This window comes from Oliverpabstia intestinalis, assembly GCF_009696065.1.
GTDB lineage: Bacteria > Bacillota > Clostridia > Lachnospirales > Lachnospiraceae > Oliverpabstia > Oliverpabstia intestinalis.
This window is the reverse complement of the sequence record NZ_VUMS01000013.1, coordinates 1-57,671: the sequence shown is the minus strand read 5'-3', so window position 1 is coordinate 57,671 and position 57,671 is coordinate 1. Positions and strand designations below refer to the sequence as shown.

Sequence of the window (57,671 nt, the reverse complement as noted above, 5' to 3'; positions counted from 1 at the left end):
CACTTATGTTCCGCTCCGTGATACATAAATACTCTCTGAATATCTTTCATTCTGGAAATCAGCACCAGATAACCGAGAAACAGAATCATGCGTACACATGCTTCTGCAACAGCGATCACGCCTTCGGACGTCGTCACATTCCGAAGAAAGCCTGCCAGAAAATACGGCAGCATGATAAACAGGGCTATGGAAAATATCACAGAAAATGTCATTGTCCCATACATCAGCCATTTTTCTTCTTTTTCTTTCTGTTCTTCTGTCTTTTCTTTCCCTGGTTTCTTCGCATCCTCTTCTTCGTCCTCAATAAAACTTGCCGAATACATCAGACACCGGATCCCCACAACCAAAGATTCAAAAAAAGAAGCCACACCCCGGAAAACAGGCAGTTTCCAAATGCTACTGTCTTTTGCCCAGCTCCTGTATGGCTCCACCTTCACCTCGATCTCACCGTCCGGTTTTCTGACACCAATGGAATACTGATCTCCACTGCGCATCATGATACCTTCCATGACAGCCTGACCACCTATATTTGAAGATTTCATCGTTTCTCCCTTACATTCCTATAGAGAAAAACAGGTTGAGATTTGTAAAAACCTCAACCCGCTTGTCTTTTCTTATTGTCTTATGCGTTAATACCGTATTTTTTGTTGAACTTATCAATACGTCCACGAGCTGCAGCAGCTTTCTGCTGACCTGTGTAGAATGGATGACATTTGGAGCAGATTTCTACGTGGATATCTTTCTTTGTAGAACCTGTTACAAATGTGTTACCACAGTTGCAGGTTACTGTTGCCTGATAATAATCTGGATGGATTCCTTCTCTCATTTCTTTCACCTCTTCCAATTTTCTTATATATATTTTACTATTTTCTCAAATTTAAACAGCTTGTAAAGTATAACATATGCTCTATAAAAAAGCAAGTGCTTTTAGATAAATTTCTGATTCTTTACCTGATTTACCAGTTCCTGATTGTTTCTGGTTTTTGTAAACATGTTCAGTATGTTCTCCACCGCCTCATCTGCTTTCATACCATTCAACGCTTTTCGCATGATATAGACAGCTTCCTGTTCATCCTGACTCAGTAAAAGATCCTCTCTTCTTGTTCCGGATTTTGCAATATCAATGGCCGGGAACACTCTCTTTTCCTGCAGTTTCCGATCCAGTACCAGCTCCATATTGCCAGTGCCCTTAAATTCTTCATATACCACATCATCCATCTTACTTCCGGTATCCACAAGTGCTGTGGCAAGGATAGTAAGGCTTCCGCCCTCTCTCATATTTCTTGCCGCACCGAAGAATCGTTTCGGCATATGCAGAGCTGCCGGATCAAGACCACCGGAAAGTGTTCTTCCGCTTGGTGGAACAGTCAGATTGTATGCCCTTGCCAGTCGTGTGATACTGTCAATAAAGATTGTAACGTCTTTTTTATGTTCTACCAGACGTTTTGCTCGTTCAATAGTCATCTCAGACACCCGTTTGTGATGTTCCGGCTGCTCATCAAACGTAGAATAGATGACTTCCACGTTATCCCCGCGAATCGCTTCCCTGATATCCGTTACTTCCTCCGGGCGTTCATCAATCAGAAGAATGATCAGATGCATATCCGGGCTGTTTCGAAGAATGGACTGTGCAGCCTCTTTCAACAGGGTCGTTTTACCTGCCTTCGGCGGAGATACGATCATACCTCTCTGACCTTTTCCGATTGGACTGATCAGATCTACGATCCGCATCGCCATACTTCCGCCAGGGCGTTCCAGACGAAGACGGGAATCCGGAAAGATCGGGGTCATATCTTCAAAGCTATATCGTTTCGTATTTTCATTCGGTGACATACCGTTGATAGAAGTCACATACAGCAGTGCTCCAAACTTTTCATTTTCTTTTCTTACTCTTGTACTTCCCCGTACAATATCTCCCGTTTTCAGATTAAAGCGGCGGATCTGTGAAGGGGATACATACACATCATTCTCACCCGGCATATAATTATCACTGCGGATGAATCCATAACCGTCAGCAAGCACTTCCAGAATACCGTTTGCCTCGATTCCACTGTCCAGCTGTCCAAATTCTGCTTTTTTATCCTCGATCTGTTTTTCCTGCTCTTTCGCATCCTCCTCCAGCATCCGCTGTACCAGTTCATCTTTTCTCAGAGCAGAGATTCCTTTCAGTCCTCTTGCTTTGGCTACTTCCCGAAGCTCTCCTGCTGATAATGATTCGTATTTTTCTCTCATCGCATGATTCCTTTCTATATGTCTGATCTGACACCTGAGATGGTTCTAGCCTACCATCGTGTCTGTGGTTTGTCAACTTATGCCTCTGCTTTACCCTGGAAAATTTCCCCAGAAATAATGCAGGCGGATATTCTTCCCCTTCTCTGATCGTTTTTGTCTGAAAATCACTACACGGACACATCTCGATTCCCATGTCCTGGTATGCTGCCGGATATACTGCTGCACCCCCTGCAAGATCCACCAGCCATTTTCTTTCTTTTATCATACAATGGCCTCCTTTTTCATTTTTCTATCATGTTTTATTATCCGGGAAATCAATGAGAATCTAAGATATGAACATCAGCAATTTCTATAAAATGCGGTTAGTGGGACTCGAACCCACACGGTTGCCCACTGGCACCTAAAACCAGCGCGTCTGCCAATTCCGCCATAACCGCCTGTGTATGTGTTCTGCACAGAAAACGAAAAAAGGACAAGCACTAGGCTTGTCCGATGAGACATCGGGGATTCGAACCCCGGACAACTTGATTAAAAGTCAAGTGCTCTACCAACTGAGCTAATATCCCATAACCTGGGCTAGGCAGATTCGAACTGCCGAATGCAGGAGTCAAAGTCCTGTGCCTTACCGCTTGGCGATAGCCCAACGTACGCCTTACGGCAGGGTGGATACAGGGATTCGAACCCTGGGCCTCCAGAGCCACAATCTGGCGCGCTAACCAACTGCGCTATACCCACCATACCTTTCCTCTTTAGAGAAAAGAAACGTGCTTGGAGGGATTCGAACCCCCGACCCACGGCTTAGAAGGCCGTTGCTCTATCCAACTGAGCTACAAACACGTACTCATCAGATATGTCTGATGGAAGCGGGTGATGGGAATCGAACCCACGTATCCAGCTTGGAAGGCTGGTGTTCTACCATTGAACTACACCCGCATAGGAATTATTTAGTTGTTAAACGAGACAAAATACACTTCGCAGATTTTACTCGTCATCGCGACACTCGTTAAGTCCTCATGCAAGCACAGACTTTTACTTGTTGTTCGCGTAAGTCGGGGTGACAGGATTCGAACCTGCGACCTCCTGGTCCCAAACCAGGCGCTCTAGCCAAGCTGAGCCACACCCCGTTTTGTTCCTCGTGTTGAGCTCTCTCGCTCAGCACAAGGAGTATTATAGTGTATAGTTTGCTAAAAGTCAACACCTTTTTTTGAATTTTTTTAATTTTTTTTATTTTCCTGATTTTTCCTTATTTTTCAGGATTTCTCGAGGTATCTGTGTTCGTAATGTGCCTTTCCCTGTTCATCAATTTGCATAACAAGATAACTCGGTTTTCGTCCCGGCTGGCGCGGGTAAGAAAGACTGCCCGGATTTAAAACTGTCAGATCCTCCTCTTCGTCCAGGTAAGGATAATGGGTATGTCCAAACATTACAACCTGTACCTGACGACTCCTGGCTTCTTCTTCCAGCTGACAGGTACTTAACGAAACACCGTGCATATGTCCATGTGTTACCATAATGCGATAATTTTCCAGACTGAATACTTCTTCCTTTGGCAAATCGCTGAAAAAATCGTTATTTCCTCTCACAAAGAAACAGGGACATTCTACAGCCTCCGGGATATAATCCTCTGATCCTTCCAGATCTCCGCAGTGGATCAGCGCATCAATCGGCCATTCCCGCTGCAGGACACGCATCAGATTTTCGTCATGTCCGTGTGTATCACTGACTACCAAAATCTTCATTCTGCATTCACACTTTCTTTCAGAATCTCCCTCATCTTTTCCAGGGCTTTTCCTCTGTGACTTACTGCATTCTTCTGTTCTTCCGATAGTTCAGCTGTTGTACAGCCGAATTCCGGTACATAAAAGATAGGATCATAACCAAATCCGTTCTCACCACGTTCTTCATATCCGATCCGGCCTTCGATCACACCCTCGGTTGTCTTTATGGTTCCATCCGGAAATGCTGCTGCAATTGCACAGACAAAGCGTGCCGTTCTTTTTTCATCCGGTACACCTGTCAGCCGTTCGATCAGATTGATATTTTTTACCCTGTAAGAGGTATCTTCTCCCATATATCTTGCGGAATAAATTCCAGGCTCTTTATTGAGATAGTCAATTTCCAGTCCGGAATCGTCTGCCAGCACCAGTTCTCCGGTCAGTTCCATGATCGTTTTTGCCTTGATGATGGCATTTTCCTCAAAGGTTTTTCCATCTTCCACAATATCCGCTTCGATCCCTGCCTGTTTCATGGACAGGATCTCTACCGGAAGATCTGCCAGAATCTCCCGGATTTCCCGCATTTTATTCTGATTGCCTGTGGCAAATATCAAACGTTTCATCGTGTCTCTCCCTCTCTGCGTTTCGGTGGTTTTGGTCCAAGGAACTGATAGTAATAGGTCCGGATCATACCGTTATAAATTTTCCGGTTCTTATCTGCTTTTCTTCCAATATAGCGTTCTGCATCCTGGTAACTGGTGATCAGATACATCGACCAGGCATCCAGTTTTTCATATACCTCACCGATCTGACGATACAGTCCGGGAAGCATCTCTTTTTCTTCAAGACGTTCGCCGTACGGCGGATTGGTAATTATAAATCCATATTTTTTCGGATGACGCAGTTTCTCCACTTCTCTCTGCTGAAAATGAATCAGATGATCCACGCCTGCTGCCACTGCATTTTCTCTTGCATTTTTTACCACTTCCGGATCGATATCGTATCCCTGCAGATCCAGACTTTCTTCCATATGTACCAGATCCTGCGCTTCTTCCAGCGCATTATACCAGTGTTTGCGCGGAATCAGGTTCGTCCAGTCTTCTGCCAGAAAGGAACGGTTCATACCTGGCGCAATATTACATGCCATCATCGCAGCTTCGATCGGGAAGGTTCCGCTTCCACAGAAAGGATCCACCAGGATCCGGTCTTTCTTCCACGGAGTCAACATGATCAGTGCCGCTGCAAGCGTCTCGGAGATCGGTGCTTTTGACTGTAATTTCCGATATCCTCGCTTATGAAGAGATACCCCTGTTGTGTCAATTCCCACGGTTACGATATCTTTCATCAGCGATACGCGCACCGGATAGCTGACACCATCTTCTTCAAAATGCTCTCTGTGATATTTCTGCTTCATCCGTTCTACCATGGCTTTTTTCATGATTGACTGGATATCAGAAGGACTGAAAAGTTTGCTTTTGATCGAAGAAGCTTTTTTCACCCAGAACTTTCCGTTTTCCGGGATATATTCTTCCCACGGGAGAGCTTTCGTTTTCTCAAACAGCTCATCATAGGTACACGCCTTAAATTCTCCTGCTTTTAACAGAACTCTCTCTGCGGTTCGAAGAAACATATTGGCATAAGCCACCGCTTCCTCATCTCCCCAGAAACTTACCTTTCCATCTTCTACCTTGCTGATCTCATAACCAAGATCCAGGATTTCTCTTTTTAATACTGCTTCCAGTCCGAAGTGACAGGGGGCAATCAGTTCAAATTGTCTCATAAATCATATTCCTTTATTATTTCTTCATCGAATGTTTTGATGGTGAATCGACTGTTTTCCAGTATTGCATAGGTAGGCGGATTCCCTTCCTTCGGAATCGACACGGAACCCGGATTCAGGATCGTGATATCCCCTACTTTTTCCGCCCTGAGTACATGAGTATGCCCATGCATGAAAATATCGCCCGGTTTTAACGGTGGCAGATTATGTTCGTTATAAATATGCCCATGGCTCATATAGAATGTTTTCCCGTCAATTTCCATCCAGCCATAATCTGCCAGTACCGGAAATTCCAGTACCATCTGGTCCACTTCCGCATCACAGTTTCCTCTCACATTATAGATCCGGTTCTTTTCTTTATTCAGCATCCGAATCACTTCTTTTGGTGCATATTCCTTGGGAAGATCATTTCGCGGACCATGATACAACAGGTCCCCCAGCAGAATCAGACGATCTGCCTGCTCTTTTTCCAGAGCTTCCATCATTTTTCTGCAATACCAGGCAGATCCATGAATATCTGAGGCAATCATATATTTCATTGACTTTTCTCCTTTGTCAGAGGACGGCAGTACCGTCCTCTTTTTCTACATTTTAAAATTTACATAGTAACTGTTCAGTACCCTCACAGTTACGTTTACATTATGCTTTATTCTACTATGATTATTCGGAAAACACAAGATTTCTTCCTTTATATTCTGTAATTCCTCCTGCCACGGAAAGGGCACAGTATCCCTGTCGTATCATCTCCCGGACTGCCGCCATGCTGGTAGCTCCCCGTTCACAGTACACCACAATCTCTTTTTCTCCCGGCAGATCCCACTCCTTTCCAGGTTCATAAGGGATGTTCACTGCGTATCGGATATGTGATCTGCGGTATTCTTCCCCGGAACGTACATCAACGATCCAGACCCCCGGATAACGGGCTACGTACTGGTCCAGCTTTCGTGGAGAGACCAGAGGTATATCCACAACCAAACTCCTTTTTTCTTATCTTATGCACACGTTCCACCGACCGCACATCCGTAATCTTTTATGTACCGGTCTGTCCCGGTGGAAAATTCCGGGACAGACTGTTTTTTTACTGTCTGTTTTTATCGCTGTAACGATTGGTGCTGCTCTTGTCATAGCTGTCAGAGCCATAACGATTTTCTTTTTTCTGTGTTTTGACATTCTCATTTGTCTTGTCTGTCATACCGTATTTGTCAGTTTCTTTGTTCTCTTCGCTGCACCTGTTGTAGTTTTTAGACATGTGTATTTCCTCCTGCTCATCCTTGTTTTGTAAATGTTCCGTTGAATCATCGGTTTCATTTACAGAGTTAGTATGTCAAAAATAAGGGACTTTATTCATTTCTTTGTTGCATTTTCAAATGATCTGTATTATAATCAAACCTGTAAAAAGAATTTACCCTTCAAAAATTTTTTTTACAATTAATAACCCCTTATTAATTATTTATACTCCCCTCGAAAGGCCAGTAGCTCCCCTACTGGTCTTTCTCTTTGTCTGAAACCATGTTTTTCTGGGATTTGTCCCCACTTTTCTGTTTTATTATTTTCTTTCCCTGCAGGAAAAAAGCAGAAGTTTCGTTTTTTTCACGTAACTTCTGCTTTTTCTTATTTTTGTTTAAAATATGCCACAACCAATAAAACTATCATTAACGGGATCAATATCGGGAGCAGATGAATGAGCACTGTCCCGGCTGCCCACAGGATCATTGCCACAGCCACAACAAAAATGACAGCCGCCAGCAGGCTGCCTCCCCTGGTCTTTATTTCCATACGATGCAGTTCTCTCTGTGTATCACCGCTCTCCTGTCCACCCCGTTCCTCATAAATATTGCTCTCCGGATGGCTGTACTCTTCCTGCGTCTCCTGTACATCCATCAGTGTTTTCGCAATCAGCAGAGGATCTCCAAGCTCTGTCAGTACTTCTTCCTCTGATCTGCCATTTTGCATCTGTTCCTGAATATAGTTTTCATAATAACGGATCTGTGCTGTCACTTCCTGTTGAGACATGGTCTGAGACAGCCGTGCCCGCAGTTTTTCCAAAAATTCTTCTTTTCTCATCGTTATCCTCTTTTTTCTGTCACTCATCTGGTTACTGATTGATGGCTGTACTGAAATCCTCTATCTTCTGAAGTACACGCTCTTTTTCACTTCCTTCCAGAACCATGGGCTGATAATTATTATACCCGGACTCCGAAGAAAGAGAACAGGGGATAATATTGGTCACATCGTCTTCTGCCAGTTTCCCGTTTTCAACAGTAAAGGTCTGCTGAAAAATCATCGTATCCTTATCTGACGGATTCTTGTTTCCGCCAAAGCAGAAGTTTCCAAGACTGTATACAATATTTTTTCCCTGATATTTTTCTATTCCCTGAAGAACATGTGGATGATGTCCTACTACCAGATCTGCTCCCTGATCAATTGCCAGATGAGCCAGTGTTTTCTGGGCATCGTCCGGAATGTTCGATTTTTCCGTTCCCCAGTGGAAGCTTACAATGATTACCTGGGCTCCCTGATTCTTTACCTCCTGTATGGTATCAATAACCTGCTGTTGTCTACCGATCCCGTCTTTCAGTTCATAGATTCCGATCAGTCCCACTTTGATGCCTTTTACATCCATCACAGCTGTCCGATCATAGCCAAAAGTCGTAATTCCGGCTGCCTCCAGATACTGAATCGTATCTTCATAACTCTGATCTCCGTAATCATGACTGTGGTTGTTGGCAAGGTTGGTGGCCTCCACGCCACCCCGGGTAAGGATCTCTGTATAAGAAGGATCACCTTTGAAAGCAAATGTTTTTTCCTGTCGGGCATCGGAGGTTGTCAGCGTTCCTTCCATATTTGCCACAGTGAGATCGTCCGCTGTAAATATTTCTTTTACATTCTGGAAAAAGTATCCCGGATCGTTTTTCATCTGATAAAACGCATCAAAACTGGTGCTCTGATCAAAGTTTATATCCGTTCCCAGCGTACAGTCACCCACCATACTGACCGTGATAGAAACCGGTTCACCTGTCGGTTCGGGTGTCGTTGGTTCATTCCGGGAGTCTCCGGACGTACTGTCCGCAGAATTGTCATCTTCCGATGCTATTTTTTCTTCCTGCTGTTCTTGTTTTGCATTTTTTTGATCCGTCTGTACCTCTCGCCGATTCAGCACTTTGGTAAGTGCTGCTGCTCCCACAAGAAGTGCCAGAAAAATAGCAACGGTGATGGCTCCGATCTGCATGTACACAATTTTTTGTCGATGACTCAATCGCCGTCTCCTAGATTTTTTTCTTTGCCGTTTTTTATCCATTTTATCGCCAACTTTCTGTCTGTACTCTTTGCTTCTTCTGATGTATTGTTTTTCCATGCTTATTCTTCATGATACCTGCTTTTGTCTGAAACTGCAAGTATTCTACTTCTTTTTCCGTTTACTTTTTTCTTTCAGATGTTTATAATATTTGTAACATTCTTCGTAACTATTCAGTAACCACTGTACCGCGAGGTGTTTTGGCATAAATATGCCAAAATCCCAAGACATACAAGCCAAAATGCCATCACCGGAGGTGATTTACGCGAGCAACGAGTCAAAGTCCGTGCTTGCACGGAACCTTGAGGAGTGCCGCGATAACGATAAAAACTCGCAAAGCGTATTTTTATCGTTTAAATGCATTTTGGCACGTAACTGTGAAGGTACTGAACAGTTACCATTCTTCACAGAAAGGTAAATGTTTTATGAAAAAGACAAACCCATATCAGGTCACCGAATGGTACCGTTCTGTCATCCGTACCCAAATAAAGCCGGGAGATCTGTGTATCGATGCTACCATGGGAAACGGCCGTGATACATTATTTTTAAGCCAGCTGGCTGGTCCGTCCGGATGTGTCCTGGCTTTTGATATTCAGCAGGCTGCCCTTGATTCCACCAAAGCACTTTTACAGGAACACGAACATCTGGCACCCGTACAACTTTTACTGGACAGCCATGCACACATGTCTTCTTACGCAGACCCGGGAACGGTTTCCTGTATCGTTTTTAATCTTGGATATCTTCCTTCGGGAGATCATTCGATCGCCACCCACAAAGAGTCAACAATTGTAGCACTGGAACAAGGACTGGAACTTTTAAAGACAGGCGGATGCATCAGTCTTTGTATTTACAGTGGAGGTGATAGTGGCTTTGAAGAACGGGACGGTGTACTGGATTATCTGAAGGGATTGGATTCAAAGAAATATCTGGTGGTACTTTCCTGTTATTATAATCGACCGAATCATCCGCCGATTCCTGTGATAATTTATAAGATGTAGAGGGAAAACGGAAAGTTGGTAAAAAAGATACCAGAGTCAAATGGTCTGAAATCTTCCTACAAGCAAGCCTGCATCAGATTTCAGATCTTTTGACCCTGGTATCATCATTATATTGGATCCAGAGGAAATCCTATGGTGATTTTGGTTCCCTGGCCCGGCTGGCTTTCGGTTCGGATCTGGGCATGATGAAGGGCTGCGCCGTGTTTTACGATAGACAGTCCCAGTCCTGTACCGCCAGTCTGCCTGGAATGACTTTTATCTACACGATAAAAGCGTTCGTAAACTCGCTCCTGTTCTTCTTTGGCAATTCCTATTCCGGTGTCCTCCACCTGCCAGTATATTTTATCTGTAGTTTTCCACATCCGTACCCATAATATTCCATGTTCCACATTGTACTTAATACCATTATCCATCAGATTATACAACATCTCATATAAGATCTGACGCACACCTGTAATTTCCTGTGTTGCTCCTTCGATTTTCATCGTGATATCTTTTTTCTTGGCCGCATGATGAAGGGTAGCTCCGATGTCTTCCGCCAGTTCATAGAGATCCACAACTTCTTCCTGCATCTGACTGGTTCCCTCTTCCAGTTTTGATAACTGGATAATATCCTGTACCAATGCAGTAAGTCGATTGGCTTCCTGATGGATCCTGGAGGCGAATTCCGGAATGTCTGCCGGCTGAACCATGCCATTTTCAATCAGTTCCGCATATCCGGAGATCGACATCAGCGGAGTTTTTAATTCATGAGATACGTTAGCAGAAAATTCTCTCCGCATCTGTTCCGCGGCATTTTTTTCTGTGATATCCCACACCATAATTACTGCACCATACGTTTTTCCCGTTACCTTTACCGGATTGGCAAGAAGCTGGTAGAATCGTCCATGAGTTTCAAGCACCGTCTCGATATGCTCGCCTGCCAATGCTCCATCCAGTGCTTTTTTCAATTCTTTATTCCGGCTTACACGGCTGATTGGTCTTCGGATACAATCGCTCGCCTGTACCTGGAACAGTTCCTGGGCCGCTTTGTTGATCGACAATACTTCTGTCTGACTTGCAACCACAAGACCGTCTTTCATATTTTCTGTAATTGCCAGATATTCTTCATGACGTTCTTTCAATTCCTGGATCTGTCCGGCAATCTGTCTGTTCTGTTCATGTACACGCATCAGAAGCGGTCGTAATTCTTCATATTCCACATGTCGCAGCGGGTGTTCCAGATCCATCGTATTGATTGGTTCCACTAGTTTTTTTGTCTGGTTCTGAATCACAAAAAACGCTATTCCGATGATTGCCAACACCAAAACAGCCACCAGTGTAATCCCTGACTGCAGATACCCAAGAACAGAATCGATGCTTCTTGATACACGGAGAATTTTTCCGTCCTCCAACAGGATAGCGTAGTAAAAAGTCTGTTTGTCCAGTGTTTCCGAATATCGCAGCATCTCACCGGAGCCTTTTTTTTCTGCTTCCTTTACTTCCGGGCGGTTACCGTGGTTTCCCATGGCAGATGCATCTTCCAGCGAATCGTACAACACCGTACCATCTGTATTTAACAGTGTGATCCTGTTATCCGACTTCAGACTGCTGATTTTCTCGTTCAGATAGTCGCCTTCCGTTTCCTCAATTGCTACTCTGATGTATTCCGCTTCTTCCCGTACACTGTCGTGCATGTATCCGTTAAATTTACTGTACATTGTCAGGCTGACAACTAAAAAGGTAAGCAGAATGGAGACCGTCAAAAGGACTCCAACCTGCTTTAAAATTTTCTGTCTCATGCTTCGTCTCCCATACGATAACCTACACCACGGACAGTTTCAATACATGCACCTGCTTCGCCGAGTTTCTGACGCAGAGTACGTACATGGACATCCACAGTTCTGGTCTCCCCATCAAAATCGTATCCCCAGATTCTGGTAAGCAACTGGTCACGTGTCAGGACAATTCCTCTGTTTTCCACCAGATATTTTAACAATTCAAATTCTTTCAGAGTCAGTTCTACCTTCTGTCCGTGCACCAGCACTTCATGGCGCTGAATTCGAATCTGGATCGGACCATGAACCAATGTCTCCTCCGTCCGGCTTCCCCCTCTTCGAAGTACCGCCTTCACGCGGGAGATAAATTCCATCATGCCGAATGGTTTAGTAATATAATCATCCGCACCAAGATCCAGACCTTTTACTTTATCAAATTCCGCACCTTTTGCAGTAACCATAATCACCGGGACATCACGTACTTCCGGCATCTGACGGATTTTTTCCAAAATCGTATAACCATCGTCTCCCGGAAGCATGATATCCAGCAGTATCAGATCCGGAATCAGATTACCCAATTCTTCAAATAACTGTGTACCATTTTCCAGCCCCTTAGCCTCAAATCCCGTGGAATGCAGGGTATACACCAGCAGTTCCCGAATGTTTCTTTCATCCTCAACACAGTAAATCATATGTCTCTCCTATTTTTATGGCAGAAAATACTTTTCTTCTTCTTCTAATACCAGTCCGCGGAATATCTCACTGTCTTCATTTTTTACGCTGTTCAGATATCCATGTGTATCATAAGTATCTTCTCTTACCTGTGTCACGCACACCGCAATATTGGAACAATGATCTGCCACTCGCTCGAGACTGGTCGTAATATCCGAAAGAATAAATCCAAGTTCAATCGTACATTTTCCCTCTCTCAGTCTGCGGATATGACGCTTTTTCACTTCCTGGTTCAGCTCATCCACTACTGCCTCCAACGGTTCTACTTTCTGTGCCAGTTTCTCATCCTGATCACGGAATACCGCATAAGCTTTCTCCACAATATCCTGCACCGCTCTGCTGAAAACTTTCAACTCTTCTTCTGCCTTCGGAGAAAATATCAGCTTTTTATCATGCATCTCCTGTGCTGCCTCCATGATGTTGATCGCATGGTCTGAGATTCGTTCAAAATCCCCGATACAATGCAGCACGATAGACAGCGTATGACTATCGTGGACACTGAGATTCTGTCTGGAAAGTTTTACCAGATACGTTCCCAGTTCATCTTCATACTGATCTACCAGATTTTCCAGCTCACCTACCTTTTTTGCTCCATCCTCCGTATAATTCCACAGGAGATCCATAGCAGTGAATAAGGTTCGCTTGGATTCTTCCGCCATTTTGTTTGCCACATGAACACTCTGTTCCATGGCAAACGCCGGTTTTTCCAGAAATCTGGAATCCAGAAGCTGTAATTCTTTTCTTTCTTCTTCTACTTCCGCCGGCTGTACATCATCACGGATGGTAAGACATGCAAGTTTTTCCAGTCCTTTGCCGAACGGAAGTAACAGCATCGTAGCAAATACATTAAACAGACTGTGTATCACAGCAATTCCTGCTGCATTTGTTGCCGTGCCAAGAAAGGAAAATCCAACGACTGCATTGACCGTGTAAAAGAGCACCATGAAAACAACCGTTCCGATAATATTAAAATACAGGTGTACCATGGCAGCACGCTTTGCGTTTTTAGTTGCTCCGATACTTGATAACAGTGCCGTCACGCAGGTACCGATATTTTGTCCCATAATGATCGGGATCGCGACCCCATAACTTACCGCTCCGGTCACGCAAAGTGCCTGCAGGATACCGACAGACGCAGAAGAACTCTGTATGATCGCCGTCAGCACTGCTCCGGCTATCATACCGAGGACCGGATTGGAAAACGCTGTCAAAATACCGGTAAATTCCGGTACATTTGCCAGCGGTTTAACCGCATCGCTCATGGTTTCCATACCAAACATCAGCACAGCAAACCCAACCATGATTGCTCCGATATCCTTTTTCTTTTCATCTTTAATAAAGAGCAGAAAAATCACACCGATCACTGCAAGGAGCGGTGAAAAGGAACTAGGTTTACATAATTTTACAAAGACGTTATCTCCCTGCAACCCGGATAAACTGAGAATCCAGGAAGTTACGGTCGTACCAATGTTGGCACCCATGATAATTCCCACTGCCTGATTCAACTTCATAATACCCGAATTAACAAATCCGACAACCATAACGGTCGTCGCCGATGACGACTGAATCACAGCCGTCACACCGGCACCAAGCAATACTGCTTTGATCGGGTTAGATGTCAGATTTTCCAGAATCCTCTCCAGCTTTCCACCGGATACTTTTGCCAGCCCATCCCCCATAACCTGCATACCGTACAGAAACAGAGCCAGTCCTCCTACCATCGTTAATACACTGAATATGTCCATTATTGTCCTCCCAATGTTTTTCTTTTGATGGCACTATTGTATTAAATCCATGTTAAATCTGTTCACAGTCTTTTGTTAAATCTATGTAAAGTGAGAAGGAATTCATTTTTCCTTTTTCTGCTGTTCCCGTTATTCACCCGTATAGCTCAAATATTCAATTTTTTTTCAATATATTTTTTTACATCATGATATACTTTTTCTTTTTCACGCTCATTCAGAATCTCATGACGCATACCCGGATACAATTTTCCTTTTGTATCCATATATCCGACTCGCCGCATCGTCTGTACTGCCTGGGCAAATTTTCTTGCTCCGCCAATACATGGATCTTCATATCCTCCGATAAACAACACCGGCAGATCCGGATTGAAAAGTTTCCATCCTGTTTCCCGATACGTCTCATCCATTAGTTGAAACAGTACCTGATCCGCATCCACGGTAAAAGTAAATCCGCAAAGTTCCGAGGCTTCATAAGCACGCACAACCTGTTCATCCGAACAGCACCAGGCAAAGCGGCTTCCCTCACCTGCAAACTTCCCGGAATAGCTTCCCAGAGAAAGCAGTTCCAGAAAACGGCTGACATGATGTGCCCCACTGATTTTTTCCTGTACAGCAGCCAGTGCAATCCCTATTTTTGATCCCGGATTCTTTGATGGCGATCCACAGACCACCAACATATTCAGGAGATCATCGTATTTTTTTGTAAAACAGCGAACCACCATAGAACCCATGCTGTGCCCCAGTAAGATCAACGGTACTCCCTGCCATTCTTCTTTCAACATTCTGGTTACTTCAGCCGTATCCTCGATCAACGCATCCATACCGGCACCATACATATAACCCAGATCTTTTTTCGTCCGTACACTTTTTCCATGTCCACGGCAGTCATGGATCGCCGCAACATATCCGGCTTCTGCAAAATACTTCATAAATGGAAGATAGCGTTCTTTATACTCTGCCATACCGTGATGAATCTGCAGGATTGCTTTCGGTGCTTCTTCCGGAACCAGTATCAGCAAATCCAGTTCCAGTCCGTCAACCGGAGATTTCATCTTCTTTGATATCTTTGTGTATTCCATAGCATTCCTCCTGACTTTTTATATACTCTCAACTTGCGACATCTACCTTATACGCCGCAGTACGCATCCTCGCGGAGCGTTTTTTACATTACAGGAAATCAATTTCCTGTAATGTAAAAAAGGCTTTGTCATCACTGACAAAGCCCTTGTTCTAAGCACGAGACGGGATTCGAACCCGCGACCCTCGCCTTGGCAAGGCGATACTCCACCACTGAGCCACTCGTGCATATCCTTGTTCTTTCGAACAAAGATATCATACTATAAATTCCGACACCTGTCAACTAAATTGTTGTAATTTTTTGTGTTTTTTCTTCAAATCAATCTATTTACTGTTTTAAGGGCGCAAAATTGCACTCAGCACATACTGATTGTTCTGAAAATTTTTCTGGCTCAGTTCATCCAGACGAATCAGATCCACATCCAACCACATTTCTTCTGCAGCCGTCATCATATTGGCAAACATAATACCAAAATTTACCTCATCCCATTTTCCCAGTTTATCACTTGGATGTTTCTTGGAGAAAATATGGATTCGGCTGTCAAAAACTACGAAACGCCACGGCTGGCTGTTCATACTTGAAGGTGCCATCCTTGCTGCATCCAGTAACTGTTTCATCCACTGTCTCGGTGTTTCTTTATATACACACAGGTCATCCAAACTCAACCTCTTCGCTTCCGCCTGTTTCCGATAACAGCTTCCCTTGGGCTTTCCGAATGCCATCACCACCATCATCCGCTTTTTATCGCGATATTGATATTTTTTCTTAATGATCGGATTGCCGATAAAACAGCTTCCGATTCCTCTGGTGTACATATATAACGAAAGCTGCTCCATCAGATACCCTGCGTTCATCATCGCACGGTCTTTTTCTTCCGAATACAACACCAGATAATATGGTGCCTTGATTCCAAGAATACTGAGCATCTTATAATCATTCTGTCGATTGTCAAAAATCGCCAGTTCCGTCTCTACTCCTCCAAACAGCCCGTTAATTTCATCAAATTGTTTCAGAATGTCTTCCAGAACTTTCGGGCTGATCCCTTCATTTGTATAACTCCGGACGGATTTCCGGACAAAAATTGCTTCAAATAAGTTCATGTTATCACCTTTAATTTTTTCGTAACACTATTGTAACATGTTTTTTCTGTTTTGCAACCGCTTCCGGTACTTTTTTATGCGTTTTTTATTTGTTTCCCCTGTCTTAAGATACAAGAACTCCAATCTGCTGCTGTACATCTGCCTTAAACTGTTCCCAGGCATCTTCGTGTTCCACAAAATATTTCGGACAGATTTTTCCTGTCACATCATAATGGCGGATCACATCCTGACTTGTAAGTCCGAATCTGTTACACAGCCAGGCTGTCAGCTGTACCATCGACTGATAAGTCACTGTGTTAAAAGCGCCTGTATCATCCGGGTGACAGCATTCGATGGATATGGTATCCCCATTTCGATCATTAGAAGCATATGCAATTTCCGTAGTTGGTATACATTGCACAACTTCCCCCTCCAGCCCTACAATAAAATGACTGCTGGCTTTTGTGGTATGTGCATCTTTAAGTCCCTCAAAATAATCCCTGTTTGCCATGGCGCTGCTTCCTGGATTCGCAGTATAGTGAATCACAATTCCATTTACCTGTTTCAGTGTGGCTCCCGGTCTGGAATATTCGTTGACATCCAGCAGTTCCACATCCAGTTCCGGAGCGCCTTTCCAGTCAATCTGTCCAGTCTCCTGTACCATATTTTTTCCCGTCTGTGAAAAAAATAATTTTTTGCATAAAAATATCAGACCAATAATACATAAAAAAGCAATACACAGTACAATCATCGATCGTCGGATCAATTGCTGTCTTCTTCGCTGTCTCGTCATCCGTCTTCTGTGAACTGTTCTGCTCCCCTGTCGGTTTCTCCCCCCAGTTCTTCTCCCACTCATAACACTTCTCCTGTATACCCAAAAAGGCGGCCTCCACCCCTGAGACCGCCTGCTTTATTTATTCCTCGTAACGGTTCAGTACCTTACGGATGATTCTCCACTGAATAGTTACTACTCATCAATGCTATAGTTTGGTGCTTCTTTTGTAATATGAATATCATGCGGATGAGATTCTTTTAAAGATGCTGAGGAAATCTTTACAAATTTTCCGGTTTCTTTTAATGTCTCAATATCTTTTGCTCCGCAATATCCCATACCGGAACGAAGTCCTCCGATTAACTGGAATACCGTGTCTTCCAGGTGACCTTTGTATGCGACACGACCTTCGACACCCTCCGGTACCAGTTTCTTCGCATCGGTCTGAAAATAACGGTCTTTACTTCCGTTCTCCATCGCTGCAATAGATCCCATACCACGGTATACTTTATATTTTCTACCCTGATACAGTTCAAAGCTTCCCGGACTCTCATCGCATCCGGCAAACATGCTGCCCATCATACATACATTCGCTCCGGCTGCAATCGCTTTCGTCATATCTCCGGAATACTTGATACCACCATCTGCGATGATCGGTACACCATATTCTTTTGCTGCATTATAACAGTCCATAACGGCTGTGATCTGCGGAACACCGATTCCTGCAACCACACGGGTTGTACAGATGGATCCAGGTCCGATACCTACTTTTACCGCATCGGCTCCGGCTTCGATCAGATCTCTGGTTGCTGCGCCTGTTGCAACGTTACCTGCAATCACCTGCAGATCCGGATATTTTGCTTTGATCTGACGCAGTGTTTTAAAGATATTTGCGGAATGTCCGTGAGCAGAGTCAATAACAATAACATCGACTTTCGCTTTTACCAGAGCATCCACACGCTCCAGAACATTTGCTGTGATTCCAACGGCAGCACCACAGAGCAGACGACCATTTTCATCTTTTGCAGACAACGGATATTTGATCTGCTTCTCAATATCTTTGATGGTGATCAGACCTTTCAGATTGAAGTCATCATCTACGATCGGCAATTTTTCTTTTCTTGCCTGTGCAAGAATCTTCTTGGCTTCTTCCAGAGTGATACCCTCTTTTGCTGTGATCAGTCCTTCGGATGTCATACAGTCTTTGATTTTCTTTGTAAAATCTTCTTCAAATTTCAGATCACGGTTAGTGATGATACCAACCAGTTTTCTGCCTTCCGTAATCGGTACGCCGGAAATTCTGAATTTTGCCATCAGATTATTGGCATCTTCCAGTGTATGTTCCGGTGAAAGGAAAAATGGGTCTGTGATGACTCCGTTCTCTGAACGCTTTACCTTGTCCACCTCATCAGCCTGCGCCTCGATAGACATGTTTTTATGAATGATACCAATACCTCCCTGTCTTGCCATGGCAATCGCCATACGATGTTCAGTAACTGTGTCCATTCCTGCACTCATCATCGGGATGTTTAGTTTAACTTTTTTTGTTAAATGTGTAGATAAATCTACCATGTTGGGAGTTACTTCTGAATACTGAGGAACCAGTAACACATCATCAAAAGTAATTCCGTCACCAATAATTGTACCCATTTTTTTCTCCTTTCGTATGCTTTACATTGTTGAGAATTAGTTTAGCAAAAAACAACCGTGGTGTCAATGTTAATCAAAGAACACTTTCCGTGGAGCTTTCAACCGAAAATCTTTGACCATATGTTCCGATGGCTCAAAAAGTACTTTCAGCAGTCCTTCTTTTTCCGGAATCACCATGGCATAAACCAGTTTTTCTCTCTCCGGATTACAGGATGAATAGTCGCATACCTTTAATTTCTGGTTATTATTATAATAATCAAACCTGTGAGATGCTGCCGGCGCGATCAGTTCTGCTTTTGAGATATCATAAGATGCCATTCGTTTTCTCTTTGCCTTGTTTATGATACGATCCACATCCAGTTCCCCGTTGACATACTGATATTCCCATTCTGTCTGAAATCTCGGAAAAATAAAGATGTCCGCCACGCAGATCGCGATAGAAACCGCAATAATGATCAGGTTCCAGGTAAGAAGCGACAGAACAACCCCGATGGCAGTGAGTGCCATCAGTACATACCGCAGTGCCTGATCTGTTCCTGTTTTCCTTCTTTTTACCAGTTCTTCCAAATACAAATCACTCATTTTTGTCCTCCTTCGTTTTCATCAGGCGTGTTTCCATCACCCATAATATATGTAATAAATGATTTGGCTTCATCGAGATGATCCGAATAGACAAGTACTCCCATATATGAATCTTCATCCACTCCAAAAGACTGAAGTACTTTGCTGTCTCCCACATGCAGTCCGTACCCTGTCAAATCATCTTTATATGCTTCCTGCTGTTTATCCGTAAGAAGTTCCGACATCGGATAAAAACCATCCTGTTCTACATACTCCTGAAATTTGTATTCAGGTGCAATCAATACATCTACCTGCTGTGCACCGATGATCGTGGACAACTTCATAACCATCTGATAGTCTTCCTGATCTTTCATCAGATACATGGAATTATCAATAGTATATTCATGATATTTATCTGTGTCACCGGTATAATTTTTAAAATCTTCTGCAAGCACCTCTCCGTCTCCGGCTGTTCCGTTAATGATTGCTGCATAAAAAACTGTATCGAACTGACTCCGATAAATCATCTGTCCGATAAAAACAATAAGCAGAATAATTCCCAGCGCCACTGCCATATGTGGCTTATAGTAAGCCCAGATATATTCCAGTTTCTGCCCGGCTGTCATCTGTTTCAGTTTTTTTCGTTCCAGTTCCCTTTTTTCTTTCGGGGTCATGTCGCTTTCGTATCGTTTCTGTTCCATCCCTGTTCCTTTCTGACGCCTTACTTTTCTTTTCCCCTGCCCGCTGTGATACCCAGTCAGATCCATTTTCATTTTAACACAAACAGGAGCCGCCGTCTATCTGGTCAGCTCCTGCTTTTCTTAAATCTTTATGAACTCCGGTGACTATTCAGCAGACACCGAACAGTTATACAATTCTTATCTTACCTTCGTAAATTACATCATTCCCATTCCCGGGTTACCTGCCGGTGCTGCCGGTGCTTCTTCCGGGATAATAGATACTACAGATTCTGTTGTCAGCAGAGTAGATGCAACACTGGTAGCATTCTGCAGTGCACTTCTTGTTACTTTTGCCGGATCCAGAATACCTGCTTTTACCATATCTACATATTCTTCTTTGTATGCATCAAATCCAATGCCAACTTCGGATTCTTTTACTTTGTTGATGATTACGGATCCTTCCAGACCTGCATTGGCAGCAATATGGAACAGAGGAGCTTCCAGGGCTTTCATGATGATCTGAGCACCTGTCTTCTCGTCTCCTTCCAGAGTATCAACCAGTCCCTGCAGAACTTTTGTCGTATGGATGTAAGCAGAACCACCACCTGCGATGATACCTTCTTCTACAGCTGCTTTGGTAGCTGCCAGAGCATCTTCCATACGCAGTTTTGCTTCTTTCATTTCTGTCTCAGTAGCTGCACCAACACGTACAACTGCTACACCACCTGCCAGTTTTGCCAGTCTTTCCTGCAGTTTTTCACGGTCAAATTCAGATGTTGTCTCTTCGATCTGTCCTTTGATCTGGTTCACTCTTGCTTTGATAGCTTCTTTATCGCCTTCACCATCAACAATAACAGTGCTTTCTTTCTGAACTTTTACAGATTTCGCACGACCAAGCTGTTCCAGAGTTGCTTCTTTCAGATCCAGTCCCAGTTCGTCAGAGATCACCTGACCACCTGTCAGAATAGCGATATCCTGCAGCATTTCTTTTCTTCTGTCACCATAACCAGGTGCTTTTACAGCTGCTACAGAGAAAGTTCCTCTCAGTTTGTTTACGATCAGAGTTGTCAGAGCTTCACCTTCGATATCCTCTGCGATGATCAGCAGTTTGGAACCGGACTGTACAATCTGCTCTAACAGTGGCAGCAGTTCCTGAATATTGGAGATCTTTTTATCTGTGATCAGGATATACGGATTATCCAGAGTTGCCTCCATCTTATCCATATCTGTTGCCATATATGCGGAAATATATCCACGGTCAAACTGCATACCTTCTACCAGATCCAGTTCTGTTTTCATTGTCTTGGATTCTTCAATGGTGATAACACCGTCTTTGGAAACTTTTTCCATCGCATCAGCTACCAGTTTACCAACTTCTTCATCTCCGGAAGATACTGCTGCAACTCTTGCAATCTGTTCTTTTCCTTCTACCGGTTTGCTCATAGAAGCAATTGCTTCTACCGCTTTATCGGTGGCTTTTTTCATGCCTTTTCGCAGAACAATCGGGTTTGCACCTGCTGCCAGGTTCTTCATACCTGCATTTACCATAGCCTGTGCCAGTACAGTTGCTGTTGTAGTACCATCACCTGCTACATCATTGGTCTTGGATGCAACTTCACGGATCAGCTGTGCGCCCATGTTTTCAAATCCATCTTCCAGTTCGATCTCTTTTGCAATCGTAACACCATCATTTGTAATCAATGGAGCACCATATGGTTTTGCCAGTACAACATTTCTTCCTTTCGGTCCAAGCGTAACTCTTACTGTATCAGCCAGCTGATTTACACCTCTCTCCAGAGCTGCTCTGGCTTCTGCTCCAAATTTAATCTCTTTTGCCATGATTTTTTCCTCCTGATTCTATCTCTCTTTTTCTTTCTGAAAATCGATTATTTTACAACGGCAAGAATGTCATTCTGTTTTACAATGATATATTCTTCTCCGTCCAGCTTTACTTCAGTTCCTGCATATTTGGAATAGATAACCTGGTCTCCAACCGCAACTTCCATCTTTACTTCTTTTCCATCAACCATTCCGCCAGGTCCTACAGCCACGACTTCTGCCTGCTGCGGTTTTTCCTGTGCCTGTCCCGGTAATACAATACCGGACTTTGTGGTTTCTTCTGCAACTAACTGTTTTAATACAACTCTGTCTCCCAATGGTACTAATTTCATATCTATTTGCCTCCTTTAAGCGTATAATCTGTTTTATTAGCACTCGTTTGTATCGAGTGCTACCGATGGTCTTATATTAGTAATTTTGCCCTGTTTTCGCAACTTCACTTTTCGCTGGTATTTTTAATATATTCTCTTATTTTTAAATATATACTCATTTTTTCTCTTATTTTCTCACTTTTCTATATTTTTTCCATTTTGTCATTTTTTCTCAGATGCAAAGCAACAAAAAAGAAAGAAGACCAGGAGGTTCTCCTTTTCTTCTTTCTTCTGTCCTTTTCTTTTCAGCTGTTGTTGTATCAGTCGTCCTTTTCTGTCACTTTCAGATTTTTTCTCGCTTTCAGTTCTTCAAGTTCATCAAAGATCACATCATTCAACACTTTGATGTACGTTCCCTTCATACCACTGGATCTGGATTCGATCACACCGGCACTCTCAAATTTTCTGAGAGCATTTACAATAACTGAACGTGTAATTCCCACACGGTCAGCAATCTTACTTGCCACAAGGATTCCTTCATCTCCGTCCAATTCATCGAAAATATGAATGATCGCTTCCAGTTCCGAAAACGAGAGTGTGCTGAACGCTGCTTTTACAACGTGAACCTTTCTGGCTTCCTCTGCATTTTCTTCATTTACGGAGCGCATCATTTCCAACCCTACTACTGTCGTTCCATACTCACTGACAATAATATCCTCAATATCGTACTGGCGTTCTTTCCGGTACATAAATACAGTTCCAAGACGTTCTCCTGCAATATCAATCGGGTTGATAATCGCACAATATTGCTGGATATCATCCCTCTCAAATCCCAGAGTCTGAAGATTCACATTTTCCTTTGTGGACAAGACGCTTAAAAACCGGTCATTCAGAAGCGGATCTACATGACTTCCGACTTTATCCTCAATCAATTCTGTGATTTCTTCTACTCCCGGGCATAAACTGACGCCAAGAACTTTTCCTTTCTTACTGATCACAAGAATATTGGAATCCAATGTTTCCATCATTACTTTGCAGATATCATTGAACACTACTTTTGTAGAATTATTATTGTGCAGTAATTTATTGATTTTTCTGGTTTTGTCCAATAACTGTACGCTCATCTTCTACTCCTTTCTGGATTTTTTGTTTTTTTTATACTTTTATAATATTGTACCATGATATTCTTTAAATAACAATAATATTTTCTGAATATTTCAATTTTTTCATTTATTGTGACTGTTTTATCTGCCTAATCAAAACCATGAAAACTAAAATTGGTCCACCGGACCAATTATTGATATGCACTGCAACGGAAAATTAAAAGATACAGATTCTTTGCCGAAATCTGTATCTTTTAATTTTCCGTTGCACAGTAAGATTTATTTTTCGTAACTGTTCAGTACCTTCACAGTTACGAGCAAAAATGCATTTAAAATCACCTTCGGTGATGGCATTTTTGCTTGTATGTCTCGGGATTTTGGCATATTTATGCCAAACACCTCGCGGGATAATGGCTACTGAATAGTTACTATTTTTCTTTTACTTCCACATACCCGCACTGCTCGTCCGCGCAGACTTTTTTGTTTCCCTTTTCTACCATGTAACCGCCGCATTTCGGACATTTTTCATTGATCGGTTTTGCCCAGGACATGAAATCACATTCCGGATTATCCTCGCAGCCGTAATATTTCCGGCCTTTCTTGGTCTTGCGAAGAACTACTTCTTTTCCACACTTCGGACATTTGACACCGATCTTTTCCAGATACGGCTTGGTATTTCTGCAATCCGGAAATCCGGGACATGCCAGGAATCTTCCATGCGGGCCATATTTGATTACCATGTTTCTTCCACAGTTTTCACAGATTACATCAGTGACTTCATCTTCCAGTTTAACTTCCTCGAGATTTTTCTCTGCTTCTTTCACAGATTCATCAAGATCCGGATAGAAGTTCCGAACTACCACTTTCCAGTCTACGGTTCCGTCACCCACTTTATCCAGCAGATCTTCCATCGTAGCAGTAAAGTTGACATCCACAATACTTGGAAAGGCTTCTTTCATCATCTGATTGACCACCTCACCCAGTTCTGTCATATACAGGTTCTTATTCTCTTTTGCCACATATCTTCTTGCAATAATTGTGGTGATGGTCGGTGCATAAGTACTTGGACGACCGATTCCCAGTTCTTCCATAGTTTTTACCAGGGAAGCCTCCGTATAATGTGCCGGCGGCTGTGTAAAATGCTGCTGTTCATCAAATTCCTGAAAATTCAGAACCGTATCTTTGTCAATGCTTCGTACCAATGTATTGTTCTGCGCTTTCTCCTCATCTTCCTGCACATAAACGGACATGAAACCATCGAACTTGATCTTGGATGCGGCAACCGTAAACAGGTATTCTCCACCGGAAATCTTTACAGATGTTGTTTCGTATATAGCCGGCTGCATACGGCTTGCCACAAATCGTTTCCAGATCAGCTGATAGAGACGGAACTGGTCTCTGGAAAGAGATTCTTTTACAAGGGCCGGCATACGGGAAACATCCGTCGGACGGATTGCTTCGTGTGCATCCTGAATGTTCTTTCCTTCTTTTTGTTTACTCTCCCGCACTGCCACATAGGATTCTCCGTAATGTTCGCCGATAAAGCTTCTTGCCATTGCATCTGCTTCTTCCGAGATACGGGTGGAATCGGTACGCAGGTAGGAAATCAGAGCAACGGTACCCTGTCCTTTGATATCTACTCCTTCATACAGCTGCTGAGCCAGACGCATTGTCTTCTGAGTAGAAAAGTTCAGTGCCTTGGAAGCTTCCTGCTGCAAAGTGCTGGTAGTAAATGGAAGCGGAGCTTTTTTACCTCTCTCTCCCTTTTTTACTTCACTGACCTGATAAGATACACCTTTCAGTTCTTCCATGATGCGATCTGTTTCTTCTCTGGAGGAAATCGTCATCTTCTCTTTTTCTTTTCCGTAGAACTTTGCAACCAGCGGTTTCTTTTCTCCCGGAATTTTAAATACAGCATCCAGTGACCAGTATTCTTCCGGAATAAATGCATTGATTTCTTCCTCTCTGTCCGCTATGATCCGCAGCGCAACAGACTGTACCCGACCGGCACTCAGTCCACGTTTGATCTTTTTCCACAGCACCGGACTGATCCTATAACCAACCATACGGTCCAGGATACGTCTTGTCTGCTGTTCATCCACCAGATTCATATCTATGTCTCTGGCATGTTTGATCGACTCTTTCACTGCGCTTTTGGTGATCTCATTAAAAGTGATTCTCCGCATCTTTTTTTCATCCAGCTTCAATGCTGTTGCCAGATGCCAGGAAATCGCTTCTCCCTCACGGTCCGGGTCAGTTGCGAGATATACTTTATCTGCCTTTTTTGCTTCTTTTCTCAGACTTGCCAGCAATTCTCCCTTTCCCCGAATCGTAATATATTTCGGTTCATAATCATTCTCTATGTCGATGCCCAACTGACTTTTCGGCAAATCCCGGACATGTCCGTTGGAAGCTGCCACTTCATAATTGCTCCCAAGGAACTTTTTTACCGTCTTTACCTTCGCAGGTGACTCCACAATCACTAAATATTTAGCCAATGTCTTCCTCCTGATTTTTTATTATGTGCTTCAAAAGCACATGTATTGCCGTGCTTTTATGCCCACCTCTTTTCTGTGCGAATATAATAATTCTGCCAGACTTCGCGGGCCAGATCTTTTGCTGTCAGATAGTATAGACTCTTCAACAGACTTCCGGATGGCAGTCCTGTCTCGTCCTGTAACTGTGACACGGCTTTTGGGTTTAAATCGAGACAACTATACACCAAATCATCTTCCCTTGCAAGCACTATTTTTTTCTCCTGTGTAAAATCCTCCTGTATTATTTCCTTCTTTCCCGTCCATTCCATCTCTTCCAGAATGATCTCCGGCTTCCATGCCGGGATGGCTCCCTGGTAGATTAACCGGTTACATCCTTCACTCAAAAGATCACCTACACGCCCCGGAAGAGCGAAAACCGTACGCCCCTGTTCCAGTGCGGCATCCGCAGTAATCAGAGAACCACTTTTCTCTTTTGCCTCAACCACAAGTATCGCCCCGGAGAGACCGCTGATGATTCGGTTGCGCAGTGGAAAATGATAGGAAAGGGGTGGTGTCCCAGGAGCGAATTCGGACAAAATACCACCCTGCTGCTGCATGACATGGTAAAGCTTCCTGCTGGATGTAGGATAGCAAAAATCCACCCCGCATCCCATCACACCATAAGTTTTTCCCCCTGCTGCCAGGGCTCCTGCATGAGCTGCTGCATCCACACCTCTGGCCAGTCCGCTGATCACCTGTATTCCTCTTTGAGTCAGAATTCTGGCATATTCATATGCCATATTTTTTCCATAAGAACTACAGTTTCTTGCTCCGACAATGGCAATCGCCGGCCGCATAGGATCCGGTAATTCTCCCAGCACATATAACCGTGACGGTGCATCCGGAAGTTGTAATAAATTTTTCGGGTAGCCTTCTTCTGTTTTCTTATATATTTTTATGTTCTCGCTCATCATTTATCCCCCTATTTCCATGAATGTTTGTCAAAACTTCGGTATCCGATTGCTTCTGCGATCTCTTCTTCTTCAATCTGTTCTTTTCCTGCCAGATCCGCTGCTGTCCTCGCCACGCGAAGGATCCGGTTACATGCCCGTCCACTTAGATGTAACTTTTCAAAAGCTCCCTGTAACATTTTTTCTGCTTCTTCACTTGTTTTGCAATATGTACTGATCTCACCCGGCGGAATCTGGCTGTTATAACAGATTCCGGATTCTTTTAAACGTTCTTTTTGTATTAACCGGGCTCTCTCTACTTCTTTTCGCATATTTTCTGTACTCCACTGTATACTGTCACTGTCGGGTATCTCTCCCCTGAATTCACCATAAGTTGCCGCATTGGTAGTCACACAGATATCCATCCGGTCAAGAAAAGCCTGACTGATCCGCTGCTGATATCTTTTAATCTCATGTTCTCCACAATCGCAGCGGTTTCTGTCCGGATAGTAGCCACAGGGGCAGGGATTCATCGCACCCACCAGAAGAAATTCTGCCGGGAAACTATACCTTCCCCCCACCCGCGCAATATGAATCTCTCCGTCCTCAAGCGGCTGTCGGAGAATCTCCAGTGTCTCCCTCTTCATCTCCGGAAGTTCATCCAAAAATAAGACACCTTTGTGTGCCAATGTGATTTCTCCTGGCATCGGTATCTTTCCTCCTCCCGCAAGCGCCTGCGGTGATATGGTATGATGCGGAGAACGGAACGGCCTGTTTGATACCCAGGGGACTTTTGAAGATAATAATCCTGCCACACTATAAATAGAAGTAATTTCCATTGCCTCCTCATGACTCAGTGCCGGAAGCAAACCGGGAATTCTTTTTGCCACCATTGTTTTTCCTGAACCCGGAGGCCCCATCAGTAATATATTATGAAAACCGGCGGCTGCAAGAAGTGCCCCCCTTTTTGCAGCAGTCTGTCCTTTGATTTCTCTGAAATCTGCTGTTATTTCCGGTGCAATCTCCATCTTTTCCCTTTCTTTCTCCGGATGTTCCCATGTCCGTTCTCTCACTGTCCGCATAAACTCTCCCAGATTCCTGACTCCTACGCTTCGAATCCCCTGGATCATCTGTGCCTCTCTCCGGTTTTCCCATGGAACAATACACCCCTGGCATCCTGATTTCCTCGCCTCCTCAACCATCGCAAGAACTCCTCTCACTTTTTTAATCTGTCCGTCCAACCCCACTTCGCCGGTTACCATGACACTCTCAAGTCCCCCTTTCGGAAGCTGCCCCAGAGATTCCAGGATTGCCGCAGTAATCGGAAGATCAAAACCGGTTCCGGCCTTTGGTACATCTGCCGGAGAAAGATTGATGGTAATTCTTCTTGGCGGAACCGGTATCTCCAGATTATGTAATGACGTTCTGACCCGATCCTGTGCCTCCCGAACCTGACTGTTCACTGTCCCTACCATGGAAAATCCGGGAAGCCCGGGACTCACATCCACCTCCACCTGTACCGGAATCGCCCTGATTCCCTGCATCGTTGCCGATAATATACTTGTATACATAAAATATTCTCTCCTTTCTCTGCGTTATATCACTGTAATAACGGTTAGCACTGCCATCACCGTCTTGTTTTTTATTGGTAACTGTTCAGCCCCTTCACAGCTACGGGGCAAAATACCTCGCGGGGCAGTGGTTACTGTATAGTTGTCTTTATTTTCTGTATGTTTTGGGATTATATATTTTGATATGCTCTGATTCTACATTTTGGGAAAAGCACATATTCTTCCGCCAGGGCATAAATTAGAAAGAAAGCCCTTTGAGGTGTGTATGTGAAGACCTTTCTGAAACCCCTCACCACACAAGAAGAAACTTTCTATCTTCGTAAATGCCGACAGGGTGATAAGGCTGCCCGAGATGTGTTGATCGAACGTAATCTGCGACTGGTTGCACATATTGTAAAAAAATACCAGGGGGTTGATGAAGATCTGGATGATTTGATTTCCATAGGAACGATCGGTCTGATCAAAGCCGTGTCCACCTATGATATGACAAAAGGCAGCAGACTTGCTACCTACGCTGCCCGCTGTATTGATAATGAATTGTTGATGATGCTTCGCAGCCGAAAAAAATTTTCCAGAGAAGTTTCCCTGTACGAACCGATCGGTACAGACAAAGAAGGGAACGAGATTCATCTTCTGGATATTGTGGAAGCTAACGAACAGGATATCACTGATCAGTGTATCCATAAGGAACGAATTCTTCAATTGTATGGTTGTTTGAGGGAAGTTCTTTCACCATTGGAATATGAAGTAATTAAATACCGCTATGGGCTTTTCGGTGAAAAAGAATTGACACAGCGGGCACTTGGAAAACGGCTGGGAATCAGCCGTTCCTATGTCTCCCGCATTGAAAAAAATGCTGTATTAAAGCTCCGTGACCGGTTCTTTTCTACGTAAAATATCATATCGATCCAGTTTAATTCCCAGATCAATATAAAGAATCTGCTTCGGATGTGGTGCACTCTCCATCTGGTTGCCTTCTTCATCCTGAATACTTTTTACTGTCGCTTCGATGTTATCGCCATTTGGCTTCATAACTTCGATCTGTTCTCCTACAGAGAACTTGTTTCTCTGAGAGATACAATATTTTCCTTCTTCATTTGTCTCTCCCACAATACCCAGATAAGTATATTCTTTAATATACGTATTATTATCATAAATCTGTGCTTCCTGAGTTGGTTTTCCGTAAAAGAATCCGGTGGTAAATTGCCGATAAGTACAGTTGGAAATCTGTTCCTGATACCACGACATATTTTCCTCATACAGTGCCGGATCTTTCAGATAGTCATCGATGGCTTTCCGATAGGTCCGGGCAACTGTTGCCACATACAACGCAGTCTTCATACGTCCTTCAATCTTAAAGCTGTCGATTCCGGCATTGATCAGATCCGGAATATGTTCGATCATGCACAAATCCTTAGAATTGAAAATAAAAGTTCCTCTTTCATTTTCATAGACCGGAAAATACTCTCCCGGACGACTTTCTTCCATAACAGAGTACTTCCATCGACACGGATGAGTACATGCTCCCTGATTGGAATCTCTTCCTGTCAGATAATTGCTTAACAGACATCTTCCGGAATATGAGATACACATCGCTCCATGAATAAAAGTCTCGATCTCCATATCTTCAGGAATTCTGCTTCGAATCTCGCGAATCTCTTCCAGCGACAATTCTCTTGCTGTCACCACTCGCTTGGCTCCCATCTGATACCAAAACTGGTATGTACCATAATTGGTGTTATTTGCCTGAGTACTAATGTGACGTTCGATCTCAGGACATACTTCTTTTGCGATCTGATAGACTCCCGGATCCGAAATAATCAGTGCATCCGGTCCGATTTCCCGGAGTTCTTCAAAATACTTCCGGACGCCCTCCAGATCCTGATTATGTGCCAGAATATTAGCTGTGACGTATACTTTTACACCATGTTCGTGGGCAAACCGTACCCCTTCTGACATATCTTCTTTTGAAAAGTTCTTTGCTTTTGCACGCAGACCGAAAGCCTCGCCTCCGATATAGACTGCATCCGCACCAAATATAACCGCAACCTGCAGTACTTCCAGGCTGCTGGCCGGAACAAGTAATTCCGGAATTCTCATGATTCTTTCTCCTATCGTTTCGTGCTGATTGCAACCCCATCTCCAAGTGGGAGCAGAGAAGTTACCAGCTCGTCATTGTGTTTCAATTCGTACAGATACTCACGCATCCGTTTATAGATGGTCCGGTTTCTTCGTTCTACCGCAAACCGTGACTCAATCAGATCACCTTCCTGCAAGATATTATCCGACACTAAAAGACCTCCACTCTTTAAAAGTCGCAACACTTCCGGTAAAAAATGAAGATACTGTCCTTTGGCTGCATCCATAAAAATAAAATCAAAGGGTTCGGTGAGCGTGGGAAGAATCTCTGCTGCATCTCCCTCCAGAAGTTCGATCTGCTCCTCTTTACCCGCTTTTTTAAAATTATCCCGGGCAATCGGGATCCTCTTTTCGTAATTTTCGATGGTTATGATCTGACAGGGTTCCGGATTATATTCACACATCAAAAGAGCAGAAAACCCAACTGCAGTTCCCACCTCCAGAATCCGTTTCGGTCTGGCAGCTGCCATCAGAAACTTTAAAAAGCTCTGCATTTCCCTTCTTACAATAGGAACCGCATCTTCCCTAGCTTCTTTTTCCAGCTGTTCCAGGAATTCTGTATGACCTTCGTCCAGAGAATTGATAAAAGTCACCATACGTTCGTCTACAATCATGAGGCACTCTCCTCTCCTGACTCTGGGTCTTCCGCATCAGAACTACTGCTTTCTTCTTCCTTAGACGGCTGTCCCTCTGTGTTTTTCCCTGACAGGATGGCAAGCATCTCATCAACCGTCTCATGCGTATTCAAAAGATAAGTACCAGGCCTGATCTTACCACGATAATCGGAGAGTTTTTCCTGTGCCCAGAAGATAACCGGTCGTTCAATCAATCCTTTTTCCTGCAGAATTTCCCCCACATCATAGACAGAATCGTCTTCATGAACAATCACAGTTACCTCCTGCCCATCTGCCTGTGTATGAGCCTCCGGTTCCTGATAGAAGATCAAATACCCGAAACTGTATGCCGTTTTTCCAACAAAAATCAGTCCACAGATCAGCAAAACATAGAGCAGAATCCGAATCGCCCCCTTGGCTCCACTTACGGCAGCCTGATACGTTGCATCTTTTTTCTTTTTCTTACTACCCATCTATACTCCTTGCTTATCCTTCCCACATATAACGCGGGGATGTCCGGCAGTGTGATCATACATTCGGGATATTCAGATCAATCCCGTTTCGAAACTGTTCCAGTACCTGCTGAAGCATCCGACAGACATCCAGCTCCGCCTCCAGATATGCATTCACCTCCGGAACTTTCCGAAGCTTTTCATATCTGTTTTCTACTTCATCTGTAATATCGTACAAATCTTCCTGTGTATCGTCATTGTTCATATGAAAGACAGCTACACGGAATTCATCAATCTGTTTTTTCAGCTCCGGATTGGATTTCAGCATCTCCTCACATGCAAGGTACCTCTGATATGCGGAATCCTCTCTGATTACTTCCAGCAGTTTTTCCACGCATTCCTGTATCTTGTTCATGTATCTTACGCCTCCATTATAATTGGCAGAATCATCGGTTTTCTCTTGGTTCTCTTCCACAAAAAGTCACCAAGAGAATCTTTGATCACGCCTTTCATTTTTCCCCAGTCAGAAATTCTTCGATCCAGGCAGGAATCAATAGCATCTTCTACAACACTCTTTGCCTGTCCCATCAGATCTTCGGACTCTCTCACATATACAAACCCACGGGATACAATATCCGGACCTGCCAGAAGCTGGTTACTGTATTTTTCCAGTGTCAGTACCACGATCATAATACCGTCTTCTGCCAGATGCTGACGGTCACGAAGTACGATATTTCCCACATCACCGACACCAAGTCCATCTACCAGGATTGCTCCGGTATGCACTTTACCGGTAATTTCCGCGGATTCATCATTTAATTCCATCACATCACCGGAGTGCATGATGAAAATATTTTCTTTCGGAATACCCAGGCTCTCCGCAATACCTGCCTGTGCTTTCAGATGACGGAATTCTCCATGAACCGGAATCGAATATTTCGGTTTTACCAGAGAGTAAATCAATTTGATCTCTTCCTGGCAGGCATGTCCTGATACATGTACATCCTGGAAAATAACATCTGCCCCTTTGGCTGACAGTTCATTGATGACACGGGATACTGCTTTTTCATTACCCGGAATCGGGTTGGAACTGAAAATAATGGTATCACCTGGTTTAATGGAAACTTTTTTATGAATATTTGCTGCCATACGGGACAAAGCTGCCATAGATTCTCCCTGGCTTCCGGTTGTGATCAGAACCATCTGCTCATCCGGGTAATTTTTCATTTCATCGATATCAATCAGTGTGTTGTCCGGCACATTCAGATAGCCAAGTTCAGACGCTGTTCCAATGACATTGACCATACTTCGACCTTCCACAACTACTTTTCTTCCGTATTTGTAAGCAGAGTTGATGATCTGCTGTACACGGTCTACGTTAGATGCGAACGTCGCAATGATGATTCTTGTATTTTTATGCTCTGCAAACAGATTATCAAAAGTTTTTCCCACGGTACGTTCTGACATGGTAAATCCTTTTCTCTCTGCATTGGTACTGTCACACATCAGTGCAAGAACACCTTTTTTGCCAATCTCTGCAAAACGCTGCAGATCAATGGCATCGCCGAATACCGGTGTATAATCTACTTTAAAGTCACCGGTATGCACAACGATTCCGGCAGGAGAATAAATAGCAAGTGCAGAAGCATCCTGAATACTGTGATTTGTTTTTATAAATTCGATTCGGAAACATCCCAGATTGATCGATTGTCCGTGTTTGATGGTTTTTCTTTTTGTGGTACGAAGTAAGTTGTGTTCTTTTAATTTATTTTCTATCAGACCGATCGTCAGCTTGGTTGCGTAGATCGGTGCATTAATTTCTCTCAAAACATAAGGAAGAGCTCCGATATGATCCTCGTGTCCGTGAGTGATCACAAAACCCTTCACTTTTTCATAATTATCTTTCAAATAGGTAATATCAGGGATGACCAGGTCGATTCCCAGCATATCGTCCTCCGGGAACGCCAGACCACAGTCCACCACAATAATACTGTCTTCGTATTCAAAGGCAGTAATGTTCATTCCAATCTGTTCCAGTCCGCCCAGAGGAATGATTTTCAATTTTCCACCGTTACTTTTTTTCAAATAGCACCTCCGTCACTGCTTACATCTCAATATCCACATCATCCATCATCTGACTGAACACTTTTGACATGGCTTCCAGTTCCACGTCATCTTCCACCATCACATAATCCGCTTCCGGATCCGTCTCCTCAGAAGAGTCTTTCAGGATGTAGGCGTTAGCTTCATCATCCATGGAGTCTGTTACCAGCAGATAATCTGTACCGTTCACCCTGGTCTGCTCTTCTACATAGAATTCCACTGTTTCGCCTTCATCTGTCACAAATTTGATTTTATCCATAATGATTCTACCGTCCTGTTTCTTCATTCTTATTCGCAAGATAATCCAGATATCCCTGCAGAATAAATACCGCAGCGATTTCATCCACATGTTCTTTCCGGTTTTCCCGGCGTACTCCCGTCTCCATCAATACACGGTTGGCAGATACAGTTGTCAGCCGCTCATCCCACATCACAACAGGCAGACCTGTTCGTCTCTCCAGCGTTTCTTTCAGCTCCAGAGATTTCTCAGCCCTGTCTCCCAGTGTATTATTCATATTCTTCGGTAAACCAAGTACGATTTCTTCTACCTGATACTGTGCAATCAGTTCTTCAATTCTTGCCAGCGTCTGGCGCATCTTGTTTTCTGATTTTCTGCGGATGATTTCCACACCCTGGGCAGTAAAACCAAGGGGGTCGCTTACTGCGACTCCCACTGTCTTTGAGCCGTAATCAAGTCCTAGAATTCTCATCAGCGATTCTCCCAGGATCTGTTTTTAATATACTCTTTCAGAAGTTCTTCTACCAGTTCATCACGTTCCACTTTCATGATCATACTTCTGGCACCCTTGTAACTGGTGATATACGTAGGATCTCCGGACATAATATAACCTACAATCTGGTTAACCGGGTTATAACCCTTCTCTTCCATCGCTGTGTATACCACATCCAGGACTTCTTTCACCTGTACTTCCGGCTCTGTTTTCACTTTAAAATACTGTGTATTGCTTAAATTTGCCATTTTTTCACGTCCTCGACTATACTTGATATCTATTCTATTCTAATACAGAAGATGCAAAAATTCAATCAAGTTTACAGTTTTTTTAAACTTTCCATTGCTATTTATCAGTTTTGTAACATTCTGCCGATTACTGTTATTCTGCCGGATCACCGATTTGTTCCACATAATTTTGCTATTCTGCAAGAATGAGATCCTGACCGATGATGTTTTGCAGTTGTACCATAACACGTTTATTTTCCAGATTTTCTTCTGATATTACCGCAACTTTCAGGTATTCCATCGTATGCCCCGTCCAGTAGGTCTGACCCTGAATCTTCTGTTGTTCTTCAAACAAAACTTCTTTTTTCTTTCCCAAAAACTGCTCCATATATTCTCTCTGGCGTTCTTGTCCGAGAGCGATCAAAACTCTGCTTCTTTCTTTTTTTATCTGTTCCGGAAGCTGATCCGGCATGACTGCTGCTTTCGTTCCTTCTCTCTTCGAATACGGGAAAATATGTGTCTCATAAAAATGAATACTGTCCACAAAACTGCGGCTTTCCTCAAATTCTTCTTCTGTTTCTCCCGGAAATCCTGTGATCACATCGGTAGTCAGTGCCGGTGCCGGATAATATTTTCTCAGAATTTCACATTTTTCCCGGTACTCCTGCGCTGTGTACCGTCGATTCATTCGCTTCAGTGTAGCAGTACATCCGCTTTGCAGTGACAGATGAAAATGCGGACACACTTTCGGCAGACTGCTGATCGCTTTTGCGAATTCTTTCGTAATAATCCCCGGTTCGAGAGATCCAAGACGAATCCTCTCGATACCGTCTACCTCATGCACTGCCTGAATCAGCGTCAGCAGATTCTCCTGTTCTTCCGGACGTTCTTTTCCATAAGAACTCAGATGGATCCCTGTCAGTACCACTTCCTGACAACCGGATGCTGCAAGCCGTTTCACTTCCCCTACAACATCCTCTGTTTTTTTACTGCGGATCCTTCCCCTTGCATACGGAATCATACAATACGTACAGAACTGATTGCAGCCGTCCTGGACTTTCAGGTATGCTCTTGTATGTTCTTCGGTACGGTCGATCTCCAGTTTTTCATATTCTTTTGTATGATTGATATCCACACATTCCGTGGTTTTCTGCTGGCCTGATCGATAGTTTTCCAGTATGGAAATCAGTTCCTGTTTTTTATTATTCCCGATTATGATATCTATAGACGCATCTGCTTCTGCTTTTTTTGTATCCGCCTGGACATAACATCCGGCTGCCACCACAATAGCATCCGGATTCATCTTTTTGGCCTTATGAAGCATCTGTCTCGATTTACGGTCAGCGATGTTGGTCACAGTACAGGTATTGATCACATAGATGTCTGCTCCCGGTTCAAAGGGTACGATTTCATATCCTGCTGCCTCTAACATCTGCTGCATTGCTTCTGTCTCGTATGCGTTCACTTTACATCCCAGATTATGCAGTGCAACTTTTCCTTTCATTGTCTACCTTCTTTCTTTTCTGCCAAATTATTCTTTCGTTTTCTTTGAATCTTTGTATGCTTTCACCTTGACTTTTACCATCCAAAACGGTAAGATAAATTTAGCTGAAATGTGCTGCCAGGAACTGTTATTGACAGATTTACCTCCGGCACGGCCAAAAAATAATCTGAATTTTCGGGAGGAAGTTATCATGAAAACTGTTAGTATTTCACTTAATTCCATTGACAAAGTAAAAGCATTTGTAAACGATATTTCCAAATATGATTTCGATTTTGATCTGGTTTCCGGAAGATATGTCATCGATGCAAAATCCATCATGGGTATCTTCAGTCTGGATCTTTCCAAACCGATCAATCTGAATGTTCATGCAGAAGGAAACAACCTGGATGAAGTATTAAAAGTACTTGCTCCATATATCATTGACTGAGTCTGAATTTTTAAATCGGGAGTCTGTTTGCAACAGGCTCCCTTTTTATATTTACTGTTCGTAACTGTTCAGCACTTGTGCAGTTACGAGTCAGAATGGAATGATATTGTACTTCTGCGTTTCGTCAGATTTTATGCCTCAATGTAAATGCGTTCTGCAGTATTGACTGCCTGATCCATCATCTCATCAATCTTCTCTTCCAGTTTTTTCTCTGATTTTTTGATCATCTGAATATTCGGTTTTGTTACCGGATGTTTTGCCACAAAAATCGTACAGCAGTCTTCGTATGGCTGTATGGATGTCTCATACGTATTGATCTTCAGGGAAATATCCACAATTTCCTGTTTGTCGAATCCGATCACCGGACGGAATACCGGCATCGTACATACTTCATTCGTTGCAGCAAGACTCTGCACGGTCTGGCTGGCCACCTGGCCGATGCTCTCTCCTGTGATCAGTCCCAGGCATCCCTGCTCTTTTCCGATGCGTTCCGCAATCTTCATCATATACCGGCGCATAATGATCGTCAGCTCATCGTGTGGGCACTGATCATAGATATACAGCTGAATATCCGTAAAGTTAACCACATACAGATTGATCGGTCCGCTGTATCTTGCCACCAGTTTTGCCAGATCCACAACTTTCTGTTTTGCACGTTCGCTAGTATATGGCGGTGCATGGAAATAAACAGCGTCAATCTTTACGCCACGTTTTGCGATCATATATCCGGCTACCGGAGAGTCAATACCACCGGATAACAGAAGCATCGCTTTTCCGTTGGTTCCGATCGGCATACCGCCCGGTCCCGGAATAGACTCGGAGTAAATATAGATTTTTTCGCGGATCTCAACGGTGATCAGCAGCTGCGGATTATGGACATCTACTTTCATCTCCGGAAAAGCGTCCAGAATCGCTCCTCCAAGATCTGCATTCAGTTCCATAGATGTTCCAGGATAGGTCTTCTTTGCACGACGGACATGCATTTTGAATGATTTATTTTTATCCGGATATACATGATCCACATAAGCTACCACATCTTTTTCCAATTGTTCGTAACCCTGATCTTCCTTAATCACAACCGGACAGATATACGCGATTCCAAATACCCGTTTTAATGCTTCCAGAGCTTCTTCATAATCAAAATCACCCTCAGTCAGCACATAGATTCTCCCCTGCTCTTTGGTTACATGAAAGGTTCCTTCTACCGGTTTCAATACATATTCCATCTGACGGATCAGTGCATCTTCAAACAGATATCTGTTCTTTCCTTTGATGCCGATTTCCGCATATTTTACTAAAAATGCTTTAAACATCTCTTTTCTCCTTCTGCTACTTGCTGTGATTAATGTCTCGCATATCGACGCAGCATCGGTATGACTTCATTTAACACCTGTAACGTGTAATCCAGTTCTTCCCTTGTGGTTGTCTCACAGAAGCTGAACCGAACGGTTGCTTCCATCTGATTCTTCGGCAGTCCAATAGCTGTCAGTGTAGGACTTCCACTTCTTTTGTGCGTAGAGCAGGCACTTCCGGCGGATACGTAGATACCTCTTTCTTCCAGGGTATGTAATAAGACTTCGCTTCTCACGCCCACGAAGGCAGCACTTACGATCTGCGGTGCCGCTTCTTCTCCCTGTGGACCGTGTACCACGACCTGATCCATCTTTGCAAGTTCTCTGACGAAATACGTACGAAGCCCACGCATATGCTTATCATTTTCTTCCAGATGATCATAAACCATTTTGGAAGCCAATCCCAGTCCTGCAATTCCCGGCACATTGTCCGTACCGGAACGCATGCCTTTCTGCTGTCCACCACCGTAAATGATCGGAACGATCTTCATTTTTTCACTGATATATAAGAATCCGGTTCCCTTCGGTCCGTGAATCTTATGTCCGCTCGCGGAAAGCATATCGATATGCATCTTTTTCGGAAGGATCCGGAACTTTCCGTAGGCCTGAATCGCATCCACATGAAAATACGTTTTCGGATTTACCTGCTTGATCAGCTCTCCGATCTCTGCAATCGGTTCCACCGCTCCGATTTCGTTATTTACAAACATTATCGATACCAGAATCGTCTCTGGGCGAATCGCTTCTTTCAGTTCTTCCGGAGAAATCTGTCCCTGTGCATTCACACCCAGTCTCGTCACTTCAAATCCCTGGCTCTCCAGAAATTCTGCAGGAGCAGATACGGCCGGATGTTCAATACTACTGATGATAATATGGTTCCCCTGGCGTCTGTTCGCCAGAGCAGTTCCGATTAGCGCCCAGTTGTTGGACTCAGTTCCACCGGAGGTAAAATAAATCTCTTTTTCTTGTACTTTTAATGTAGCTGCAATCTGTCCGGCAGCTTCTTTCACGTATCGTTCACTCTCCACACCCTTCTGGTGCATGGCAGAAGGATTGCCATAGTCGTCCATCATGGTTTTCACGACGATATCCTTCACTTCTTCATAGCAACGGGTAGTGGCCGAATTATCTAAATATGCTTCCACTTGTTATTCCTTTCCTTCCAATAAGAACATCAGAATCGAGAGCACTGTCATTCCTGCTGTCTCTGTTCTTAAAATCCGTTTTCCCAGTGTGATCGGCTGTACCTGATGATTCATCGCCAGTTCGATCTCTTCCGGTGTGAATCCACCTTCCGGTCCGATAAAGATACCGATAGACTGCCCCGGTTCGATCTGTTCAAACAGTTTTTTCGTGTGTGCCATATTTTCAGCAAGTTCATACGGAATAAACCGGATATCCAGCTCTTCGGCATAGTTTACTGCCTCTGAAAACTTCATAACAGAATGAATCTCTGGAATCACCATTCGTTTGGACTGTTTGGCAGCACTTTCTGCGATCGTCTGCCACCGTTTCTGTTTGGAAGCTTCTTTTTTCGCATCCAGTTTTACTACCGCCCGGGCCGTGCTCACCGGAATCACTTCATAGACACCAAGTTCCACAGCTTTCTGAATGATCATCTCCATCTTGTCGCTCTTTGGAAGTCCCTGAAACAGATAAATCTTTGACGGCAGCTCCATGCCCACTTCCTGCACATAACTGATATCTGCAATTACTTCTTCTGCTTCCATCTCGCTCACCAGACAGGTGTATTCCAGATTATCACCTGCACTGATCAGGATCGTCTCTCCCTGACGCATCCGAAGCACATTTTTAATATGGTTCACATCACTGCCTGTGATATGTATCTTTTTTTCTTCCATATCAATCTGTTCTTGTTTTACAAAAAAACGATACATCTTACGCCTGCTTTCTTGCGGTTACGGATACCCACTCACCCTGATATGTTACTTCCAGAATCTCCAGACCGGCTGCCTTTACGGCATCAACTACGGTCTGCTCTTTGTCATCAATGATACCGGAGGTAATGTATACAGCACCCGGTTTCATCTGGTTGACAATGACCGGGGTCAGCGGCACCAGAACATCTGCCAGAATATTTGCCACTACGATGTCGTAACATTCATAGCCTACTTTATCCTGTACTTCTTTGTCATCGATGATATTTCCGATCATCATATCAAAGCTTTCCGGTGCGATTCCGTTTACTTCTTTATTTTCTTCTACTGCCGGTACTGCGCATGGATCCAGATCAGTTCCGACTGCATGTTTTGCCCCCATTTTCAGTGCAATGATAGAAAGGATACCACTTCCGGTTCCCACATCGAGAAGTTCTGTCTCCGATGTTACATATTTTTTCAGCTGACGGATACACAACTGTGTAGTCTCATGCATACCGGTTCCGAAGGCAGTGCCCGGATCGATATGTATAATCATTTTATCTTTGTCTTCTTCTTTTACTTCTTCCCAGGAAGGGATGATCAGGATATCATCCACATAAAACTGTTTGAAATATTTTTTCCAGTTATTGATCCAGTCAATGTCTTCCGTCTCGTCAACTGTGATACTTCCTTCTCCGATCTGGCAGAACATCCGCAGAGATTCCAGTTCTTCTCTCACCTGGGAAAGAATCTCTTCTTCGGTCTTTTCTTCTCCATTTACCGTAAGGGTTCCGTCTTCTGTCTCTTCCACAAAAAAACTCAGATAAGCGATTCCATCGTCTTCCGGTCCATCCGGCAGAATATCCACAAACATCTGCTCCTTTTCCATTGCAGTCAAAGGTACTTTGTCTTCAATCTGTGCGCCTTCCAGCCCGATATCATATAATGTACTGATGATAATATCTTCTGCATCTGTCACTGTTTTTATTTTAAATTTTTTCCATTTCATAAACTTTCTTACCTTTCTGTACAAGTACACAAGTGCATAGCTATGATAACTATACTAGATTCTGTTCAAAAAAGCAACAAAAGAGATTGTCCGGAAAACATTTCTGTTTTCCGGACAGTCCCTTTTTTCTGTAGCTATGGTCTTTAATCTTCAAACGTTTCTTTCAATTTATCCATAAAACGTTTTTTCTTTTCTTTTTCCGGCGCCGGTTTTCCCTGACATGCCGCATCGAATGCACGAAGCGCATCTTTTGCTTCCTCGGAAAGTTTGGTCGGTACCTGAACAACCAGTGTAACATATTGATCACCGCGAACATTTTTGTTTCTCAGTGACGGTACACCTTTTCCACGCAGACGGATCTTGGTATCGGTCTGTGTTCCCGGTTTTACTTCGTATTCTACTTCACCGTCTACCGTGCTGATGCGGATCTTGCCACCCAGTGCAGCCTGTGCATAAGTGATCGGTGCCGTGGAGAAGATATTCATATCCTGTCTCTGGAAAATCGGATGGCGAGCCACCTGTACTTCTACCAGCAGGTCTCCTCTCGGTCCACCATTAGTTCCGGGTTCTCCTTTTTCACGGATACGGATACTCTGTCCATCATCAATACCAGCCGGAATAGATACCTGAATCTTCTTTCTGCTTGCGGTAAATCCGGTTCCCCGGCAATCCGGGCATTTGTCTTTGATGATCTTACCGGTTCCACCACAGTCCGGACAGGTCTGTACGTTTCGCACCATACCAAACATGGACTGCTGGGTATATGTTACCTGACCGGTTCCATGACATTTGCTGCAGGTCTCCGGAGAAGTGCCCGGTTTTGCACCGGTTCCGTTACACTTGGTACAGGTATCCTTCAGTGTCAGTTCCAGTTCTTTCTCACAGCCGAAAACTGCTTCCTGGAAGGTAATGTGAACCACTGCACGCAGATTTGCTCCGCGCATCGGACCATTGTTCGCTCTGCGGCTTCTTCCGCCACCGAACAGATCCCCGAAAATATCGCCGAAGATATCGCCCATATCTGCGCCGTTAAAGTCGAATCCACCGAAACCGCCACCCTGTCCGGCTCCGCCATTTTCAAATGCTGCATGACCGTACTGGTCATATGTTCTTCTCTTTTCCGGATCACTCAGTACAGTGTACGCCTCTGTCGCCTCTTTAAATTTTGCTTCTGCTTCTTTATCCCCTGGGTTCATATCCGGATGATACTTTTTTGCCAGTTTCCGGTATGCTTTTTTCAAGGTCGCATCATCAGCTCCGCGCTCTACACCCAGAACCTCATAATAATCTCTTTTCTCTGCCATTTTCTTTCACCTTATCGAAACGCCTCGTACCCCTGGGGGATACAACTGCGGAATTATCTACTCATATGATGTCAGGATCAAAAGTTCAGAAATCTTCCTGCAAGCAGGCTTATGTCAGATTTCCGATCCTGAAGCCCGGGCATCATCACATTATGGGGACGGTGACCCTTCCGGTATCCCCGTCCCCTGCATTTACTTACACGACTTGTATAACCATCTGGTAAGTATGATTTATTCTTTATTCGTATTAAACTTCTTTGTAGTCAGCGTCTACTACATCGTCGCCGTATCCTGCTTCACTGGATCCCTGAGAAGCACCGCCTGCTGCTCCACTCATGTCCGGACCTGCACCCTGAGCACCTGCTGCTCCCTGTGCCTGTTCATATACTTTTGCAAACAGTTTCTGTGCGCTTTCCATCAGTTTTTCTTTTGCAGCTTTGATCTCTGCAACCTGCTCATCTGTCATGTTATCTACAGGAGCTTTTGCGATCAGATCTTTCAGAGCTGCCAGATCAGCTTCTACTGCTGTCTTATCGTTGGCATCCAGTTTGTCGCCTACCTCTTCGATAGCTTTCTCTGTCTGGAATACCATAGCGTCTGCATCGTTTCTTGTATCGATGGCTTCTTTTCTCTTCTTATCCTGTGCTTCGTACTCAGCAGCTTCTTTTACTGCTTTGTCGATATCGGAATCAGACATATTGGAACCGGCTGTAATGGTAATATGCTGTTCTTTTCCTGTTCCCAGGTCTTTTGCAGATACATTTACAATACCGTTGGCATCAATATCAAAAGTTACTTCGATCTGCGGAACACCTCTTCTTGCTGGCGGGATTCCATCCAGACGGAACTGACCAAGAGATTTGTTGTCTTTCGCGAACTGTCTCTCACCCTGTACTACGTTGATATCTACTGCTGTCTGGTTATCTGCTGCTGTAGAGAAGATCTGGCTCTTCTTGGTCGGGATTGTTGTATTTCTCTCGATCAGTCTGGTTGCGATACCACCCATTGTCTCGATAGACAGTGACAGTGGAGTTACATCCAGAAGCAGGATATCGCCGGCACCGGCATCGCCTGCCAGTTTACCACCCTGTACGGAAGCTCCCAGAGCTACGCACTCATCCGGGTTCAGGCTCTTGCTTGGTTCATGTCCTGTCAGCTGTTTTACTTTATCTTGTACAGCCGGGATACGTGTAGAACCACCAACCAGAAGGACTTTGCTCAGTTCAGAAGCTGTCAGTCCTGCATCAGACAGTGCTCTTCTTACAGGTTCTGCTGTCAGTTCTACCAGATCATGTGTCAGTTCATCAAATTTTGCTTTTGTCAGGTTCATATCGAAATGTTTCGGACCTTCTGCTGTAGCTGTGATGAATGGCAGGTTGATGTTGGTTGTTGTAGAAGAAGAAAGTTCTTTTTTCGCTTTCTCTGCTGCTTCTTTGATTCTCTGCAGAGCCATCTTATCCTGAGACAGGTCTACGCCTTCGGTTCTCTTGAACTCTGCCAGCATGTAATCTGCTACTTTCTGGTCGAAGTCATCACCACCCAGACGGTTGTTACCTGCGGTAGACAGAACTTCGATAACACCATCACCAATCTCGATGATAGATACATCAAATGTACCACCACCTAAGTCGTATACCATGATCTTCTGTTCCTGTTCGTTGTCCAGACCATAGGCAAGAGCTGCTGCTGTAGGCTCGTTGATGATACGTTTTACATCCAGACCTGCAATCTTACCTGCATCTTTGGTTGCCTGACGCTGTGCATCGTTAAAGTAAGCCGGAACAGTGATAACTGCTTCTGTTACTTTTTCACCCAGGTAGTTTTCTGCATCAGATTTCATCTTCTGCAGAATCATAGCAGAAATCTCCTGTGGAGAATATTTTTTGTCATCGATGGTTACTTTGTAGTCAGTACCCATATGTCTTTTAATAGAAGAAACTGTTTTATCTGCGTTGGTTACTGCCTGACGTTTTGCAGGTTCACCTACCAGTCTTTCTCCTGTTTTTGTAAATGCTACTACAGATGGTGTTGTTCTTGCTCCTTCTGCATTTGTGATAACGGTTGGTTTACCACCTTCCATAACAGCTACGCAACTATTTGTTGTTCCTAAGTCAATACCAATGATTTTTCCCATGACTATTTCCTCCTCATGAATTATAATCTATATTCTGATAATTGTTAATTGGCTACTTTTACCATACTGTGGCGGATTACACTGTCTTTATACATGTAACCCTTCTGGAACTCTTCTACTATGATGTTCTCTCCGACTGTTTCATCTTCCACATGCATCACTGCATTATGGAAATCAGGATTGAATTCATTTCCTACAGCTTCAATGGCTTTTACTCCCATGCCATCCAGTGCGCTAAGGAACTGCTTGTAGATTTTTTCCATTCCCTGTACGAAAGGATCTTCTTTGTCTTCTGCGACATCCAGACCTCTTTCAAAATTATCTACTACCGGAAGGATCTTTTCGATCACATCTTTTGCTCCCACAGCATACATACCTGCTTTTTCTTTTTCGGTACGTTTTCTGAAATTTTCAAACTCGGCCATCTGGCGTTTTACCCGATCAGTCAGTTCTTCAATTTTTTCATCTTTTTTATCTTTTTTCTTTTTTCCAAAAAGTTTCTTTTCTTTGGCTTCTTCCACTTCTTCGCTTCCTGCCTGAGTTTCAGGAGTTGCTTCGGTGACTTCGCTTTCGGCTGCTTCGGTTTCTTTTACTTTCTCAGCTGTCTCCTCAGCAGTTGTTTTATTTTCTTCTGCCATCTCTCACATTCCACCTTTCTACGGCTTTTTGAATATGTTGTCCAACTGGACTTTCAATGTTTTCAGATTATCTACTACATTTTCATAATCCATTCTCTTCGGTCCGATAATTCCTATCGTTCCTTTCATTCCCTCTCCCAGATCATACGATGCGGTTACTACACTACAATCTTTCATGGTCTGTATCGGGCTTTCATTTCCTATATATACCTGAATCCCTGTATTCTCTCCGGAATCAGAAACGGTATCCTTGATCATCTCAACCAGTTCCTGTTTATCCTCAAATGCGGATATCAGTTCACTGGCCTTACTGCTGTCTGCCAGTTCCGGATATTTGAAAATGTTGGTCGCTCCGCTTGTATACACCGGAACTTCCTCATCGTCCACTGCAATGGCATCTGCCACCGCGTCTAATACGGTACTCACCACACCACTGTGGACACCTGCCTGTTCTTTCAGCTTCGTGATCATGCCAAGACTGATCTCTTCGATCGTCAGACCATTCAGCTGTGTATTCAATAACAGGTTCAGTTTCAGGATCTGTTCATCATCGATCGTCTCATCCAGATTTACGATCTGGTTCTTTACCAGGTTGCCTTCCACAACGATCACTGCCAGAAGCTGTTCTTCGTTCAGCTTGGATAACTGAATGAATTTTACTTTGTTGTGATGATAGGTAGGACCGGTAATGAGTGTCGCATAATTCGTATTGGATGCGAGCACCTTGACCACCTGTTTGAGCACCCGTTCCATCCGATCTGTTTTCTCGATCATCATTTCCTTCATCTCGGAAACTTCCTGATCCTTTTCTTTCATCAGTTCATCGACATATAATCGATAACCGAGATCCGATGGAATCCTGCCCGCTGAGGTGTGAGGCTGTACAATGTATCCCAGATCTTCCAGATCCGACATCTCATTTCGAATGGTGGCAGAACTCAGATTCAAATCTGTGTACTTGGAAATGGTTCTCGAACCAACCGGCTCACCAGTTTCCAGATAGGTCTGGATAATCGCTTTTAAAATCTTGCGTTTTCTTTCATCCAAATCCTGCATCTTCTCTGCCTCCTTCTTTGTCTTTTTTGTTGTGTTAGCACTCATTTAAGTGGAGTGCTAACATCTATGGTTTAAAGATAGCACTGCCTCTTTTATTTGTCAATGGGTATTTTGAAATTTTTTGTTTTTTTCTTCGTCTTGGATTTCTAATCACCTTTAGTAAGGCATTTTGACTTGTATGTCTCTGGATTTTGGCAAAAAACATGCAAAAGCACCTCGCGGAATGCTACCCTGTACATAAAAAGAAAGAATCTTCTGCTGTAAATATCCGCTCACACATTTCGGGAACATTTTTTCAGAAAATTCTTTCTTTATATAATATACTGATTTTTTGAGTCGTATTCCTACCTGTCCAGTTCTTCCAGATTCTTCTTCAGTTCGATCATCTGGTCGCGCAGCTCGGCGGCCATCTCGAAGTTCAGGTCGGCTGCTGCCGCTTTCATCTGTTTCTGTATTTTTCCGATCAGTTCTTCGAGTTCCTCTCGGCTCATGGATTCCATATCTTTTTCCAGTTTCTTCTGCGTTTTCGCCACCTCTTTGGATATGCTGATCAGATCTCTGACTGCCTTTTTGATCGTCTTCGGTGTAATTCCGTGTTCCTTATTATATGTTTCCTGCAATTCTCTTCTTCGAAGTGTCTCATCGATGGCGCGGCGCATGGAATCTGTGATCACATCTGCATACATGATGACATGTCCCTCCGCATTTCTTGCTGCACGGCCGATTGTCTGGATCAGAGAAGTTTCCGATCGCAGGAATCCTTCCTTGTCCGCATCCAGGATCGCCACCAGTGAGATCTCCGGGATATCCAGACCCTCTCGAAGCAGGTTGATACCCACCAGCACATCAAATACATCCAGACGCATATCGCGGATGATTTCCGATCGTTCCAGCGTATCGATATCGGAATGCAGGTATTTGACACGGATACCCAGATCTTTCATATAATCGGTCAGTTCCTCTGCCATTCGTTTTGTAAGCGTTGTCACCAGAATCTTATTATGTTTTTCCACTTCTTTGTTGACTTCTCCTACCAGATCGTCAATCTGTCCCTCCACCGGACGCACTTCCACGTAAGGATCCAGAAGTCCGGTCGGTCGGATAATCTGCTCTGCACGAAGAAGTTCATGATCCTTTTCATATTGTCCCGGCGTTGCCGACACGAAAAGCACCTGATCGATCCGTTCTTCAAATTCCTCAAAATTCAGCGGTCGGTTATCTTTTGCTGACGGAAGACGGAATCCATAGTCCACCAGCGTCGATTTTCTTGACTGGTCACCAAAATACATACCGCGCACCTGTGGTACCGTAATATGTGACTCATCAATCATGATCAGATAGTCATCCCCGAAGTAATCCATCAGTGTATACGGCGGCTCTCCCGGTTTCAGTCCTGCCAGATGCCGGGAATAGTTCTCGATACCGGAACAAAAACCTGTCTCTTTCATCATTTCCAGATCAAAATTGGTCCGTTCGCTGATTCTCTGTGCCTCGAGAAGTTTGTCTTCGCTTTTAAAATACGCCACCTGTTCTTCCATTTCTTTTTCAATGGCCTTGGAGGCCTCCAGGATACGTTCCATCGGCACAACATAATGAGACGCCGGATATAAGGCGATATGATTCAGTTCTCTCCGGATCTCCCCGGTCAGCACATCCACTTCCGTGATCCGGTCAATCTCATCTCCGAAGAATTCCACCCGGATCGCCACATCCGATTCATACGCCGGAATAATCTCCACCACATCCCCTCGCACCCGGAAGGTTCCACGGTGAAAATCCATATCGTTTCGGTCATACTGCATGTCAATCAGACTCCGCAACACCTCATCCCGATCCTTCTCCATCCCCGGTCGCAGTGAGATCATCATGTTCTGATAGTCCTTCGGACTGCCGATTCCATAGATACAGGATACACTTGACACGATGATAACATCTTTCCGTTCAGAAAGTGCCGCGGTAGCTGAAAGCCGGAGTCTATCAATTTCCTCGTTAATGGCGGAGTCCTTGGCAATGTAAGTATCCGTGGAGGGGACATAGGCTTCGGGCTGGTAGTAGTCGTAGTAGGACACAAAATATTCTACTGCGTTCTCGGGGAACATCTCCTTGAACTCTCCGTATAACTGAGCTGCTAACGTCTTATTATGAGCGATGACAAGTGTCGGCTTCTGTAATTGCTGAATCACATTTGCCATCGTAAAAGTTTTTCCAGAACCCGTAACCCCTAGTAAAGTCTGGCATTGATTGCCTTCCTTGAACCCTTTCACAAGCTCTGCAATCGCCTGTGGCTGGTCTCCGGTTGGCTCATATGGGGCTTTCAATTTGAACTCATTCATGGTAAATCCCTCCATTTGTGACTTTTACTATGATCATTATCAGCCAAGAATTCGTATCCAGATTCGTAACGAAAAGCTTATTTTATGGTGAATAGATGTCCTTTTCACCTCGTTACGAATAAAAGTCACAAAACTGATTTTTGCGGATAAAACAGCACTCGGAAATACCTGATGATACCAGGCTCCGGTTCTGTCATATTTTTACTGTTTGTTCTTGTAACAGTCCCTATTATATCAAACATTTTTTTGAAAGTATATAGATGAAAGCAAGAAAAAAGTACAAATGTTCGATTCTCATTTGTACTTTTCTATCTTACTACTATTCTATTTTTTATCATGCTGCGTTGAAATATTCCTCCAGAATTAAGTCTATTTCAATCACTTCTGAATAATCATAATACTGATCTTTCCGCTCTTTTAGAATAACTTCTTCAATAAATGCGAAATACCTTTTGAATTAAAACTATTCTTCAGCAAAATAGTTGCATAGGTATTTCTCAACTGGTGAAAATGAATATCAGGCAAATCCAAGAATTTCAACAAGTCTTTATAGTATTTCTGATGAAAACCTTTACTCCTTGGATTCCCATATGTAGAACAACAAATATAATTCCAGTCCCGGAACTCTTTTGGTCTGCGTCTGCGGTTCTTCTCATAAGTTTTCCGTTCTTCCAGAATTGCTTCAAATACATAATCCGGTATTGGAAGTTCACGCACACCAGCAGGTGTTTTTGTTTTAATTTCCTGCTTTGTCAGCATCTTAGGTACACAGTCTTCTGCTTTACTGTTTGGCTTCTTTCCCAACTGACGCTCTACTCTCAACGTCCTGTGAATGTAATCGACATCACTGTATTTCAAACCGTTGATTTCACTTCTTCTGAGCCCCATCAATACAGCAAATAAAATCTGCATATGAATCGGTGTTTCTTTACTTGCCTCAATCAACTGTAGCACCTGCGGAAGTGTCAATGTTTTCTTTTCTTCGATTTTCAGAACACGATACTCTGTCTTTTTTATTTTCTTCGGTAAATTGATTCCTTTCGCAGGATTAGTTGCCAATACATTTTTGTTAAATGCATACTCCAATGATGTTTTCATGATCGTCCTGACATTTTTCGCAACTGATTCGTACTTTTCTGCAACTGTATTATATAATTTTCTGATATAACCCTGATTCAGTGTAGACATATACATTTTTCCAAGCTGTGGAACGATATAATTCCTAATGGCACTTTTGTAAGTTGTATATGTGTCGTCTGTTATTCGGGGACGCATAATATCTTCCAACCAGAAGATCATAAACTCCTCTACCCGGATTTTTCCATACACAATATAGGTTCCGGTATGTAGCTGTCCGATTACTTCATCACGAAATGCATTAGCTTCTCTTTTGGTTGTGAATCCCGCATGTTGCTGTGTCTTTGTACTTTCGTCTGCAAACGTCAGCAACACACGAAATCCATATCCATTTTTGATTGTTGTCACCGAATAGACCTTATATTCTACATCTTCACTGTCCACATCGTCTTCCATCGTCAAAATCAGCTCTTTCTTATATACGACATTCAGCTCATATCTTGCAATTTTCATATCTTTTTTCACCTTCTATCTCTCATATTTTTCATGACCAGACATACTCTTTTTTGTGTTTTTTTCTCGCTTTGTAATTGCCAGATTTAGCTTGATGCAGAGTTATTGTTGTAATCTTTTCCTTGTTTTGGTGGTACATCTTTTACCTGATATTGCTTTGGAAGTACTGTAGAAATTGCTTTTGTGGCAAGTCTTCCAATACGGTCATTATCCAAATGAAATACGATTGTCTTCACCTCTGGATGCATTTTTAGTGCTTTTGCCAACGCTGCAGGAACTTTACTTTTTTCAATTTCTTTTGCTGGCTGATAGACACCTGCCAGTGACAATAAATGTTCTCTTCTCCACTCCTTCCCGTCCAATTTCTGCAATGTTGCATAAGATAACAGATCAATGGCTGACTCAAACAGATGCATCATATCATTTGGTTTCTCTGTAAAAATGGAAAAAGAATAGTTCTTATCACTTCCATTTGCTTCTCCGATAAAACTGGTTCCGGTTCCCCTAATGGCTGCATATTTCGGATTATCTTTCTCATCCATCCCTACAAACACCGCGTTGTGATGAAATGCGCTTTCATAAACTCTTCCAGACTCTAAACAAAACTGAATGATTTCCTTATCAATCCCACGGCCTGAAAGATACGCAATCACTTTCTGATCATCTTGATTTTTCTTTGGCAACAGTAACTGTTTCTCCATCGGAACATTCTCAGATACAAAAAGAGGCGGCTGAATATTTGCCTGTTCTGCAAGCAATTCAACCGCCTCTAAAAAACTGTATCCTCTTACTTTGATCAGATAATCCAGTGCTGATCTGCCACCGGTTCTCTGACTCCACCACATCCATTTCCCATTTGATATTTTCAAACTATCGTGTGTTCTGGTAGTGTAGGTGTTGCCAGAAAAGTGAACTAATTCGTATGTTTCATAATTTTTCAAGTACGTAAGCAAATCCATCCGCTTGACCTCCCGCACGACCGATGGTGGTATATATGGCATAATTTTCATCTCCTTTCTTGCCTTAGATTGATATTATTGGGGATAATATCCGAGCATGAAAATAGCCAGGTGATTCCTTGAGTTGGAACCATCTGGCTATGTAAATTTACTTTTACTTTTTTACTATCTCCTCAATCAAAACATCTATTCTATGCCTTGACATATTATCACAATCTTCTTTTATTTTTTCACAATACTGCAAGAATTTTTCAGCATCTGAATGATACAAAACATACATAATATTATAACACGTATGATATCTATCCTCATCCACATTGTCTACTGGAAAAGAAATTTTATTATACAAATTGTCTATCTCTGATATGATAATATCATGATAATAACTACTATCAAAATTATTTCTAAGTTTATATGAATACTCATAAGCCTTTTTCCCATGAGTTGTTTTTTTCAAATATCCCACATATGTCTCTATTAAAAATTTCATCATTTCTTTATTTTCTTCTTGATATATTCTTTTTGTCTTTTCCGATGACATGTGAAACAAATCATATGAATACGATAGCATTTCCTCTTTCCCATCTAAAACAGTTTTTTCCAGCATTTCTTCTAAAATATTTCTATATTCTGATAAAACACTTTCATTATTTTCCTCTAAAACATCACTCCAAACAACATACGCATCTGCAAATTCATTTAATTCTGCTAAACTCTTTGCTTCAAGCATTTTCTCTCTTAAAATAGGTAATACACTCCTTATTTCCTCATCTGACTTATAATAGTTAGGCTTATCTCCTGAATTAAGAAATAACTTGTATTCAGCCTCCAATTGTTCTTCATTTAGTACCCCTTCCTCATAATATTTCAGTATCATTTCTACCAAATTTGTACTACACTTTATTCCATAAAGATATCTGCCAATTCTATGCTGAAGCATATTTCCAATCGTATTTGTCATTTTTTCTACAGAATCAATATTATCAGAATCAATTTCTTTATAGTACAAGTTTTCTATACTCTCCACAACAACAGCAAAGCATATTAACCTTAATTCTTCTTTAAATTGCTCACTCATGTCACTATTACAAAACAATTTTACATCTTCAAAAAAACGTTGCGCCTTTTCGAGCGTCCGTAAATTTTTGACTTTATGGATTTCCAAGAATTTTTCAACAAAGTCTGCATGGATATTCATTTTACTCCATGTCACTTTCTCTGCACGTTCTGTAATATGATATATTCTTTCAATGACCTTTTCATTATACTTTTCAAATACAACTTTTTTGTCCGATTGTATTTCATCTGTATTCGCAATCACAATAACTTTTACATAATTACATTGCTTGAGTTCTTCTATAATTCCAAATATATCTTCCAAATTTATGTCATCACTCATTCTTTCCAAGTCATCTATTACAATAATATGAACAGAAGTAAACTCTTTTGACAATAATAAAAACAATTCTCTTTCATTGGCAATGCTTTGTACTACTTCCTTTGCCTGACCAACTTTATCCCAAATTTTCGATAGACCATCTAAAACATTATTAGCAATTTCACCTATTTTCCCACCAATATTATTCTTTAAAGCCAATTGAAATAACGCTTCATGATATATTTGTTTTGGGTCTTTTAAACCAACATTGATATTTTACAAACATTGGGATTTGCTTCTAATGCCTCATTTACCGCATAAGATTTTCCAATTCCCCATGTTCCATCAAATAAAATTGCTCTATACGGTAGATGATCTATGTCACTGATTATATTTTTTATATTATCTGCTTTCATACTGTATCTTTCCATCCCTATTTTTCATCTAACAACTTATTTTCCATCATCATTCCGAATATCATCAATAATCCGACCAATATTACATGTAATCTGTCCCTTACACTGATGAATATCCTCATTGAAGTTCATCATAATCAAGTACTTTTTCTTCAAAAATATCTCCATCAAATACAACAATCATCTTATCCCGTTCTTTATCAAACGCTATTTCCGGATTTTCTTTCTGATTTTCTGCAAATTCAATCAAACGTCTTGGAAATGAAATGTCCCTGTCTCCCTCTGTTTTTTCAAGTAACCGGATATCGATCAATGGATGAATATTTAACTCTTTTCGGATATCAATTAACTTTTTGAAATACCATGTTTCAGTATTTGCACCCTCACATATGAAAAAGTACTTACGATAAGGCTCAATCTATTCTTCTTCATCTGTAGTTCTGCTATTCCAATTCGTATAACTTCTTACTGGAGCCAAGGCTACTCCTCCTCTCTCGATGCAGAAATTCTTTCTGCATTGTCGCGGCAGTCGTCAGGTGTCTGTGCAAGCACATCCGTCTGACTCGTTGCTCGCGCAAAATCGAATGTTGAAAATACCGGTATCGCACCATATCTTCCTTCCAGATATGCCTTGCTCAACACCTTATCATACCTCTCCTTGAAACGATCTAAGGAATAAATAGAGCTTGCATTTTCTGCGTTACGTTCTACAAACCAGATTTCATCCCTTCTAAAAATAGCCTGATCCATAATAGATGATTCATGTGTAGTGAACAATAGCTGCATACGCTGCTCATCATGTAGCTGCATAAACAATTGCAAAAATCGTTCTGTCAATTTCGGATGTAAGCTTCTCTCCAATTCATCCACAACATAAAGAACATCTTCTCGTTTATTCAACAGCATATCCATCAAATCGAATAATCTTCTTGTTCCATCAGACTCTTCATCAAAACCGAACTCATAAAATGACTTATTATGATGCAACCGGATTGTTGTGACCTTCGGTTCAGAATGTCCTTCAACTTCGATATTAAAGAAAGTTTCCTTCGACCTCATCGTCATTCTGAATGATGGTTCTTCCTGCTCTTCCATTCTATTTTTTACATGCTGCATCATCTTATCAAATACTGATTTCGGCAATGCATTTGATAACTCATCCAATGTAATTTCTTCAATTTTCACCTGACTGATACCCGTATCAAATGTTTTGATCAATTTGTTAATCAGCTTCAACGAATTATCATCATAATAATATTCCAAATCAATCAATGGCGTATCCGGTGTGATAATCGAAATATGATTCTGAATCCAATCATATACATCCCGGAAAAACAATAATTTAGATCGTGTGCTATATTTTTTCCCACGATTCATTTCCGTCAGGAACAAAGATGTTTCATTTCCTTCAAAATCATCTGCATAGGTTTCAAATTTATTTTTTTCTGTATTTGCCAGCGTAATGCCATCATTTAACACCGGACGTTTGCTTCCTTCTCGTTCAAAGAGACATTTTGCTGAACCATTCTGATATAATTCATATAACCATTCTCCGGTTACTTTTCGTCTGCTTAAAACTGCAGAAAAACCATAGGCATAAAATTTGTCACCTACAGTAATCTGAATTTCAAAACTACTTTCTCGTTCCTTATTCTCCTGCCGATTCTTACAAAACATCTGTGTAGCTTCTATCGGAATACCATTGCAGACACTATCTTTAAAAAATTTAAAGAACAATGCCAGATTGGTCTTTCCAGATGCATTTGCTCCATAAACTACTGCATATTTTAATAACTGGGTACTTTTTATCTTTAACCTGTGATTTGCATTTGTTCGTATTTTATTTGAGGAAATCATTGTCAGCTCTGCTGCTTTATCAAAAGATTTAAAATTTTCAACACTTACTTTTACTAACATTCTTATACACCTCCACCTTTATTATATGTTTTACTCTTCTCTCAGTCAATGTAAATTTCTTATTTAGAGATTTTTTCGTTATATATTGTTTCTTTTTCTATTTTTAACAATTTTATTTTGAGTTATGCATATAATATCAATGTATAAGTCAGCTTTTTGTAGCGACACTATTTTACTGATGCCGCTACATGAAATATTACAATAAATAAAAACTTCTAATTCTTTTTTCTTCTATCTCTCCCAATCCATCCTTCCTGTCACATTCAACATCTTTTCTTCTCGGAAGCTGAGCATCTTTCCATTAGTTCCACCGACAATGATATGATCCAGCAATTCTATTCCCAGTAGCTGTCCGCACTTTTGCAGCTCTCTCGTAACAATCATATCCTCTTTTGACGGTTTCACATTGCCACTGGGATGATTATGAAGTCCAATGATTGCAGAAGCATTTGCCAGAATACTGCTCTTAAAAACTTCTCTGGGAATTACCAAAGATGCATTGATTGTTCCAACACTGACCAGATTCATATTGATTACCTGTCCATTATTTTTCATATTCAGGATCGACCAATAATACTTTTCGCCCCTGATGTGCAAGACCAATTCCCAGATTTAATGTCGTTGTGGTCTTGGCTGTCCCTCCCTTCTGATTTGCAAGGGCGATTACTTTACACTTGGTCATGTGGTTTCCTCCTTCCTCGAAAAATATAATAGCCAATTCTTTTTACAGAACTGGCTATGTATAAAAATGGGCATGAAAAAAGCCGACTGACTCATATTGAACCAATCGGCTATGTATTCTCAATTCGATAGCATTTGAGTTATATTAACATTTTTCTTTTTCAACCTACCATTTACGCCTTCTATAATTAATTTTGTATTATAAACCGCCAAAAATAATTGCTTACATTCTTTTTGACTAACATTCTTTTTACTCATTCCATGTAATAAAAAATTTCTGTTTAATACCTTTGTATCTAATTGAAAATCTTTGCCATTTTCAAACAATTTCGTTAAATATGCTATAAGATTATTCATTTGAAGTAAGAAAAAACTTTGTTGTAAAAGATCTTCCTTTAATCCACTTTCTTTTATTTTTTCAAAAAATCTACTATCGCCTTTTCTCCTACTTCCCTTTTTAACTGGCTGACGTTTATATATCATTCCATCTATCATAGAACACAATATCATCGCACAAGCATGTTGATGGCAGCGTGGTCGAAGATGCAAGATAGCAGGCTGCCGCCGCGATAAAAGATCGTTACCAGCAGAAAGTTGACTGCGACTGCAGAACGCAGTAAATCACGATCCACACAAGTGCAAAAGTCAGTTCATTTTTCTCATATGACTTTTTCATAGTATGTTTCTCCATAATTCTTTTAATGTGTACATCTCTGTCGGAAACTGATGGCGAATGTTTTCCTGTACCGAAAATTCTACATCTATTCCTGCTTGCTTTGTCACAGTATATAGTCGCTTTGCCATGGGCATACAATCTTCATCATCTGATCCACAAAAGATTCGTATTTTTATATTCTTTTCCCTTAGTGTTTGAACCAAATCATGTCCATATTCTTGTAGAACTGGAATCCACGGACTCTGCAAAATCAACATATCGCAAACGGCTGGTGAAAAGCAAACGGAACGCAACAGCATATCACATCCTGCCGAAAATCCTCCACATACAATTTTTTGATAATCTATATTTTGTAGTTTTTCGATTGCATTTGCTACCGGAGTATAGGAAAACATATCATAACTCCAGCGATATGTTCCGTACCCATCCGGTTCGGCACTTTGTATGGTTTCCATCTGCCACAGCTTATCATCTTCCATGATCGGCAGCCAATCCTTACGTGCGATTTCACTGTTTTGTGTATTTCCATGAACAGCCAAAAACAGATTATCAGCACATTTTTGTTTCCATGAGAACAATGACTTTGTTTTAGCAACAGCAGCTGTATACCGGTCATCAGAAATTGATTTTAGTGAAATGAACTCAGAATTATTTTCCAATAGTTCCAGATCATCATCTTCCAATATCTCTGTGCGATACCACCAGCCCTTATCCATAATCGCGTATTTCAGCCACTTTAATGCTTTTTCAGGCATACCTGCCCCGCCTGCCAGACAGGACAGGAAATACAGTGTTTGCGGTCCATAGTTTTCAGGATCCTTTTTATAGGCATCCAATAAAAATAAATATGCATTATCATATCCGCTCTCCGCAATGTCTAATGTTTTCTCTAAAATATCATTTTCTTTTTTCAATTCTGTTCCCTCTTTTCAAAAAGACGCAGAACGAACTCGATCTAACATCAAGTTCAGCTCTGTGTCTTAGCGTCTGACTGTTTCAAAAGTGTTATATGAAATTGTCGTAAATCAATGAGTGTTTCCTGCTTGCACTTTGGACAGAAAAGAAGATAATTCCGAAGAACAGTATCTCCTCGCAGCCACACACGGGTTTTCCCGTGACAATATGGGCATAGCAGCCATTGCCCTTGCTTTTCCATAATCATCACCTACTCATTCGATGGGGAAGAGATGAGCGTAATCTGTCGTGTTTTGCTGCCTTCCACTGCCTCTTTTTTCATGTACTTGACCGCAATCTGATTGATTTCCGTAAGAAAACCTGAAAACTCCTCGTCAGTCAGTAGCAGCGTGCAGTTTGTAAATAGTAACATATCCTTCTTGGAATCAGCCTTTCCACTGGAAAAATACTTCGCAAATGTTGCACAGATACTGAGCAGTGACATTTGTACCGCATTTCCGGTTTCATCTTCTGTCTCCATAGCATCCTTATTTAATTGATAAACGCTTTCAACAGTACCGCGAATTCGATTTTCACCCACAACCATAAGAATTGTACTATCTGTAAGAATCTTTATGTGCCGATACAGGCTTGCACTGGGAACATCGGACAGCGCTTTTCTGATTCCCTTGACCGTGCCGGTTTTATGAAGCAAAAAATATTGAAAAATTCTTTGTCGGACAGGGTTCATCACAATTTCAGCCATTTCCATCCTTTTATCTTCACTCCTTAAATTATTCTTTAATTAGTCGTTTGCGAAACGCCACAAGCCGCATAAATACGGCATTTTTTAACTGCAAAAAACAAATAACCCCTCACCGGATATGGTATAATAGAGTTGACGAGAAACTATAAACCATACATCCAAGAAA

At 42.5% G+C, this 57,671-nt stretch carries 60 protein-coding genes, 8 tRNA genes and 1 pseudogene (1 of these 69 running past the window's edge); 3 read left to right on the top strand and 66 right to left on the bottom strand.

Features of this window, described 5'->3' with window-relative positions:
* From FYJ57_RS08415 to FYJ57_RS08325, 19 genes are all read right to left on the bottom strand, one after another.
* A protein-coding gene (locus FYJ57_RS08415) for a DUF1385 domain-containing protein (RefSeq protein ID WP_106492792.1) crosses the window boundary here: on the bottom strand, positions 1-542 show its 5' portion. Its footprint begins 406 nt before the window's first position; 542 of the gene's 948 nt are visible here — the first part of the coding sequence; the start codon lies at positions 540-542; the stop codon falls past the left edge of the window.
* Positions 543-622: 80 nt separating this feature from the next.
* Positions 623-826, bottom strand: a complete 204-nt coding sequence (rpmE, locus tag FYJ57_RS08410; protein ID WP_022170964.1) for a 50S ribosomal protein L31 — start codon at positions 824-826, stop codon at positions 623-625.
* Positions 827-927: 101 nt separating this feature from the next.
* The gene (rho, locus tag FYJ57_RS08405) at positions 928-2,232 is read right to left on the bottom strand and encodes a transcription termination factor Rho (RefSeq protein ID WP_106492793.1); all 1,305 of its coding nucleotides are present in this window, start codon (positions 2,230-2,232) and stop codon (positions 928-930) included.
* Positions 2,138-2,497, bottom strand: coding sequence for a hypothetical protein (locus FYJ57_RS08400; protein ID WP_154432327.1), 360 nt, complete (start codon positions 2,495-2,497; stop codon positions 2,138-2,140). Before FYJ57_RS08400 ends, rho begins: the two co-directional genes overlap by 95 nt.
* Positions 2,498-2,589: 92 nt before the next feature.
* Positions 2,590-2,669, bottom strand: a tRNA-Leu gene (locus FYJ57_RS08395).
* Positions 2,670-2,725: 56 nt separating this feature from the next.
* Positions 2,726-2,798, bottom strand: a tRNA-Lys gene (locus tag FYJ57_RS08390).
* 5 nt (positions 2,799-2,803) lie between these two features.
* Positions 2,804-2,875 (bottom strand) — tRNA-Gln (locus FYJ57_RS08385).
* Between the two features lie 18 nt (positions 2,876-2,893).
* A tRNA-His gene (locus FYJ57_RS08380) sits at positions 2,894-2,967 on the bottom strand.
* 28 nt (positions 2,968-2,995) lie between these two features.
* Positions 2,996-3,069: transfer RNA gene (locus FYJ57_RS08375), tRNA-Arg, on the bottom strand.
* Between the two features lie 25 nt (positions 3,070-3,094).
* A tRNA-Gly gene (locus tag FYJ57_RS08370) sits at positions 3,095-3,165 on the bottom strand.
* Between the two features lie 116 nt (positions 3,166-3,281).
* Positions 3,282-3,356, bottom strand: a tRNA-Pro gene (locus FYJ57_RS08365).
* Between the two features lie 126 nt (positions 3,357-3,482).
* Positions 3,483-3,971 (bottom strand): metallophosphoesterase family protein, encoded by a 489-nt coding sequence (locus FYJ57_RS08360; protein ID WP_154432326.1) that lies wholly within the window; start codon positions 3,969-3,971, stop codon positions 3,483-3,485.
* Entirely contained in the window at positions 3,968-4,570 is a 603-nt protein-coding gene (locus tag FYJ57_RS08355) for an XTP/dITP diphosphatase (protein ID WP_154432325.1), read from the bottom strand. The genes FYJ57_RS08360 and FYJ57_RS08355 overlap by 4 nt, the downstream gene beginning before the upstream one ends.
* On the bottom strand, positions 4,567-5,727 hold the full coding sequence (locus tag FYJ57_RS08350; RefSeq protein ID WP_118575558.1) for a THUMP domain-containing class I SAM-dependent RNA methyltransferase: 1,161 nt from the start codon (positions 5,725-5,727) through the stop codon (positions 4,567-4,569). Before FYJ57_RS08350 ends, FYJ57_RS08355 begins: the two co-directional genes overlap by 4 nt.
* Positions 5,724-6,266 carry a phosphodiesterase gene (gene yfcE, locus FYJ57_RS08345; protein WP_106492796.1) on the bottom strand — a complete coding sequence of 181 codons (543 nt, stop codon included), beginning with the start codon at positions 6,264-6,266 and terminating at the stop codon, positions 5,724-5,726. The genes FYJ57_RS08350 and yfcE overlap by 4 nt, the downstream gene beginning before the upstream one ends.
* Before the next feature lie 121 nt (positions 6,267-6,387).
* Positions 6,388-6,696, bottom strand: a complete 309-nt coding sequence (locus FYJ57_RS08340; protein WP_328597452.1) for a rhodanese-like domain-containing protein — start codon at positions 6,694-6,696, stop codon at positions 6,388-6,390.
* Between the two features lie 109 nt (positions 6,697-6,805).
* A complete protein-coding gene (locus FYJ57_RS08335; protein WP_154432323.1) occupies positions 6,806-6,976 on the bottom strand; it encodes a hypothetical protein in 171 nt (56 codons plus the stop codon).
* A gap of 362 nt (positions 6,977-7,338) precedes the next feature.
* Complete coding sequence (locus FYJ57_RS08330; protein WP_205839939.1) at positions 7,339-7,791, bottom strand: DUF1700 domain-containing protein; 453 nt, start codon at positions 7,789-7,791, stop codon at positions 7,339-7,341.
* 31 nt (positions 7,792-7,822) lie between these two features.
* Positions 7,823-9,025: a CapA family protein gene (locus FYJ57_RS08325; protein ID WP_154432349.1), complete on the bottom strand. Its 1,203-nt coding sequence runs from the start codon at positions 9,023-9,025 to the stop codon at positions 7,823-7,825.
* A 422-nt stretch (positions 9,026-9,447) separates the two neighbouring features.
* Between FYJ57_RS08325 and FYJ57_RS08320 the strand changes: the two genes are divergently transcribed.
* Positions 9,448-10,020, top strand: a complete 573-nt coding sequence (locus tag FYJ57_RS08320; RefSeq protein WP_154432321.1) for a tRNA 5-(aminomethyl)-2-thiouridylate-methyltransferase MnmM — start codon at positions 9,448-9,450, stop codon at positions 10,018-10,020.
* Positions 10,021-10,127: 107 nt separating this feature from the next.
* On the opposite strand, the gene FYJ57_RS08315 is transcribed toward FYJ57_RS08320, so the two are convergent.
* From FYJ57_RS08315 to FYJ57_RS08240, 17 genes are all read right to left on the bottom strand, one after another.
* On the bottom strand, positions 10,128-11,801 hold the full coding sequence (locus FYJ57_RS08315; protein WP_154432320.1) for a sensor histidine kinase: 1,674 nt from the start codon (positions 11,799-11,801) through the stop codon (positions 10,128-10,130).
* On the bottom strand, positions 11,798-12,469 hold the full coding sequence (locus FYJ57_RS08310; protein ID WP_106492801.1) for a response regulator transcription factor: 672 nt from the start codon (positions 12,467-12,469) through the stop codon (positions 11,798-11,800). Before FYJ57_RS08310 ends, FYJ57_RS08315 begins: the two co-directional genes overlap by 4 nt.
* Positions 12,470-12,484: 15 nt before the next feature.
* A complete protein-coding gene (locus FYJ57_RS08305; protein WP_154432319.1) occupies positions 12,485-14,254 on the bottom strand; it encodes a Na/Pi cotransporter family protein in 1,770 nt (589 codons plus the stop codon).
* Between the two features lie 146 nt (positions 14,255-14,400).
* The gene (locus FYJ57_RS08300) at positions 14,401-15,333 is read right to left on the bottom strand and encodes an alpha/beta fold hydrolase (protein ID WP_154432318.1); all 933 of its coding nucleotides are present in this window, start codon (positions 15,331-15,333) and stop codon (positions 14,401-14,403) included.
* Positions 15,334-15,487: 154 nt separating this feature from the next.
* Positions 15,488-15,559: transfer RNA gene (locus tag FYJ57_RS08295), tRNA-Gly, on the bottom strand.
* A 108-nt stretch (positions 15,560-15,667) separates the two neighbouring features.
* Entirely contained in the window at positions 15,668-16,432 is a 765-nt protein-coding gene (locus FYJ57_RS08290; protein WP_154432317.1) for a nitroreductase family protein, read from the bottom strand.
* A gap of 103 nt (positions 16,433-16,535) precedes the next feature.
* A complete protein-coding gene (locus tag FYJ57_RS08285) occupies positions 16,536-17,162 on the bottom strand; it encodes a peptidoglycan recognition protein family protein (RefSeq protein ID WP_235904510.1) in 627 nt (208 codons plus the stop codon).
* Positions 17,050-17,289: a hypothetical protein gene (locus FYJ57_RS15460; RefSeq protein WP_227617398.1), complete on the bottom strand. Its 240-nt coding sequence runs from the start codon at positions 17,287-17,289 to the stop codon at positions 17,050-17,052. The genes FYJ57_RS08285 and FYJ57_RS15460 overlap by 113 nt, the downstream gene beginning before the upstream one ends.
* 89 nt (positions 17,290-17,378) lie before the next feature.
* The gene (gene guaB / locus FYJ57_RS08280; RefSeq protein WP_154432315.1) at positions 17,379-18,833 is read right to left on the bottom strand and encodes an IMP dehydrogenase; all 1,455 of its coding nucleotides are present in this window, start codon (positions 18,831-18,833) and stop codon (positions 17,379-17,381) included.
* A 69-nt stretch (positions 18,834-18,902) separates the two neighbouring features.
* On the bottom strand, positions 18,903-19,415 hold the full coding sequence (locus FYJ57_RS08275) for a DUF6106 family protein (protein ID WP_022172696.1): 513 nt from the start codon (positions 19,413-19,415) through the stop codon (positions 18,903-18,905).
* Positions 19,412-20,095, bottom strand: coding sequence for a hypothetical protein (locus FYJ57_RS08270; protein WP_154432314.1), 684 nt, complete (start codon positions 20,093-20,095; stop codon positions 19,412-19,414). The genes FYJ57_RS08275 and FYJ57_RS08270 overlap by 4 nt, the downstream gene beginning before the upstream one ends.
* 195 nt (positions 20,096-20,290) lie before the next feature.
* On the bottom strand, positions 20,291-21,913 hold the full coding sequence (gene groL, locus FYJ57_RS08265) for a chaperonin GroEL (RefSeq protein WP_154432313.1): 1,623 nt from the start codon (positions 21,911-21,913) through the stop codon (positions 20,291-20,293).
* Positions 21,914-21,960: 47 nt separating this feature from the next.
* Positions 21,961-22,245 carry a co-chaperone GroES gene (gene groES, locus FYJ57_RS08260; protein ID WP_022398993.1) on the bottom strand — a complete coding sequence of 95 codons (285 nt, stop codon included), beginning with the start codon at positions 22,243-22,245 and terminating at the stop codon, positions 21,961-21,963.
* Positions 22,246-22,544: 299 nt separating this feature from the next.
* Positions 22,545-23,348 carry a GTP-sensing pleiotropic transcriptional regulator CodY gene (gene codY, locus FYJ57_RS08255; protein WP_022172700.1) on the bottom strand — a complete coding sequence of 268 codons (804 nt, stop codon included), beginning with the start codon at positions 23,346-23,348 and terminating at the stop codon, positions 22,545-22,547.
* Between the two features lie 407 nt (positions 23,349-23,755).
* Positions 23,756-25,825 carry a type I DNA topoisomerase gene (gene topA / locus FYJ57_RS08250; protein WP_154432312.1) on the bottom strand — a complete coding sequence of 690 codons (2,070 nt, stop codon included), beginning with the start codon at positions 25,823-25,825 and terminating at the stop codon, positions 23,756-23,758.
* Between the two features lie 56 nt (positions 25,826-25,881).
* Positions 25,882-26,778 carry a DNA-processing protein DprA gene (gene dprA, locus FYJ57_RS08245; protein WP_235904509.1) on the bottom strand — a complete coding sequence of 299 codons (897 nt, stop codon included), beginning with the start codon at positions 26,776-26,778 and terminating at the stop codon, positions 25,882-25,884.
* An 8-nt stretch (positions 26,779-26,786) separates the two neighbouring features.
* Positions 26,787-28,325 (bottom strand): YifB family Mg chelatase-like AAA ATPase, encoded by a 1,539-nt coding sequence (locus FYJ57_RS08240; RefSeq protein WP_154432311.1) that lies wholly within the window; start codon positions 28,323-28,325, stop codon positions 26,787-26,789.
* Between the two features lie 267 nt (positions 28,326-28,592).
* On the opposite strand from FYJ57_RS08240, the gene sigK reads away from it, so the two are divergent.
* Positions 28,593-29,219, top strand: coding sequence for an RNA polymerase sporulation sigma factor SigK (sigK, locus tag FYJ57_RS08235; protein WP_022171305.1), 627 nt, complete (start codon positions 28,593-28,595; stop codon positions 29,217-29,219).
* Here sigK and FYJ57_RS08230 read toward each other — a convergent pair.
* The 9 genes from FYJ57_RS08230 to mtaB all read right to left on the bottom strand — a co-directional run bounded on the left by FYJ57_RS08230 (position 29,187) and on the right by mtaB (position 36,095).
* On the bottom strand, positions 29,187-30,425 hold the full coding sequence (locus tag FYJ57_RS08230; protein WP_022171304.1) for a peptidase U32 family protein: 1,239 nt from the start codon (positions 30,423-30,425) through the stop codon (positions 29,187-29,189). The genes sigK and FYJ57_RS08230 overlap by 33 nt on opposite strands.
* 11 nt (positions 30,426-30,436) lie before the next feature.
* Positions 30,437-31,078 (bottom strand): O-methyltransferase, encoded by a 642-nt coding sequence (locus FYJ57_RS08225; protein WP_022171303.1) that lies wholly within the window; start codon positions 31,076-31,078, stop codon positions 30,437-30,439.
* Positions 31,075-31,551 carry an endolytic transglycosylase MltG gene (locus FYJ57_RS08220; protein ID WP_154432310.1) on the bottom strand — a complete coding sequence of 159 codons (477 nt, stop codon included), beginning with the start codon at positions 31,549-31,551 and terminating at the stop codon, positions 31,075-31,077. The genes FYJ57_RS08225 and FYJ57_RS08220 overlap by 4 nt, the downstream gene beginning before the upstream one ends.
* A 55-nt stretch (positions 31,552-31,606) precedes the next feature.
* Positions 31,607-31,945 carry a YlbF/YmcA family competence regulator gene (locus FYJ57_RS08215; protein ID WP_154432309.1) on the bottom strand — a complete coding sequence of 113 codons (339 nt, stop codon included), beginning with the start codon at positions 31,943-31,945 and terminating at the stop codon, positions 31,607-31,609.
* A gap of 5 nt (positions 31,946-31,950) precedes the next feature.
* A complete protein-coding gene (locus FYJ57_RS08210; protein WP_022171300.1) occupies positions 31,951-33,615 on the bottom strand; it encodes a ribonuclease J in 1,665 nt (554 codons plus the stop codon).
* A 19-nt stretch (positions 33,616-33,634) separates the two neighbouring features.
* Positions 33,635-33,892 (bottom strand): DUF1292 domain-containing protein, encoded by a 258-nt coding sequence (locus FYJ57_RS08205; RefSeq protein WP_022171299.1) that lies wholly within the window; start codon positions 33,890-33,892, stop codon positions 33,635-33,637.
* Positions 33,893-33,899: 7 nt separating this feature from the next.
* On the bottom strand, positions 33,900-34,343 hold the full coding sequence (ruvX, locus tag FYJ57_RS08200) for a Holliday junction resolvase RuvX (protein WP_022171298.1): 444 nt from the start codon (positions 34,341-34,343) through the stop codon (positions 33,900-33,902).
* Positions 34,343-34,612, bottom strand: coding sequence for an IreB family regulatory phosphoprotein (locus tag FYJ57_RS08195; RefSeq protein WP_022008878.1), 270 nt, complete (start codon positions 34,610-34,612; stop codon positions 34,343-34,345). The genes ruvX and FYJ57_RS08195 overlap by 1 nt, the downstream gene beginning before the upstream one ends.
* A 172-nt stretch (positions 34,613-34,784) precedes the next feature.
* Entirely contained in the window at positions 34,785-36,095 is a 1,311-nt protein-coding gene (mtaB, locus tag FYJ57_RS08190; protein ID WP_154432308.1) for a tRNA (N(6)-L-threonylcarbamoyladenosine(37)-C(2))-methylthiotransferase MtaB, read from the bottom strand.
* A gap of 190 nt (positions 36,096-36,285) precedes the next feature.
* Between mtaB and FYJ57_RS08185 the strand changes: the two genes are divergently transcribed.
* The gene (locus FYJ57_RS08185) at positions 36,286-36,522 is read left to right on the top strand and encodes an HPr family phosphocarrier protein (RefSeq protein WP_022171296.1); all 237 of its coding nucleotides are present in this window, start codon (positions 36,286-36,288) and stop codon (positions 36,520-36,522) included.
* A gap of 131 nt (positions 36,523-36,653) precedes the next feature.
* Here the strand turns inward: FYJ57_RS08185 and thiI are convergent, their stop codons facing one another.
* The 21 genes and pseudogenes from thiI to FYJ57_RS08075 form a co-directional block, all read right to left on the bottom strand.
* Positions 36,654-37,835: a tRNA uracil 4-sulfurtransferase ThiI gene (gene thiI / locus FYJ57_RS08180; RefSeq protein WP_117525662.1), complete on the bottom strand. Its 1,182-nt coding sequence runs from the start codon at positions 37,833-37,835 to the stop codon at positions 36,654-36,656.
* Positions 37,836-37,864: 29 nt separating this feature from the next.
* Positions 37,865-39,019, bottom strand: a complete 1,155-nt coding sequence (locus tag FYJ57_RS08175) for a cysteine desulfurase family protein (RefSeq protein ID WP_287890896.1) — start codon at positions 39,017-39,019, stop codon at positions 37,865-37,867.
* Positions 39,020-39,022: 3 nt separating this feature from the next.
* On the bottom strand, positions 39,023-39,772 hold the full coding sequence (locus tag FYJ57_RS08170; RefSeq protein ID WP_022398979.1) for a 16S rRNA (uracil(1498)-N(3))-methyltransferase: 750 nt from the start codon (positions 39,770-39,772) through the stop codon (positions 39,023-39,025).
* Position 39,773: 1 nt separating this feature from the next.
* Entirely contained in the window at positions 39,774-40,763 is a 990-nt protein-coding gene (gene prmA, locus FYJ57_RS08165; protein WP_154432307.1) for a 50S ribosomal protein L11 methyltransferase, read from the bottom strand.
* Between the two features lie 143 nt (positions 40,764-40,906).
* Positions 40,907-42,067 (bottom strand): molecular chaperone DnaJ, encoded by a 1,161-nt coding sequence (dnaJ, locus tag FYJ57_RS08160; protein ID WP_117525664.1) that lies wholly within the window; start codon positions 42,065-42,067, stop codon positions 40,907-40,909.
* A 247-nt stretch (positions 42,068-42,314) separates the two neighbouring features.
* Positions 42,315-44,201, bottom strand: coding sequence for a molecular chaperone DnaK (dnaK, locus tag FYJ57_RS08155; protein ID WP_117525665.1), 1,887 nt, complete (start codon positions 44,199-44,201; stop codon positions 42,315-42,317).
* Positions 44,202-44,245: 44 nt separating this feature from the next.
* Entirely contained in the window at positions 44,246-44,839 is a 594-nt protein-coding gene (gene grpE, locus FYJ57_RS08150) for a nucleotide exchange factor GrpE (RefSeq protein ID WP_154432306.1), read from the bottom strand.
* Between the two features lie 18 nt (positions 44,840-44,857).
* The gene (gene hrcA, locus FYJ57_RS08145; protein ID WP_022171288.1) at positions 44,858-45,895 is read right to left on the bottom strand and encodes a heat-inducible transcriptional repressor HrcA; all 1,038 of its coding nucleotides are present in this window, start codon (positions 45,893-45,895) and stop codon (positions 44,858-44,860) included.
* Positions 45,896-46,239: 344 nt separating this feature from the next.
* Positions 46,240-48,228, bottom strand: coding sequence for an excinuclease ABC subunit UvrB (gene uvrB / locus FYJ57_RS08140; protein WP_154432305.1), 1,989 nt, complete (start codon positions 48,226-48,228; stop codon positions 46,240-46,242).
* 417 nt (positions 48,229-48,645) lie between these two features.
* Positions 48,646-49,818, bottom strand: coding sequence for a tyrosine-type recombinase/integrase (locus FYJ57_RS08135; protein WP_235904507.1), 1,173 nt, complete (start codon positions 49,816-49,818; stop codon positions 48,646-48,648).
* Positions 49,819-49,904: 86 nt separating this feature from the next.
* On the bottom strand, positions 49,905-50,819 hold the full coding sequence (locus FYJ57_RS08130; protein ID WP_154432304.1) for a DUF3991 and TOPRIM domain-containing protein: 915 nt from the start codon (positions 50,817-50,819) through the stop codon (positions 49,905-49,907).
* Between the two features lie 112 nt (positions 50,820-50,931).
* Positions 50,932-52,374: a hypothetical protein gene (locus FYJ57_RS08125; protein WP_154432303.1), complete on the bottom strand. Its 1,443-nt coding sequence runs from the start codon at positions 52,372-52,374 to the stop codon at positions 50,932-50,934.
* A 38-nt stretch (positions 52,375-52,412) separates the two neighbouring features.
* The gene (locus tag FYJ57_RS08120) at positions 52,413-52,571 is read right to left on the bottom strand and encodes a hypothetical protein (RefSeq protein WP_154432302.1); all 159 of its coding nucleotides are present in this window, start codon (positions 52,569-52,571) and stop codon (positions 52,413-52,415) included.
* A 118-nt stretch (positions 52,572-52,689) separates the two neighbouring features.
* Positions 52,690-52,911: a hypothetical protein gene (locus tag FYJ57_RS15455; protein WP_328597454.1), complete on the bottom strand. Its 222-nt coding sequence runs from the start codon at positions 52,909-52,911 to the stop codon at positions 52,690-52,692.
* A gap of 140 nt (positions 52,912-53,051) precedes the next feature.
* The gene (locus FYJ57_RS08110) at positions 53,052-54,488 is read right to left on the bottom strand and encodes an AAA family ATPase (protein ID WP_154432301.1); all 1,437 of its coding nucleotides are present in this window, start codon (positions 54,486-54,488) and stop codon (positions 53,052-53,054) included.
* 231 nt (positions 54,489-54,719) lie between these two features.
* Complete coding sequence (locus FYJ57_RS08105) at positions 54,720-55,043, bottom strand: JAB domain-containing protein (protein ID WP_235904504.1); 324 nt, start codon at positions 55,041-55,043, stop codon at positions 54,720-54,722.
* A gap of 1 nt (position 55,044) precedes the next feature.
* A pseudogene (locus FYJ57_RS16530) lies at positions 55,045-55,170 on the bottom strand (AAA family ATPase); the annotation flags it as partial.
* A 119-nt stretch (positions 55,171-55,289) separates the two neighbouring features.
* Positions 55,290-55,664 carry a hypothetical protein gene (locus tag FYJ57_RS08095; protein ID WP_154432300.1) on the bottom strand — a complete coding sequence of 125 codons (375 nt, stop codon included), beginning with the start codon at positions 55,662-55,664 and terminating at the stop codon, positions 55,290-55,292.
* A 177-nt stretch (positions 55,665-55,841) separates the two neighbouring features.
* Entirely contained in the window at positions 55,842-56,759 is a 918-nt protein-coding gene (locus tag FYJ57_RS08085; RefSeq protein WP_154432299.1) for a TPR end-of-group domain-containing protein, read from the bottom strand.
* A 53-nt stretch (positions 56,760-56,812) separates the two neighbouring features.
* Positions 56,813-57,001, bottom strand: a complete 189-nt coding sequence (locus FYJ57_RS08080; RefSeq protein ID WP_408636465.1) for a cysteine-rich KTR domain-containing protein — start codon at positions 56,999-57,001, stop codon at positions 56,813-56,815.
* A 9-nt stretch (positions 57,002-57,010) separates the two neighbouring features.
* On the bottom strand, positions 57,011-57,511 hold the full coding sequence (locus FYJ57_RS08075) for a helix-turn-helix domain-containing protein (RefSeq protein ID WP_154432298.1): 501 nt from the start codon (positions 57,509-57,511) through the stop codon (positions 57,011-57,013).
* Positions 57,512-57,671: the final 160 nt, after the last annotated feature.

Bases quoted from the DNA above. Each gene is read 5' to 3' on its own strand.
- FYJ57_RS08110 (WP_154432301.1), bottom strand. From the start codon at position 54,488: ATGTTAGTAAAAGTAAGTGTTGAAAATTTTAAATCTTTTGATAAAGCA.
- FYJ57_RS08205 (WP_022171299.1), bottom strand. From the start codon at position 33,892: ATGGATAAAATCAAATTTGTGACAGATGAAGGCGAAACAGTGGAATTC.
- FYJ57_RS08105 (WP_235904504.1), bottom strand. From the start codon at position 55,043: ATGAAAAATAATGGACAGGTAATCAATATGAATCTGGTCAGTGTTGGA.
- FYJ57_RS08270 (WP_154432314.1), bottom strand. From the start codon at position 20,095: ATGGAACAGAAACGATACGAAAGCGACATGACCCCGAAAGAAAAAAGG.
- mtaB (WP_154432308.1), bottom strand. From the start codon at position 36,095: ATGAAAGGAAAAGTTGCACTGCATAATCTGGGATGTAAAGTGAACGCA.
- groES (WP_022398993.1), bottom strand. From the start codon at position 22,245: ATGAAATTAGTACCATTGGGAGACAGAGTTGTATTAAAACAGTTAGTT.
- dprA (WP_235904509.1), bottom strand. From the start codon at position 26,778: ATGATGAGCGAGAACATAAAAATATATAAGAAAACAGAAGAAGGCTAC.
- FYJ57_RS08220 (WP_154432310.1), bottom strand. From the start codon at position 31,551: ATGGGTAGTAAGAAAAAGAAAAAAGATGCAACGTATCAGGCTGCCGTA.
- grpE (WP_154432306.1), bottom strand. From the start codon at position 44,839: ATGGCAGAAGAAAATAAAACAACTGCTGAGGAGACAGCTGAGAAAGTA.
- FYJ57_RS08240 (WP_154432311.1), bottom strand. From the start codon at position 28,325: ATGTATACAAGTATATTATCGGCAACGATGCAGGGAATCAGGGCGATT.
- FYJ57_RS08215 (WP_154432309.1), bottom strand. From the start codon at position 31,945: ATGAACAAGATACAGGAATGCGTGGAAAAACTGCTGGAAGTAATCAGA.
- FYJ57_RS08325 (WP_154432349.1), bottom strand. From the start codon at position 9,025: ATGGATAAAAAACGGCAAAGAAAAAAATCTAGGAGACGGCGATTGAGT.
- codY (WP_022172700.1), bottom strand. From the start codon at position 23,348: ATGAGCGTACAGTTATTGGACAAAACCAGAAAAATCAATAAATTACTG.
- FYJ57_RS08185 (WP_022171296.1), top strand. From the start codon at position 36,286: ATGAAAACTGTTAGTATTTCACTTAATTCCATTGACAAAGTAAAAGCA.
- FYJ57_RS08230 (WP_022171304.1), bottom strand. From the start codon at position 30,425: ATGAGAATTCCGGAATTACTTGTTCCGGCCAGCAGCCTGGAAGTACTG.
- FYJ57_RS08290 (WP_154432317.1), bottom strand. From the start codon at position 16,432: ATGAACTTATTTGAAGCAATTTTTGTCCGGAAATCCGTCCGGAGTTAT.
- FYJ57_RS08300 (WP_154432318.1), bottom strand. From the start codon at position 15,333: ATGGAATACACAAAGATATCAAAGAAGATGAAATCTCCGGTTGACGGA.
- rpmE (WP_022170964.1), bottom strand. From the start codon at position 826: ATGAGAGAAGGAATCCATCCAGATTATTATCAGGCAACAGTAACCTGC.
- ruvX (WP_022171298.1), bottom strand. From the start codon at position 34,343: ATGAGAATTCTAGGACTTGATTACGGCTCAAAGACAGTGGGAGTCGCA.
- FYJ57_RS08170 (WP_022398979.1), bottom strand. From the start codon at position 39,772: ATGTATCGTTTTTTTGTAAAACAAGAACAGATTGATATGGAAGAAAAA.
- FYJ57_RS08305 (WP_154432319.1), bottom strand. From the start codon at position 14,254: ATGGACATATTCAGTGTATTAACGATGGTAGGAGGACTGGCTCTGTTT.
- hrcA (WP_022171288.1), bottom strand. From the start codon at position 45,895: ATGCAGGATTTGGATGAAAGAAAACGCAAGATTTTAAAAGCGATTATC.
- FYJ57_RS08275 (WP_022172696.1), bottom strand. From the start codon at position 19,415: ATGAGTGATTTGTATTTGGAAGAACTGGTAAAAAGAAGGAAAACAGGA.
- uvrB (WP_154432305.1), bottom strand. From the start codon at position 48,228: ATGAATGAGTTCAAATTGAAAGCCCCATATGAGCCAACCGGAGACCAG.
- FYJ57_RS08135 (WP_235904507.1), bottom strand. From the start codon at position 49,818: ATGAAAATTGCAAGATATGAGCTGAATGTCGTATATAAGAAAGAGCTG.
- prmA (WP_154432307.1), bottom strand. From the start codon at position 40,763: ATGAAATGGAAAAAATTTAAAATAAAAACAGTGACAGATGCAGAAGAT.
- FYJ57_RS08285 (WP_235904510.1), bottom strand. From the start codon at position 17,162: ATGATTGTACTGTGTATTGCTTTTTTATGTATTATTGGTCTGATATTT.
- FYJ57_RS08335 (WP_154432323.1), bottom strand. From the start codon at position 6,976: ATGTCTAAAAACTACAACAGGTGCAGCGAAGAGAACAAAGAAACTGAC.
- FYJ57_RS08095 (WP_154432300.1), bottom strand. From the start codon at position 55,664: ATGATAGATGGAATGATATATAAACGTCAGCCAGTTAAAAAGGGAAGT.
- dnaJ (WP_117525664.1), bottom strand. From the start codon at position 42,067: ATGGCAGAGAAAAGAGATTATTATGAGGTTCTGGGTGTAGAGCGCGGA.
- FYJ57_RS08350 (WP_118575558.1), bottom strand. From the start codon at position 5,727: ATGAGACAATTTGAACTGATTGCCCCCTGTCACTTCGGACTGGAAGCA.
- dnaK (WP_117525665.1), bottom strand. From the start codon at position 44,201: ATGGGAAAAATCATTGGTATTGACTTAGGAACAACAAATAGTTGCGTA.
- guaB (WP_154432315.1), bottom strand. From the start codon at position 18,833: ATGGGTACAATTATTGGTGACGGAATTACTTTTGATGATGTGTTACTG.
- FYJ57_RS08400 (WP_154432327.1), bottom strand. From the start codon at position 2,497: ATGATAAAAGAAAGAAAATGGCTGGTGGATCTTGCAGGGGGTGCAGCA.
- thiI (WP_117525662.1), bottom strand. From the start codon at position 37,835: ATGTTTAAAGCATTTTTAGTAAAATATGCGGAAATCGGCATCAAAGGA.
- FYJ57_RS08120 (WP_154432302.1), bottom strand. From the start codon at position 52,571: ATGAAAGCAGATAATATAAAAAATATAATCAGTGACATAGATCATCTA.
- FYJ57_RS08310 (WP_106492801.1), bottom strand. From the start codon at position 12,469: ATGATTTACTGTGTTGAGGATGAAAGAAACATTCGGGAACTGCTGGTG.
- FYJ57_RS08315 (WP_154432320.1), bottom strand. From the start codon at position 11,801: ATGAGACAGAAAATTTTAAAGCAGGTTGGAGTCCTTTTGACGGTCTCC.
- rho (WP_106492793.1), bottom strand. From the start codon at position 2,232: ATGAGAGAAAAATACGAATCATTATCAGCAGGAGAGCTTCGGGAAGTA.
- FYJ57_RS08360 (WP_154432326.1), bottom strand. From the start codon at position 3,971: ATGAAGATTTTGGTAGTCAGTGATACACACGGACATGACGAAAATCTG.
- FYJ57_RS08330 (WP_205839939.1), bottom strand. From the start codon at position 7,791: ATGAGAAAAGAAGAATTTTTGGAAAAACTGCGGGCACGGCTGTCTCAG.
- groL (WP_154432313.1), bottom strand. From the start codon at position 21,913: ATGGCAAAAGAGATTAAATTTGGAGCAGAAGCCAGAGCAGCTCTGGAG.
- yfcE (WP_106492796.1), bottom strand. From the start codon at position 6,266: ATGAAATATATGATTGCCTCAGATATTCATGGATCTGCCTGGTATTGC.
- FYJ57_RS08225 (WP_022171303.1), bottom strand. From the start codon at position 31,078: ATGATTGTAGACGAACGTATGGTGACTTTTATCAATTCTCTGGACGAA.
- FYJ57_RS08355 (WP_154432325.1), bottom strand. From the start codon at position 4,570: ATGAAACGTTTGATATTTGCCACAGGCAATCAGAATAAAATGCGGGAA.
- FYJ57_RS08320 (WP_154432321.1), top strand. From the start codon at position 9,448: ATGAAAAAGACAAACCCATATCAGGTCACCGAATGGTACCGTTCTGTC.
- FYJ57_RS08075 (WP_154432298.1), bottom strand. From the start codon at position 57,511: ATGGAAATGGCTGAAATTGTGATGAACCCTGTCCGACAAAGAATTTTT.
- FYJ57_RS08130 (WP_154432304.1), bottom strand. From the start codon at position 50,819: ATGCCATATATACCACCATCGGTCGTGCGGGAGGTCAAGCGGATGGAT.
- FYJ57_RS08195 (WP_022008878.1), bottom strand. From the start codon at position 34,612: ATGGCAAATTTAAGCAATACACAGTATTTTAAAGTGAAAACAGAGCCG.
- FYJ57_RS08080 (WP_408636465.1), bottom strand. From the start codon at position 57,001: ATGGAAAAGCAAGGGCAATGGCTGCTATGCCCATATTGTCACGGGAAA.